At 63.3% G+C, this 56037-nt stretch carries 59 protein-coding genes and 1 tRNA gene (1 of these 60 only partly in view); 34 read left to right on the forward strand and 26 right to left on the reverse strand.

Annotation, left to right across the window (positions count from 1 at the left end):
- Positions 1-113: 113 nt before the first annotated feature.
- The 3 genes from NKH38_RS17090 to NKH38_RS17100 form a co-directional block, all read right to left on the reverse strand.
- Positions 114-190: transfer RNA gene (locus tag NKH38_RS17090), tRNA-Arg, on the reverse strand.
- A 161-nt stretch (positions 191-351) separates the two neighbouring features.
- Positions 352-1260 (reverse strand): DUF1003 domain-containing protein, encoded by a 909-nt coding sequence (locus NKH38_RS17095; protein ID WP_023723419.1) that lies wholly within the window; start codon positions 1258-1260, stop codon positions 352-354.
- Between the two features lie 418 nt (positions 1261-1678).
- Positions 1679-2647 carry a D-alanyl-D-alanine carboxypeptidase family protein gene (locus NKH38_RS17100; protein ID WP_352762014.1) on the reverse strand — a complete coding sequence of 323 codons (969 nt, stop codon included), beginning with the start codon at positions 2645-2647 and terminating at the stop codon, positions 1679-1681.
- Between the two features lie 249 nt (positions 2648-2896).
- Between NKH38_RS17100 and NKH38_RS17105 the strand changes: the two genes are divergently transcribed.
- The 4 genes from NKH38_RS17105 (at position 2897) to NKH38_RS17120 (ending at position 7381) form a co-directional block, all read left to right on the forward strand.
- Positions 2897-4708: a methyl-accepting chemotaxis protein gene (locus tag NKH38_RS17105; protein ID WP_352762015.1), complete on the forward strand. Its 1812-nt coding sequence runs from the start codon at positions 2897-2899 to the stop codon at positions 4706-4708.
- Positions 4709-4943: 235 nt separating this feature from the next.
- The gene (locus NKH38_RS17110) at positions 4944-6035 is read left to right on the forward strand and encodes a hypothetical protein (protein WP_352762016.1); all 1092 of its coding nucleotides are present in this window, start codon (positions 4944-4946) and stop codon (positions 6033-6035) included.
- Positions 6036-6303: 268 nt separating this feature from the next.
- A complete protein-coding gene (locus tag NKH38_RS17115) occupies positions 6304-6924 on the forward strand; it encodes a nucleoside triphosphate hydrolase (RefSeq protein ID WP_023689152.1) in 621 nt (206 codons plus the stop codon).
- A gap of 85 nt (positions 6925-7009) precedes the next feature.
- Complete coding sequence (locus tag NKH38_RS17120) at positions 7010-7381, forward strand: hypothetical protein (protein WP_023711378.1); 372 nt, start codon at positions 7010-7012, stop codon at positions 7379-7381.
- Positions 7382-7406: 25 nt separating this feature from the next.
- Here NKH38_RS17120 and NKH38_RS17125 read toward each other — a convergent pair whose 3' ends face one another.
- From NKH38_RS17125 to NKH38_RS17135, 3 genes are all read right to left on the reverse strand, one after another.
- Positions 7407-8111, reverse strand: coding sequence for a glutathione S-transferase family protein (locus tag NKH38_RS17125; protein ID WP_023711377.1), 705 nt, complete (start codon positions 8109-8111; stop codon positions 7407-7409).
- A 154-nt stretch (positions 8112-8265) separates the two neighbouring features.
- Complete coding sequence (locus NKH38_RS17130) at positions 8266-9474, reverse strand: beta-ketoacyl-[acyl-carrier-protein] synthase family protein (protein WP_352762017.1); 1209 nt, start codon at positions 9472-9474, stop codon at positions 8266-8268.
- A 5-nt stretch (positions 9475-9479) separates the two neighbouring features.
- Positions 9480-9734: an acyl carrier protein gene (locus tag NKH38_RS17135; protein ID WP_023671226.1), complete on the reverse strand. Its 255-nt coding sequence runs from the start codon at positions 9732-9734 to the stop codon at positions 9480-9482.
- Between the two features lie 235 nt (positions 9735-9969).
- Here NKH38_RS17135 and NKH38_RS17140 point away from each other — a divergent pair, with 235 nt between their 5' ends.
- From NKH38_RS17140 to NKH38_RS17160, 5 genes are read left to right on the forward strand one after another with little or no spacing between them, the layout of a single operon-like run.
- Positions 9970-10791 carry an urease accessory protein UreD gene (locus NKH38_RS17140; RefSeq protein ID WP_502896605.1) on the forward strand — a complete coding sequence of 274 codons (822 nt, stop codon included), beginning with the start codon at positions 9970-9972 and terminating at the stop codon, positions 10789-10791.
- A gap of 30 nt (positions 10792-10821) precedes the next feature.
- Complete coding sequence (locus NKH38_RS17145) at positions 10822-11124, forward strand: urease subunit gamma (RefSeq protein ID WP_023693076.1); 303 nt, start codon at positions 10822-10824, stop codon at positions 11122-11124.
- 10 nt (positions 11125-11134) lie between these two features.
- Positions 11135-11389: a DUF1272 domain-containing protein gene (locus tag NKH38_RS17150; protein WP_023671229.1), complete on the forward strand. Its 255-nt coding sequence runs from the start codon at positions 11135-11137 to the stop codon at positions 11387-11389.
- A gap of 29 nt (positions 11390-11418) precedes the next feature.
- Positions 11419-12012, forward strand: coding sequence for a HupE/UreJ family protein (locus NKH38_RS17155; RefSeq protein WP_023693078.1), 594 nt, complete (start codon positions 11419-11421; stop codon positions 12010-12012).
- Between the two features lie 8 nt (positions 12013-12020).
- Positions 12021-12326 carry an urease subunit beta gene (locus NKH38_RS17160; protein WP_023671231.1) on the forward strand — a complete coding sequence of 102 codons (306 nt, stop codon included), beginning with the start codon at positions 12021-12023 and terminating at the stop codon, positions 12324-12326.
- 26 nt (positions 12327-12352) lie between these two features.
- On the opposite strand, the gene NKH38_RS17165 is transcribed toward NKH38_RS17160, so the two are convergent.
- Both NKH38_RS17165 and NKH38_RS17170 read right to left on the reverse strand, forming a co-directional pair.
- Positions 12353-12850 carry a hypothetical protein gene (locus NKH38_RS17165; RefSeq protein WP_352762019.1) on the reverse strand — a complete coding sequence of 166 codons (498 nt, stop codon included), beginning with the start codon at positions 12848-12850 and terminating at the stop codon, positions 12353-12355.
- 123 nt (positions 12851-12973) lie between these two features.
- The gene (locus NKH38_RS17170; protein WP_023671233.1) at positions 12974-13336 is read right to left on the reverse strand and encodes a hypothetical protein; all 363 of its coding nucleotides are present in this window, start codon (positions 13334-13336) and stop codon (positions 12974-12976) included.
- A 180-nt stretch (positions 13337-13516) separates the two neighbouring features.
- Here NKH38_RS17170 and ureC point away from each other — a divergent pair, with 180 nt between their 5' ends.
- From ureC to NKH38_RS17210, 8 genes are all read left to right on the forward strand, one after another.
- Positions 13517-15229 carry an urease subunit alpha gene (gene ureC, locus NKH38_RS17175; RefSeq protein ID WP_502896606.1) on the forward strand — a complete coding sequence of 571 codons (1713 nt, stop codon included), beginning with the start codon at positions 13517-13519 and terminating at the stop codon, positions 15227-15229.
- Between the two features lie 92 nt (positions 15230-15321).
- Positions 15322-15915 carry a hypothetical protein gene (locus NKH38_RS17180; protein ID WP_023683601.1) on the forward strand — a complete coding sequence of 198 codons (594 nt, stop codon included), beginning with the start codon at positions 15322-15324 and terminating at the stop codon, positions 15913-15915.
- A 42-nt stretch (positions 15916-15957) separates the two neighbouring features.
- Positions 15958-16563: a glutathione S-transferase family protein gene (locus tag NKH38_RS17185; protein WP_023683600.1), complete on the forward strand. Its 606-nt coding sequence runs from the start codon at positions 15958-15960 to the stop codon at positions 16561-16563.
- Entirely contained in the window at positions 16560-17162 is a 603-nt protein-coding gene (locus NKH38_RS17190) for an urease accessory protein UreE (RefSeq protein WP_023746509.1), read from the forward strand. The genes NKH38_RS17185 and NKH38_RS17190 overlap by 4 nt, the downstream gene beginning before the upstream one ends.
- Positions 17155-17841, forward strand: coding sequence for an urease accessory protein UreF (locus NKH38_RS17195; RefSeq protein WP_352762076.1), 687 nt, complete (start codon positions 17155-17157; stop codon positions 17839-17841). Before NKH38_RS17190 ends, NKH38_RS17195 begins: the two co-directional genes overlap by 8 nt.
- Entirely contained in the window at positions 17838-18296 is a 459-nt protein-coding gene (locus tag NKH38_RS17200; protein WP_023745871.1) for a DUF3995 domain-containing protein, read from the forward strand. The genes NKH38_RS17195 and NKH38_RS17200 overlap by 4 nt, the downstream gene beginning before the upstream one ends.
- Entirely contained in the window at positions 18293-18925 is a 633-nt protein-coding gene (ureG, locus tag NKH38_RS17205; protein WP_023671240.1) for an urease accessory protein UreG, read from the forward strand. Before NKH38_RS17200 ends, ureG begins: the two co-directional genes overlap by 4 nt.
- A gap of 66 nt (positions 18926-18991) precedes the next feature.
- On the forward strand, positions 18992-19759 hold the full coding sequence (locus NKH38_RS17210; protein WP_023711372.1) for a class II aldolase and adducin N-terminal domain-containing protein: 768 nt from the start codon (positions 18992-18994) through the stop codon (positions 19757-19759).
- Between the two features lie 294 nt (positions 19760-20053).
- Here NKH38_RS17210 and NKH38_RS17215 read toward each other — a convergent pair whose 3' ends face one another.
- A complete protein-coding gene (locus NKH38_RS17215; protein ID WP_352762020.1) occupies positions 20054-20686 on the reverse strand; it encodes an HAD family hydrolase in 633 nt (210 codons plus the stop codon).
- 220 nt (positions 20687-20906) lie between these two features.
- Between NKH38_RS17215 and NKH38_RS17220 the strand changes: the two genes are divergently transcribed.
- Positions 20907-21866 carry a sugar-binding transcriptional regulator gene (locus NKH38_RS17220; RefSeq protein ID WP_023689163.1) on the forward strand — a complete coding sequence of 320 codons (960 nt, stop codon included), beginning with the start codon at positions 20907-20909 and terminating at the stop codon, positions 21864-21866.
- A gap of 22 nt (positions 21867-21888) precedes the next feature.
- Here NKH38_RS17220 and NKH38_RS17225 read toward each other — a convergent pair whose 3' ends face one another.
- Positions 21889-22074 carry a hypothetical protein gene (locus tag NKH38_RS17225; protein ID WP_023732685.1) on the reverse strand — a complete coding sequence of 62 codons (186 nt, stop codon included), beginning with the start codon at positions 22072-22074 and terminating at the stop codon, positions 21889-21891.
- Between the two features lie 110 nt (positions 22075-22184).
- Here NKH38_RS17225 and NKH38_RS17230 point away from each other — a divergent pair, with 110 nt between their 5' ends.
- From NKH38_RS17230 to NKH38_RS17275, 10 genes are all read left to right on the forward strand, one after another.
- Positions 22185-23093, forward strand: a complete 909-nt coding sequence (locus NKH38_RS17230; RefSeq protein WP_023671245.1) for a LysR substrate-binding domain-containing protein — start codon at positions 22185-22187, stop codon at positions 23091-23093.
- 112 nt (positions 23094-23205) lie between these two features.
- The gene (locus NKH38_RS17235; RefSeq protein WP_352762021.1) at positions 23206-23547 is read left to right on the forward strand and encodes a hypothetical protein; all 342 of its coding nucleotides are present in this window, start codon (positions 23206-23208) and stop codon (positions 23545-23547) included.
- Positions 23548-23789: 242 nt separating this feature from the next.
- The gene (locus NKH38_RS17240) at positions 23790-25100 is read left to right on the forward strand and encodes an ABC transporter substrate-binding protein (RefSeq protein ID WP_352762022.1); all 1311 of its coding nucleotides are present in this window, start codon (positions 23790-23792) and stop codon (positions 25098-25100) included.
- Between the two features lie 122 nt (positions 25101-25222).
- Complete coding sequence (locus NKH38_RS17245) at positions 25223-26095, forward strand: carbohydrate ABC transporter permease (RefSeq protein WP_023711367.1); 873 nt, start codon at positions 25223-25225, stop codon at positions 26093-26095.
- Positions 26096-26106: 11 nt separating this feature from the next.
- The gene (locus tag NKH38_RS17250; protein WP_023671250.1) at positions 26107-26931 is read left to right on the forward strand and encodes a carbohydrate ABC transporter permease; all 825 of its coding nucleotides are present in this window, start codon (positions 26107-26109) and stop codon (positions 26929-26931) included.
- A gap of 50 nt (positions 26932-26981) precedes the next feature.
- On the forward strand, positions 26982-27986 hold the full coding sequence (locus NKH38_RS17255) for an ABC transporter ATP-binding protein (protein WP_023689168.1): 1005 nt from the start codon (positions 26982-26984) through the stop codon (positions 27984-27986).
- Positions 27983-28753, forward strand: coding sequence for an L-iditol 2-dehydrogenase (locus tag NKH38_RS17260; RefSeq protein ID WP_352762023.1), 771 nt, complete (start codon positions 27983-27985; stop codon positions 28751-28753). The genes NKH38_RS17255 and NKH38_RS17260 overlap by 4 nt, the downstream gene beginning before the upstream one ends.
- A gap of 46 nt (positions 28754-28799) precedes the next feature.
- A complete protein-coding gene (locus NKH38_RS17265) occupies positions 28800-30278 on the forward strand; it encodes a mannitol dehydrogenase family protein (RefSeq protein ID WP_352443570.1) in 1479 nt (492 codons plus the stop codon).
- An 11-nt stretch (positions 30279-30289) separates the two neighbouring features.
- On the forward strand, positions 30290-30949 hold the full coding sequence (locus NKH38_RS17270) for an HAD family hydrolase (RefSeq protein WP_023683588.1): 660 nt from the start codon (positions 30290-30292) through the stop codon (positions 30947-30949).
- Positions 30950-31083: 134 nt separating this feature from the next.
- Positions 31084-32670 (forward strand): FGGY-family carbohydrate kinase, encoded by a 1587-nt coding sequence (locus NKH38_RS17275; protein ID WP_023689171.1) that lies wholly within the window; start codon positions 31084-31086, stop codon positions 32668-32670.
- 54 nt (positions 32671-32724) lie between these two features.
- On the opposite strand, the gene NKH38_RS17280 is transcribed toward NKH38_RS17275, so the two are convergent.
- From NKH38_RS17280 to NKH38_RS17310, 7 genes are all read right to left on the reverse strand, one after another.
- On the reverse strand, positions 32725-33819 hold the full coding sequence (locus NKH38_RS17280) for an ABC transporter ATP-binding protein (protein WP_023700457.1): 1095 nt from the start codon (positions 33817-33819) through the stop codon (positions 32725-32727).
- A 2-nt stretch (positions 33820-33821) separates the two neighbouring features.
- Positions 33822-34868: an NAD(P)-dependent alcohol dehydrogenase gene (locus NKH38_RS17285; protein ID WP_023750400.1), complete on the reverse strand. Its 1047-nt coding sequence runs from the start codon at positions 34866-34868 to the stop codon at positions 33822-33824.
- Positions 34869-34883: 15 nt separating this feature from the next.
- Positions 34884-35696, reverse strand: coding sequence for a carbohydrate ABC transporter permease (locus NKH38_RS17290; RefSeq protein ID WP_352762024.1), 813 nt, complete (start codon positions 35694-35696; stop codon positions 34884-34886).
- Between the two features lie 26 nt (positions 35697-35722).
- Positions 35723-36589, reverse strand: a complete 867-nt coding sequence (locus NKH38_RS17295; protein ID WP_352762025.1) for a carbohydrate ABC transporter permease — start codon at positions 36587-36589, stop codon at positions 35723-35725.
- Between the two features lie 97 nt (positions 36590-36686).
- Positions 36687-37958, reverse strand: coding sequence for an ABC transporter substrate-binding protein (locus NKH38_RS17300; RefSeq protein WP_023693095.1), 1272 nt, complete (start codon positions 37956-37958; stop codon positions 36687-36689).
- 229 nt (positions 37959-38187) lie between these two features.
- Positions 38188-39105: an AraC family transcriptional regulator gene (locus NKH38_RS17305; RefSeq protein WP_352762026.1), complete on the reverse strand. Its 918-nt coding sequence runs from the start codon at positions 39103-39105 to the stop codon at positions 38188-38190.
- Between the two features lie 95 nt (positions 39106-39200).
- Positions 39201-40010 carry a helix-turn-helix transcriptional regulator gene (locus NKH38_RS17310; protein WP_023732678.1) on the reverse strand — a complete coding sequence of 270 codons (810 nt, stop codon included), beginning with the start codon at positions 40008-40010 and terminating at the stop codon, positions 39201-39203.
- A 113-nt stretch (positions 40011-40123) separates the two neighbouring features.
- Between NKH38_RS17310 and NKH38_RS17315 the strand changes: the two genes are divergently transcribed.
- The 6 genes from NKH38_RS17315 to NKH38_RS17340 all read left to right on the forward strand — a co-directional run bounded on the left by NKH38_RS17315 (position 40124) and on the right by NKH38_RS17340 (position 46580).
- On the forward strand, positions 40124-41260 hold the full coding sequence (locus tag NKH38_RS17315) for an ABC transporter ATP-binding protein (protein WP_023829336.1): 1137 nt from the start codon (positions 40124-40126) through the stop codon (positions 41258-41260).
- Positions 41241-42404, forward strand: a complete 1164-nt coding sequence (locus tag NKH38_RS17320) for an ABC transporter substrate-binding protein (protein ID WP_023683578.1) — start codon at positions 41241-41243, stop codon at positions 42402-42404. The genes NKH38_RS17315 and NKH38_RS17320 overlap by 20 nt, the downstream gene beginning before the upstream one ends.
- Positions 42405-42466: 62 nt before the next feature.
- Complete coding sequence (locus NKH38_RS17325) at positions 42467-43330, forward strand: ABC transporter permease (protein WP_023832549.1); 864 nt, start codon at positions 42467-42469, stop codon at positions 43328-43330.
- Complete coding sequence (locus NKH38_RS17330) at positions 43330-44142, forward strand: ABC transporter permease (protein WP_023725981.1); 813 nt, start codon at positions 43330-43332, stop codon at positions 44140-44142. Before NKH38_RS17325 ends, NKH38_RS17330 begins: the two co-directional genes overlap by 1 nt.
- Before the next feature lie 28 nt (positions 44143-44170).
- On the forward strand, positions 44171-44932 hold the full coding sequence (locus NKH38_RS17335) for an SDR family NAD(P)-dependent oxidoreductase (protein ID WP_023725980.1): 762 nt from the start codon (positions 44171-44173) through the stop codon (positions 44930-44932).
- 244 nt (positions 44933-45176) lie between these two features.
- A complete protein-coding gene (locus NKH38_RS17340; RefSeq protein WP_352762027.1) occupies positions 45177-46580 on the forward strand; it encodes an MATE family efflux transporter in 1404 nt (467 codons plus the stop codon).
- Between the two features lie 179 nt (positions 46581-46759).
- On the opposite strand, the gene NKH38_RS17345 is transcribed toward NKH38_RS17340, so the two are convergent.
- From NKH38_RS17345 to speB, 9 genes are all read right to left on the reverse strand, one after another.
- The gene (locus NKH38_RS17345) at positions 46760-49054 is read right to left on the reverse strand and encodes a hypothetical protein (protein WP_352762028.1); all 2295 of its coding nucleotides are present in this window, start codon (positions 49052-49054) and stop codon (positions 46760-46762) included.
- Between the two features lie 244 nt (positions 49055-49298).
- Entirely contained in the window at positions 49299-50102 is an 804-nt protein-coding gene (locus NKH38_RS17350) for an ABC transporter permease (RefSeq protein ID WP_352762029.1), read from the reverse strand.
- A complete protein-coding gene (locus NKH38_RS17355; protein WP_023732672.1) occupies positions 50099-50953 on the reverse strand; it encodes an ABC transporter permease in 855 nt (284 codons plus the stop codon). Before NKH38_RS17355 ends, NKH38_RS17350 begins: the two co-directional genes overlap by 4 nt.
- Entirely contained in the window at positions 50950-51987 is a 1038-nt protein-coding gene (locus tag NKH38_RS17360; protein ID WP_023671274.1) for an ABC transporter ATP-binding protein, read from the reverse strand. Before NKH38_RS17360 ends, NKH38_RS17355 begins: the two co-directional genes overlap by 4 nt.
- 95 nt (positions 51988-52082) lie before the next feature.
- The gene (locus tag NKH38_RS17365) at positions 52083-53171 is read right to left on the reverse strand and encodes an ABC transporter substrate-binding protein (RefSeq protein ID WP_023671275.1); all 1089 of its coding nucleotides are present in this window, start codon (positions 53169-53171) and stop codon (positions 52083-52085) included.
- A gap of 68 nt (positions 53172-53239) precedes the next feature.
- Positions 53240-53887 (reverse strand): amino acid ABC transporter permease, encoded by a 648-nt coding sequence (locus tag NKH38_RS17370; RefSeq protein ID WP_023739697.1) that lies wholly within the window; start codon positions 53885-53887, stop codon positions 53240-53242.
- Positions 53884-54540 carry an amino acid ABC transporter permease gene (locus tag NKH38_RS17375; RefSeq protein ID WP_352762030.1) on the reverse strand — a complete coding sequence of 219 codons (657 nt, stop codon included), beginning with the start codon at positions 54538-54540 and terminating at the stop codon, positions 53884-53886. Before NKH38_RS17375 ends, NKH38_RS17370 begins: the two co-directional genes overlap by 4 nt.
- A 6-nt stretch (positions 54541-54546) precedes the next feature.
- Positions 54547-55341, reverse strand: a complete 795-nt coding sequence (locus tag NKH38_RS17380) for a transporter substrate-binding domain-containing protein (protein WP_023729762.1) — start codon at positions 55339-55341, stop codon at positions 54547-54549.
- A gap of 83 nt (positions 55342-55424) precedes the next feature.
- A protein-coding gene (gene speB / locus NKH38_RS17385) for an agmatinase (protein ID WP_023695895.1) crosses the window boundary here: on the reverse strand, positions 55425-56037 show its 3' portion. 449 nt of this gene lie beyond the right edge of the window; 613 of the gene's 1062 nt are visible here — the last part of the coding sequence; its start codon lies off the right edge, out of view; its stop codon occupies positions 55425-55427.

Consider the following 56037-nt stretch of genomic DNA (forward strand, 5'->3'; position numbering starts at 1 on the left):
GATGATGAGACATGCAGGCTCGAACCACTCCAAAACCCCTTCGGGCCAAAAGTGTTACCCATGTCTCCGATATAAACCGTAACCTATGTGTCCGGAATGGACCCTCGGTAAGTTGGCGCACCCGACAGGATTCGAACCTGTGACCTCTGCCTTCGGAGGGCAGCGCTCTATCCAGCTGAGCTACGGGTGCCTTCAGGGAACCTGAAAACGAACCAGCCGATAGGCCGGCCAGCCACGGCTTCTTAGCGGAAGCCGGCGCGGGCTTCAACGGGCAATTGGCGTGGCGATATTTTCGAAGCCGCTTGCGCGGCCTGGCAAGTTCGCGTCCGCCCTGCAGCCTCAGCCCGGGACTCACCCCGCCACCTCCACCTTCGCCACCCGCCTGCGCACCCTGCGCGGCGCCCGCTTCGCCTTCTTCGCGCCGGTCAGTTCATGCATCGCGTCCAGCTGCATCTGCTGCATTTCGGCCAGCCGCGTCCATTGGCGCGAGATCAGATAGTCGAGCTTTTCGTGCAAATGGCGCACTTCCAGCTCGGCTTTCAGGTTCACCCGGTAGTCGTTGAACGAGCGCAGGCGGTCCTTGGCCTCCGTCCGTCTCTGGCTCATCATGATGATCGGCGCCTGGATGGCGGCGATACAGGAGAGCAGCAGGTTGAGCAGGATGAAGGGGTAGGGGTCGAAGGCGCTGCTCACGCCCGCGATCAAATTGATGCCGATCCACACCGCAAGCACGCTGCCGAACGAGATCAGGAACCACCAGCTGCCGCCGAAAGCCGCCATGTTGTCGGAGACGCGGTCGGCGAACGAGCGGTGCTCCTCGAACTCCTCTTCCGAGTTTTCCGAAATCGTGTCCTGCCTGGCGATCGATTCGACCACCTGGCGGTCGAGCTCGGAGAATTCGCCATGCTCCTGCTGCAGCAGCTCCTCCATGTAGCGCATGCGGTAGCGGCCGAGCTCCTCGCGGCTGATGCGGGCGCCGCGCGGCAGGTCCGGATGATCGGAGCGGATGCGGTCGGCCAGGCTTGGCCGCAGGTCGTCGATGCGCACCAGGTCGCGCTTGCGGAATTTGCGGCCCGATATCGCCGACGGCTTTCGCTTCGGCTTCAGGCGGCCATGCGGTTCGGAGTCCGGCACATCGGGCGCTTCCAGCGCCTCGTCGGCAACCAGCTCGGCGTCATGATCGCCGATGGGCGGCGCCTCGAAATACTCGCCGCCGCTGTCGTTTTCATTGGCGGCCTGTTCGGATGGTTTTGGGCTCATGATGCCGGCTCCTGCTGTCGCGCCCACGATACGCCAAGCCGGCACGCCATAGCCACTGTGGCGGTGAAGATTGGGGGCTTGTGCAAGCGCTTGTGATGAATGCCTGCTGCAATTGCCTGTGGCGGCGCAGCCCCCCGGGGCCTCGCTCGCCTGCTGCTCGGCAACCAGACCGCCGAAGTGCTGTTGCGCCTGCTGCAGAGTTAAGATGAGGCAGCGATCCTTCACGACCCCCCTCTGTCCTGCCGGACATCTCCCCCTCAAGGGGGGAGATCAGATGTCGCCATGGCTTCGCCAAACACGAAAAAGAGGCGAGACGCCGAAGCTGCTAATCTCCCCACTTGAGGGGGAGATGGCCGGCAGGCCAGAGGGGGATGCTGTCCCGCCGGCGTTTCAGAGTTCCTCCACCCAACGACGGGTTCTATTGCGGCGGTAAACCAGGCAACTGCGACCCCTGCGCCGGCAAACCAGGCGGCGGCAGGCCGGGCGACGCTGCCGGCTGGTCTCCCGCAAACATCAGCCGCGTCTTGGTATCGGCCAGCGTCGGCGACAGACTGCGCTGGATCAGCGCTTCGACATGGTCGTTGCGCTGGCGGGCGCTGGCGGCGCCCATCACCACCACGATCAGATGCCGGCCGTCGGCATTGTAGGACGTGACGATATTGTAGCCGGATGCCCTGATATAGCCGGTCTTGATGCCGTCGACGCCGCGCACCCGGCCGAGCATGTCGTTGTGGCCGCGCACCAGCCGGCCGCGGAACATGAAGTCGCTTTCGGAGAAATAGTGGAACTGCTGCGGGAAGCGGGCGCGCAGCGCCATCCCCAGCGTCGCCATGTCGCGCGCCGATGTGTGCTGGCCATCGTCGGGCAGGCCGGAGGCATTGCGGAAGACGGTGCTGCTCATGCCGATCTGGCGCGCCTTGGACGTCATCATGGCGGCGAACTGGTCCTCCGAGCCGCCGAGATATTCGCCCACCGCCACCGCCACGTCATTGGCCGACTTGACCACGATCGCCCGGATCGCCGAATCGACATCGATGCTCTCGCCGCGCTTGAAGCGCAATTTGGTCGGCGGCTGCCGGGCGGCATTGTCGGAGACCGGGATCTGCGTTTCCTTCGAGACGCGGCCGGACTCCAGCGCCTCGAACAGCAGGTACAGCGTCATCATCTTGGTCAGCGACGCCGGATAGCGTTGCGCCCTCGAACTGACTTCGAACAGCGTCTTGCCACTGCCGGCATCGACGACGATGGCCGCATATTTCTCCTGCGGCGCCGGCACCGCCAGCACGCTGTCGGGCGGTGCGGTGGTGCTGCAGCCGGCCACGAAGACAAGCAGCAGGAGGGCTGCGAGAAATTTCTGGGCGGGGGAGGGGAAATGGAAATTTGGCAAGTCAAGTCCGGCGTTGCTGAGAGGGCCGGAACCTAGCCTAACCCATTGTGTTCGTCCATTTGGTTAACGGCGGAGCTGCCGATGACGCTGCCAATCTCCCCCGCAAGGGGGGAGATCAGATGTCGCTTCGGCTTCGCCAACCATCGGCGCTGAAACGGCAACCTCCCGAAATCGCCTGCTTCCTGTCCTGTTTTGCCTGCGGGGTCGCGGTGCTGCTATAGAGGCGGCAATTGCTTGGGGGATTTGACAATGACCGGTGACATCGGCGCGGCTGCGCCATCTCTTATCAGGGCTTCGCTCAGCCGCACCGGCAAATGGGCCGGCAGCGTCGCTTTCATCGGCGGCGCCGCATCCGACATCCTCAATCCGCTGGCGCCGTTCGCCGCCTATATCGCGCTGGTCGCTTCGGTTGCCGCCACCATCATCGCCATTGCCATCGTTCTGCGGCTGGTTCTGGCCGCCAAGGCGCTGCCGGCGCTGATCTTTGCCACCAGCGCTGCCGCCGTCGCCGGCGGCGTCTATGGCCTGCAGCAGCAGTCCAATTCGCAGAACGGTGTGATCGCCGGCCTGGTGCCGGCCATCGCCCAGTTGCAGCAGCAGATGGGCATCGTCTCGGCCAGGGTGGCCAGGATCGAGCAAACGGTAACCGAGACGAAGCTGGCGGTCGACCAGGTCAAGCAATCGACCGACGCGGTGGCGAAGAAGACCGAGGAAATTGCGTCGACCCAGCAGCAGCAGGCTGAGCAGGGCGCGCAGACGCAAAAGTCGGTAGAGGCGGTCAAGCAGACGACCGAAACGCTCGCTGCCGGCCAGCAGAAACAGGCCGAGCAGGCGGATAAGCTTCAGGCGACCACCGAGCAGATCGCCGCCTCGATCGACACCATCGCCAAGGGCTTTGCCGCATTGGCCGCGCAGGGCGGGACGATCGCCGAGCCGAAGCGGCCGGACGAATTCTATCACAATGCCCGCGTCTACGAGCTTTCCGGCGACATGCTGAATGCGCGGCGCTCCTATCTCGCTTTCGCCGGTTTCGACGTCGACGCCGTCGATCCCTACACACGCTTCGCCACCCTGCTGCGCGTGCAGGACGGCAAGGCCGGCGCCCGCGAAGTGTTCGGCGCCCTGGCCGACAAGGCCAAGGCGCTGTCGATCAAGCTGGTCCATATCCTGCAGTTCGACGATGCCCAGCGTCTCGACAAGCTCAACGCCTTCATCGCCGCCAATCCGGATTTCGCACCGGCCTATTACCTGCTCGCGCAGGAGTTTTCCGAGGATCGCCTCGGCGTCCAGTCGCTGTCCGACAAGCGCAGCGAGGCCGAGGCGCTGACCAGGTTCGTCTCCTATGAAAAGGAAGGCGGGCTGCTCAAATATTTCGTCGACCAGACGCAGCTCGCCGACTGGCTCGACCGCAGCCGTACCCGCCTGACGGCGCTTGGCGACGTGCTCGACCCAGCACGCTTTGCCCCGACGCTGACGCCGATGCGCTCCAATGCCGGCTGGACGATCTCCATCTCGCTGCCCGAGGCCGCGACCGGCATTTCCTGGCGCATGGGTGTGTCAGGTCCGTTCACCGACACCGGGCTGATGGCGATGAACGACCAGCGCACCGGCAAGCCGATGCCCAATCCGAGCTTCGAATTGCCCGACAGCACCACGGCCACCACCATCGGGGTCAAATATCTCGATCTCAGGGGCCGCGAGACCGGGCCGTTCGACATAAGTTTCGATCCGGACGCGGCGCTGCAACAGGGCAACAAACAGATCCTCGACCAGTTCTGGACGTCGTGGATCGTCTTCGACGCCAGCGGCAATCACGGCCTGGTCTATTTCTCCCAGATGCTGTCATTCCGCTGCGGCATCAGGGAGGTGCGCTACAGCTTGAACGCCACGGCGCTCGACAAGGAGATCAAGCTGCCGCCTTGCGACAAGAAGGACCCGTACGCCATTCCTTATGACTACCAGCCTTACTTCAAGGTCGCCGACAACGTGACGTCGATGGCGGTGCAGGTCACCTACACCGACGGCACCAAGTCGCCGGTGCGCGAGTATAAGCGGCAGTAGGCGTCCACCCTTCCCCTTGTGGGGAGGGTCGATCCGCGTAGCGGATCGGGGTAGGGGTCCTTGTAGGGCGCTACCCCCGCCCCGTCGATCGATCTCCGCTTCGCGTCGAGCGCTCGCCGACCCTCCCCACAAGGGGAGGGTAAAAATCGCCCTGATGCAAAATGCCGGTCGCTGTGCTTGCGCATCCGTCGCGGAGCGGGTTTGTTCGCTGCCATCAGAATCAGCAGGTGCGCGGATGGATACGGTCACGATCAAGGCAAAGGGCATTTCGGTCACGCTCGATCTCACTGTCGGCCATATCGCCGACATGACGGTCGACAGCGATGGCCGCCCCCTGAAGCCGCTGCACCGCGCGCCCTGGATCGATGCTGGCGAGACGCTGCCGCCGGACCTGCCTGAAGGCACGGTGCGGCTGTCTGGCGATTTCCTATGCGCACCGTTTTCGGCCAGCGACATCGAGGCCGCACCGCTGCATGGCTGGCCGGCCAACAGCGCCTGGGATGTCACCGCCAGCGAAGCGACATCCGACGGCTGGCGGGCCGTCTTCCGGTTGCGCCGCACGGTGATGGGCGCGACGGTCGACAAGATCTTCACGCTCCGCAACAGTCATCCCTTCCTCTATCAGGAGCATGTCTTTTCCGGCGGTTCCGGCGCTGTCTCCGCCGCCCACCATCCGATGGCGGCGATGCGCGATGGCGGCCGGCTGGCCTTTTCGCCGAAGCGCTTTGCCGGGACACTGGACGCACCGCTGGAGCCCGATCCGGCCCGCGGCCGCTTCAAGCTTTCCTATCCCGCCCGCTCGACCGATCTGACGCGCTTTCCAGCCACTGGCGGCGGCACGCTCGATCTCACCGACTACCGCATGGAGGATGAGCGCGAGGATTTCATCACCCTGGTCGAAGCCGATCATGGCGGTCCGGGCTGGACGGCGCTGGCGCGCCGGGCCGAACAGGATCTGGTGCTGGTGCTGAAGAACCCGGCGGAGCTGCCGGTCACCATGCTGTGGTTCAGCAATGGCGGCCGCGACTACGCGCCGTGGAGCAGCCGCCATCGCGGCGTGCTCGGCATCGAGGACGGCCGCGCCGCCATCGGCCATGCCGCATCGATCGGCGACAATTGGCTGAAGCGCGAAGGGGTCGCGACCGCTTTTACCCTCGGCGGCGAAGTCTCCTTCCGCCATGTCATCGGCACGCTGCCGCTCACGAGCGGCGAGCCGCCGCGCGATATCGGGACAGCCTCAGGTCACATGCGTCTCACCGGAGCCGATGGTTCGACCCGCGATGTCAGGTTCGACAGCGATTTCCTGCGGATCGGCCAGCCCGGCTGATTTTCGAACGCTGGCCCTGCCCCTCACCTGCCTGCTGGCATCCTCGACACACGGCACATGGAGCTTGTCCGCCGCACCGCCGCGCCAACCAATCTGCTTGGCGCTGCGGCGGACGCATAGGGGGAGAAGTGTTACCCATCTATCGGCTGGACACCGGCAGGGCGACGAGGGGCGGCGCTGACGTGCGGATGTCGTGAGATTGCCCAAATCGCGGTTTGAAATTTCCTCAAACTGCCGACAAGATGCAAAGCATAGCTGGAAGCGCCCAATGTCCGAAATCGCCCATCTCGCCGCCACCATCTTCAAGCGCGCCGGCAAGGCGAAACGCTTCATCGTCGCCATTGCCGGCCCGCCCGGCGCCGGCAAGTCGACGCTCTCGGCCGGGCTGCATGATCTGCTGCCGGAGGGCGCGGCTGAAGTCGTGCCGATGGACGGCTTCCACTATGACGACATCGTGCTCGACCAGCGCGGCCTGCGGCCAAGAAAGGGCGCGCCGGAGACTTTCGACTTCGCCGGCTTCGAGACGCTGTTGAAGCGCATCCGTTCGGGCGAGCCAGACATCGCCATTCCGGTGTTCGACCGCAGCATGGAATTGTCGCGCGCCGCCGCCTCCATCGTTGCCGCCGAGACCAAGTTCATCCTGGTCGAAGGCAATTACCTCCTGCTCGACGAGGAGCCGTGGTCGCGGCTGGCGCCGCTGTTCGACTTCACCATCTTTGTCGATGTGCCGCGGGCCGAACTCGAGCGCCGCCTTCTGGTGCGCTGGCACGAGCATGGCCGCTCCGACGAAGACGCCCGCGCCTGGATCGCTTCCAACGACATGCCCAACATCGATCGCGTGCTCGGCCGTCGCAGGTCCGCCGACCTGGTTGTTGGCGATCCCGCATAGTTCGCTGGACTTCGGAACGGGAACCTTAAGACTTTCAGGTCGTTATCTCTCATCGGCAATCGTGCCGCCGTGAGGGAACCGTCAGATGGCAACCAAGGCAAAAACACCCGCCAAGAGCAAGACCGCTCAACCCAAAGCCAGGCAGGCAAAGGCCACGCAGGCCAAGGCAGGCGCCGGCCCGGCGATCGCCGAGCGGTCCAAGGACGCAAAGCCGGCTTTCGGCAAAGCGGCGCCAAAGAAGGTAGAACCGGTCGCGACGGCGAAGGTGGCGGTGAAAACCGCCAAACCCAAGAAGCCGGCAAGCCGCGGCTCGATGGCCGGCGGGGCCATGCGCACGGTCAAGGCGACCGCCAATGTCGCCGCTGGTGCGGTGGCGGCGACAGCCAGGGGCGCCGCGTCGCTCGCTGCGTCCGTCATCGGCAAGGGCGGCTCGAAAAGCAAGGCCAAGGCGAAATAGACCTGGTTGCTTCGGCCGGCCGAGGTTAATTCCTGGCGGGAATGGTCAGGCCGCGCTGCACCGCGGGCCGCGCCAGCCCGCGCTCCAGCCATGCCGCGACGGTGGGGAAGTCGTCGAAGCCGACGAGTTCGCGCGCCTCGTAGAAGCCGATCAGATTACGCACCCAGCCCAGCATCGAAATGTCGGCGATGGTATAGTCGTCGTCCATGATCCAGGTTCGACCCTTCAGCCGCGTCTCCAGCACCCCGATCAGCCGCCGCGATTCATTGCGGTAGCGATCCAGCGGCCGCTTGTCGGCGATCTCGCGTCCGGCGAATTTGTTGAAAAACCCGACCTGTCCGAAAATCGGCCCGATCGCCGCCATCTGGAAGAACACCCATTGGATGGTCTCGTAGCGCCGCGCCGGATCGACCGGGATCAGCTTGCCGGTCTTGTCGGTGAGGTAGAGCAGGATGGCGCCGGATTCGAACAGGCCGAGCGGCTTGCCGCCCGGACCGTCGGGGTCGATGATCGCGGGTATCTTGCCGTTCGGGTTCAGCGACAGGAATTCCTGCGTCCAGCTCTGGTCCTTGCCGATATCCACCAGATGCGCCTCGTAGGGCAGGCCGAGTTCTTCCAGCGCGATCGAGACTTTCACGCCATTCGGCGTCGTCGCGGAATAGAGCTGCAGGCGGTCGGGGTGGCTGGCCGGCCAGCGCTTGGTGATCGGAAAGGCGGACAGGTCGGTCATCGAAAGCTCCGGTCGGGAATTTGGCGCGGTATCGCGCCATCTGGCGTGTTGCGAAGGATTATCCTCGGCGTCTTTGCCGATCAACCGGTCGACGGTGCAGACACCGTCTTCGCAGTCATTCAGGCCCAGTCGCTCAGGGGCCAGTCGCTTGCCGTCAGACCGCCTTGAACGCGACCACGGCATTGGTGCCGCCAAAGGCAAAACCGTTGCTGATCGCCGCGCGCACCTTGCGCTCGCGCGCCACATTCGGCGTGATGTCGAGATCGCAGTCGGGGTCGGCCTGCCGGAAATTGGCCGTCGGCGGCACGATGCCTTCGCGGATCGCCATCACGCAGGCGATCATTTCCAGGCCGCCCGAGGCGCCGAGGCAATGGGCATGCACCGACTTGGTCGACGACACCGACAGCTTATAGGCATGGTCGCCGAAGACGCGCTTGATTGCCGCCGTCTCGATCTGGTCGTTGGCCTTGGTGCCGGTGCCGTGGGCGTTGAGATAGTCGACGTCCTCGGGATTGAGCCCGGCGTCCGCCAGGCAGGCGCGCATCGCCGCCGTCGGTCCCTCGACAGTCGGCGCGACGATATCGGAAGCGTCGGCGGAAAGGCCGGCTCCGGCAAATTCGGCCAGAATGGTAGCGCCGCGCGCCATGGCGTGTTCATACGTTTCCAGCACCGCCATTCCAGCACCTTCGCCGAGCGACAGGCCCTGGCGATCGGCTGAGAACGGCCGGCAGGTATCGGGCGCCAGCACCCGCAGGGCTTCCCAGCCTTTCAGGATGCCCCAGAGCAGCGGCGCGTCGGTGCCGCCGGCGACCATGACATCGGCGCGGCCGAGCCGGATCTGGTCGACCGCCGAGGCAAAGGCGTGATTGGACGAGGAGCAGGCCGAAGTGACGCCGAACACCGGCCCGCGCAGGCCGAGATTCATGCTGACATGGCCGGATGCCGCACTCGGCATCACTTTCGGCACGGTGAAGATGCCGGCCCGGTTCTTGCCGTCGACCAGGATGGCGCGATAGTTCTCCTCGATCGCCTCCCAGCCGCAGACGCCGACGCCGACAACCGCGCCCATCCGGTAGGTGGTTGCTTCATTCGATGTCAGGCCGGCATGCTGCATGGCTTCGCGCGCGGCAATCGTCGCCAAAAGGCTGAAGCGGTCCATCGACACGGTCTGCTTGTGGCTGATGCCATGGTCGGGCAGCGTCTTGATTTCGCAGCCGACCTTGACCTTCAAATCATGCAAACCGGGATTGCTGATTTGACCGATGGCCGATCGGCCGGCCCGCATTTCGTTCCAGATTGCAGGCGCATTGGCGCCGAGCCCGCATATGCCGCCGATGCCGGTAATGACGACGCGCTTTTGCATTCAGCTCAGGCTTTTTTCGCAATCAGCGCGCGAACAGCCTCAACCATATCGCCGACATTCTTGAGATTGCTCCAGGCATCGACCGTGTTCATCTCGATCTCGATGCCGTACTGCTCCTCGAGATCGAAGATGATCTCGGTCAGTTCCAGGGAATGGATGCCAAGCGCGGTCAATTCCGTATTGGTGGTGATCTCTTCGCCACCGGGCTCCGCATGTGCCCTGATCTTGGCGATGATTTCCGTTGCCAGCTCGTCAGCCATTCGATTCCTTCCCCAATTTTATAACGTCGCGGTGCCGATTGGTTGGCGCCCCTGCTGCCTGGACTGAAATCGCCGTCGCCTTCAAAAACCCGCCAGGCGCAGCATGACCGTTCCAAAGAGGCTCCCTCTATAGAAACGGAAACGCTGTCAAGCAACAAGCTATATCAACAAGCACCATATCGACAAAGCGCCGGGAGTGCTTAACGTTAGCGCCGTGGATACGTTGCAGCATGTCTTGATCTCAGCTCTTCCGGCCCAGCGCGCGGCCGGGGCGGCCCGGCTTGCGTGCGGCGTCAGGGATGGACGCACCCGGCTTTTGCGCCTCTATCAGGACGGCTCGGCCAAAATCCGCATGCCGGCCGTTGCGGCCGATCCGCTCGAAGCCGTGCTCATCAACACGGCCGGCGGCCTGACCGGCGGCGATCGGCTCGGCTGGGAAATCGATGTCGGTCCAGGTGCCTCCGCCTCGATAACCACCCAGGCCTGCGAAAAGATCTATCGTGCTGCAAGCGACCGCGCTGAAGTTCGGGTCAAGCTCAGCGTCGGCGCGGGCGGGCATATCGCCTGGCTGCCCCAGGAAACCATCGTCTTCGACCGCTCGGCCTTTGCCCGCACGCTCGAGGTCGAGCTTGCCGCTGATGCCGAGGCGTTGCTGCTTGAGGCCACCGTATTCGGCCGCCTCGCCATGGGCGAAGAGGCCGCGCACGGCCATTTCCACGACCGTTGGCGTGTCCGCCAGGATGGTGCGCTCGTTCATGCCGAGGATTCCCGCATCGGGCCGGCTATCGCGGCGGCACTTGGCCGCCCGGCGGTCGCCGGCGGCGCCATTGCCGCTGCGACGCTGCTGATGGTTTCGCCGCAGGCCGAAGGCTTGCTCGATGCGGCCCGCGACATCATCGGCGCCGACGGCGATGCCAGCGCCTGGAGCGTCAAAAAATCTGGCAAGCTTCTTGCGAGGCTGTTTGCCGAGGACGGCTACCAGCTGCGCAAGCGGCTGGTTCCGCTCGTCGAACTGCTCAACGGGCGGGCGGGTCTGCCCAAATTATGGTCACTCTGAGCCAAATCCAGGCCAAATCCAGGAAAGCGCATGAACCTGACGCCGCGTGAAAAGGACAAGCTGCTCATCGCCATGGCGGCGATCGTGGCGCGCAAGCGGCTGGAACGCGGCGTCAAGCTCAATCACCCCGAAGCGATCGCGCTGATCACCGATTTCGTCGTCGAGGGCGCCCGCGACGGCCGCCCGGTCGCCGAACTTATGGAGGCCGGCGCCCATGTGGTTACCCGCGCGCAGGTGATGGAAGGCATCGCCGAGATGATCCACGACGTGCAGGTCGAGGCGACCTTTCCCGATGGCACCAAGCTGGTGACCGTGCACGAACCGATCAGGTGAGGAGAAAACGATGCTGGAACTGCGACCGAATTGCGAATGCTGCGACAAGGACCTGCCGCCGGAAGCGGCGGACGCGCTGATCTGCACCTTTGAATGCACCTTCTGCGCTGACTGCGCTGAACATGTGCTGGGCGGCGTCTGCCCGAACTGCGGCGGCAATTTTTCCGCACGCCCGATCCGCCCAGTGGAGAAACTGGTGAAATATCCGGCCTCGACCCAACGCGTGCTCAAGGCCGAGGGCTGCGGCCCGCGCAAGGCTGCGTGATTGTTTTCGTGACTTCGAAGGGAAGACCGATGATCTCTGCTTCAACCAAACGCACCACGCTTGCAGCGATCCTGCTGCTGGCGGCGGCGATGCCCGCTTATGCCCATGTCGGCATCGGCACCACCTCGTCCTTCGCGGCGGGCTTCGCGCATCCGCTGTCCGGCCTCGACCATATGACCGTCATGGTCGCCGTCGGCCTTTGGGCGGCGCTCAAGGGCGGCAAGGCGATATGGGCCTGGCCGCTGGCCTTTGTCGGCGTAATGCTGGTCGGCGGCGCGCTCGGCATGCTCCACGTGCCGGTGCCTTTCGTCGAACCGGGCATCCTTGCCTCCGTCGTCGCGCTTGGCTTTCTGGTGGCGTTGGCGGTCGATCTGCCGGTCTCGGCCGGAGTCGCCATCATCGGCCTGTTCGCGCTGTTCCATGGCCATGCCCACGGCACCGAAGTGCCGGAAAATGCAGGTGGGCTTGACTATATGGCCGGCTTTGCCGTTGCCACCGCACTTCTCCATGCCATGGGCATCGCTGCCGGCCTTGGCCTCGGCATGCGCTTTCGCGGGCTTGCCCGCGCCGCTGGCGCCGCTTGTGCTGCAGTCGGCGGCGGCCTGGTCTTCGGCGTTTTGTGAGGCTAACGATGATTCCCGGCGAAATCATCACCGCAAGCGGCGACATCGAGCTCAACAAGGGGCTGCCGACGGTGACGCTGAAGGTGGCCAACAGCGGCGACCGGCCCATCCAGGTCGGCAGCCACTACCATTTCTTCGAGACCAATGAGGGGTTGAAATTCGATCGCGACAAAGCGCGCGGCATGCGTCTGGACATTGCCGCCGGCACCGCGATGCGCTTCGAACCGGGACAAGAGCGGGACGTCACGCTGGTGCCGTTCGGAGGAAAACGCGAGGTCTACGGTTTTCAGCAGAAGATCATGGGCAGGCTGTGAGATCGACGGGGTCGGGCGCCCTGAGGTCAGTTCGACGGCCTGGCCGCCGCGTAGATGACGATTCTTGCCGAGCCGTCGAATTCCACCGCAAGGACGTCTTCCGTAAGCACGCGCCGCGAATCGATGGCGTTGAACAGCAAGGCGTTGGCGTCGATCTCCTTGTGCAGTTCCGCAATGTCGTCCTGATGCTGTTCGACCTTGCTCTCGACCGCCGGCGGCGGGCCGCCTTCGCTGCGCGCCGCGTCGGTGAGGAAGACGATATCCACAGTATCGAGCTTGGACGTCTTGCGCACGGCGCCGATGTTCTCACGCGTCCGCTCGATCGCGGTGATGATCTTGTTGGTCTGTGGTTCCGTCCGCGCCTCCTCCTGCCGGATATCGGAGCCGACGATCCTGTTGACGGTGTCGGCCCGGTTGACGGCGTCAGCGCTTTCAAGACCTTGCGCGGCTTGCGGGCCGAAAGCTGCGAGAAATGTGCAGGCAGCAAGGCTCTGGAGCCATCTGGTGTCGGCAAAGACAGGCATTGCTCACTCCTGGTGGACTTTTCTGTGCAACGCCGTTCGGCGCCAAAGGAACGAAACGCCTCCTGTCGGGCGAAGGTTCCCTGTGGGCTGGCGGGCCGGGTGCCGGCCCGCCAAGCGCTTCTTTCAGCTTGCCTTCTTGGTGACAAGGGTCAGCGCGCCATCGGTGGTCATGCTGGCGGCGACCACCTGTGCCGAGGTGAGCCCCTTGGCTTCGAGCGCCGACTTGATCTGCGGCGTCGCGTCGATCGAAGAGCGCAGTTTCTGCAGCCCGGCATCGCCACGCTGGGCGATCACCTGATTGACCTGCGTCTGGGTGGCCTTGGGCAATTCGCTGATATCGACGATGTTGACCTTCTGGATCGCCGGCGCCGCCGGCTGAGCGCTGGGCGCCGCCGGCTTCGGTTGCGGCGTGGGCTGTTGCTGGGCGCCGGCTACGGTTGCGGAGGCCAGCGTGGCGGCGGCTGCAAGAACGATGATTTTGCGCATGTATTTTCCTTTCATCGATTTGGCCAAGGGTTTGGCAAACGGGCGGTTTGGGGTGGCACGTCCACCTCAACGGCCAAATGGGATCAGAAGGTGTCGCCAAGCGGGTCATTGCATGACCATTGGATGGCGACGATGTGGAGTTCGGCTGCGGCCGGACTCTCGTTTGGGGAGCATTGACTGATGGCTAGAATTACCCGCGCCGCCTACGCGCAGATGTATGGCCCGACGGTCGGCGACAGAGTGCGCCTGGCCGATACCGAGCTGTTTATCGAGGTCGAAAAGGACCTCACCGTCCATGGCGAGGAGGTGAAATTCGGCGGCGGCAAGGTCATCCGCGACGGCATGGGCCAGAGCCAGGTGTCGCGCGCCGGCGGCGCGGTCGACACGGTCATCACCAACGCGCTGGTGGTCGATGCCACTGCCGGCATCTTCAAGGCCGATATAGGTCTCAGGGACGGCCGCATCGCGGCGATCGGCAAGGCCGGCAATCCCGACACGCAGGACGGTGTCACCATCATCATCGGCCCCGGTACCGAGATCATCGCCGGCGAGGGCAAGATCCTGACCGCCGGCGGCTTCGACGCGCACATCCACTTCATCTGCCCGCAGCAGATCGACGAAGCGCTGATGTCGGGCATCACCACCATGCTCGGCGGCGGCACCGGCCCGGCGCATGGCACGCTGGCCACCACCTGCACGCCGGGACCCTGGCACATGGCGCGCATGATCCAGTCCTTCGACGCTTTCCCGATGAACATCGGCCTGTCCGGCAAGGGCAATGCCTCGCTGCCGGCGGCGCTCGAGGAAATGGTGCTGGGCGGCGCCTGCTCGCTGAAGCTGCACGAGGACTGGGGCACGACGCCGGCGGCCATCGACTGCTGCCTGTCGGTTGCCGACGATTACGACGTGCAGGTGATGATCCACACCGACACGCTGAACGAATCCGGCTTCGTCGAGAACACCGTCGCCGCCATCAAGGGCCGCACCATCCACGCCTTCCACACCGAGGGTGCCGGCGGCGGCCATGCGCCTGACATCATCAAGGTTTGCGGCCTGCCCAACGTCATCCCGTCCTCGACCAACCCGACCCGGCCCTACACCGTCAACACGCTGGCCGAGCATCTCGACATGCTGATGGTCTGCCATCATCTGTCGCCGTCGATCCCCGAAGACATCGCCTTTGCCGAAAGCCGCATCCGCAAGGAGACCATCGCGGCGGAAGACATTCTGCATGACATCGGCGCCTTCTCGATCATCTCGTCGGACTCGCAGGCAATGGGCCGCGTCGGCGAGGTGGCGATCCGCACCTGGCAGACCGCCGACAAGATGAAGCGCCAGCGCGGGTCATTGCCGCAGGAGACCGGCAACAACGACAATTTCCGCGTCCGCCGCTACATCGCCAAATACACCATCAACCCGGCAATCGCGCATGGCCTGTCCAGGGACATCGGTTCGATCGCGGTCGGCAAGCGCGCCGATCTGGTGCTGTGGAACCCAGCCTTCTTCGGCGCCAAACCGGACATGGTGCTGATCGGCGGCATGATAGCCGCAGCCCCGATGGGCGACCCAAACGCCTCTATCCCGACACCGCAGCCGATGCACTACCGCCCGATGTTCGGCGCCTATGGCAAGGCCAGGACCAACTCGTCGGTGACCTTCGTTTCGAAGGCGGCGCTGGAGTCCGGCCTGCATGGCAGGCTCGGCGTCGACAAGCAGTTCGTGGCGGTGGAAAATACCCGCGGCGGCATCGGCAAGCACTCGATGATCCTCAACGACGCCACGCCGCATATCGAGGTCGATCCCGAAACCTATGAGGTTCGCGCCGATGGCGAACTCTTGACTTGCGAGCCGGCAACCGTGCTGCCGATGGCGCAGCGGTATTTCCTGTTTTGAGGCGAGGGGCGATTTGATCGACCCGGCAAATTCCATTGCGAGCCGGTCGGTCCCACCGCAATATGCGGCTCAAAGAAACCGCGTAGCAGGTCATGGTCACCGAAATAGCCTCCGCCCACGACATCTTCCCGCATATCCGCATCGTCATGGGCATGGTGATCGGACTTGGCGTCGCTCGCCTGCTGTCGGGGGTGGCGCGAATCGTCCAGCATCCCGGCCAGTACAGGCTCTATCCCGTGCACCTCGGCTGGGTCGCCTCCATGCTGTTGCTGCTGGTGCATTTCTGGTGGTGGGAGTTCGGCCTCTACACCATAGAGGTCTGGACTTTCGGCAAGTACCTGTTCCTGATCTTCTACGCCATCACGCTGTTCCTGCTGTGCGCGCTGCTGTTTCCGGATTCGATGCTCGACTACACCAGCTACGAGGATTTCTTCTATTCACGCCGTGGCTGGTTCTTCGGCCTGCTGGCGACGACCTATCTGCTCGACGTCGTCGACACGCTGCTGAAGGGTCCCGAGCATTTCGCCCGCTACGGCAATGAATATCTGTTCCGAACGCCGGTTTTCGTGGTGTTGTGCATCGCCGCCATACTGGTGCGTGACCGCCGCTTCCACATCGCATTCGTCGCCGGCACGCTGATCTATCAGATATCGTTCATCCTGCGGCTCTTCGACACCATCGTCTGAACAGTGGCTATGGTTTAGGGTCGCAGGAAAGAGGGTTCAACCATGTACAAGGCCATCGGATCGCGTGGATCCCGCGTCAGCCGCGTTCTGTGGATGCTCGAGGAACTCGGGCAGCCCTATGAATTCGTCGAGGTCAAATTGCGTTCGCCCGAAGCCTATGCGCTCAACCCGTCGGGCAAGGTGCCGATCCTGATCGATGGCGAACTGACGGTGACTGATTCGGCGGCAATCTGCGTCTATCTCGCCGACAAGCACGCCGACAAAGGCATGGGCGCCAATCCAGGTGTGGCCGGACGCGCCGAAATGGATTCCTGGATGCATTTTGCCCAGTCCGAGTTCGAAGCGCCGCTGTGGAACAAGCTGCGCCACCGCTTCCTGTTGCCGAAGGACGTGCGGGTCGATGTCGGCCCCGCCGCCGCCTACGATTTCGCCTCGGAGGCCAAGGCGCTCGACGGCCGGCTTGGGGATCGGGAGTTTGCGCTGGGCGACCGGTTTTCCGCCGTCGACGTGCTGTTGGGCGACATGGGCGGCTGGGCCCGCGCCGGAAAATTTCCGATCGAATCCGAGCGCGTCAACGCGTATTTCGACCGCGTCCTGGCGCGGCCTGCCCGTGCGAGAGCCCAGGCTAACGGTGGAGCCATGCGATGAAACTCAACCTGAACACCGACTTCACCAAGTTCCCGCGCGCCGTCTCGGTGGTGGCTGCCGGCACTGCCGGAACCACGGCCCCATCCGGCCGTGCCGTCCTGCCCCATGACGAGCGTCATTTGCGCCGCCGCGCCATCGAGCTTGCCGACGGCAGCAAGGTGCTGGTCGACCTGCCCGAGCCCGTGACCTTGAACGATGGCGACCGGCTGGTGCTGGAGGATGGCGGCCAGGTCGAGATCACCGCGGCACCCGAAGAGGTCTACGACATCCGCGCCCGCCACGCCGTGCATCTGACCGAACTCGCCTGGCATATCGGCAACCGGCATCTGGCGGCTGCGATTGAGCCCAGCCGCATCCTGATTTTGCGCGACCATGTCATCAAGGCTATGCTGGAAGGGCTGGGCGCCACGGTGCGCGAAGTCTCCGAACCGTTCAAGCCGGTGCGCGGCGCCTATTCCGCCCAAGGTGCGCATGGTCATGATCATGGCCATGCGCATGCGCACGCCGAAGCGCATTCCCATGATGGACGTTCCCACGCACACAGCGAGTCGCATTCGCACAGCCATTCCCATGACGGGCATCATCACGATCATGACTGACCAGCCGTCCGGCATCGCTTTGCTGCGGCTCATGGCGTGGCTGTCGCCGGCCTTTCCGGTCGGCGGCTTTGCCTACAGCCATGGTCTCGAACGCGCCGGGCAAGACGGGCTGGTTGCCGATGCCGCCAGCCTCGCCTTCTGGCTGGAGACGCTGGTCGAGATGGGCTCGGGCTGGAACGACGCCGTGCTCTTCGCGGAAAGCTGGCGCCGCGCCCGCGACGGCGGCGACCTCCATGAAGGCGACCTCCATGAAATTGCCGATCTCGCCGAAGCGCTGGCCGGCTCGCGTGAGCGCCACACCGAAACCATGCTGCAAGGCGCCGCCTTCCTGAAAGCGGCAGCGGCGTGGGCGAATCCGGTATTGGGCCGCCTGCCGGCCGAATGCGCCTACTGTGTCGCCGTCGGCGCCGTTGCCGGCGGCAACGGCATCGCGATTCAGGACGCGATGTCGGCCTTCCTGCAGGCCTTCTTCTCCAACCTCGTCCAGGCGGCGATCCGACTCGGAATCGTCGGCCAGACGGACGCTATGGCCTTGCTCGCCGGCTTCGAGCCGTTGGCGCTGTCGACGGCCGCGCGCGCCGCCGGCTCGACATTGGACGATCTCGGCGGCTGCGCCTTCATCTCCGACATCATGGCGATGAAGCACGAGACGCAGTATTCCAGGCTGTTCCGCTCATGATCGTCCTCGCCTTCGCCCTCTCGGCCGTCCTGCTGCTGATCACCGCGCTGCATGTCTATTGGGGCCTTGGCGGCATCTGGCCGGGCAGGGACGGCGTCTCCTGCGCCCACGCCGTCGTCGGCTTTCGCGGCGTCGACGAGATGCCGACGCCGTTTGCCTGTTTCGCCGTTGCCGCGTGCCTGTGCCTCGCAACCCTGTGGCCGCTGGCGCTGACCGGGGTCTTCGCCACCCCCTTTCCAAGGGAAGGCCTTGCCGCCACAGCGCTGCTCATAGGGCTGGTCTTCCTCGGCCGCGGCATTGCCGGCTTCACGCCGTGGTGGCGCCGTCTGGCGCCGGAACAGCCTTTTGCGCGGCTCGATGTCAGCTTCTATTCGCCGCTCTGCCTGTTGATCGGGCTCAGCTTCGCCATCCTCGCCATCACGGAGTTTTTCGGCATGACGGATTTTTCGCTATGACTCAGGCCAACGGTCCCCTGCGCATCGGCATCGGCGGTCCCGTCGGCTCCGGCAAGACGACGCTAACCGAAAAGCTCTGCAAGGCGCTGCGCGACGATTTCTCCATCGCCGTCGTCACCAACGACATCTACACCAAGGAAGACGCCATGATGCTGGCTCGCCTGCAGGCGCTGCCTGAGGACCGCATCGTCGGCGTGGAGACCGGCGGCTGCCCGCACACCGCCATCCGTGAGGACGCCTCGATCAATTTGCAGGCGATCGCCGGGCTGAACAGGAAATTCCCCGATCTCGACATCGTCTTCATCGAATCCGGCGGCGACAACCTCGCCGCCACCTTCTCGCCCGACCTCGCCGACCTGACCCTCTATGTCATCTCGGTTTGCCAAGGCGAGGAAATCCCCAGGAAGGGCGGGCCGGCGATCACCCGTTCCGATTTCCTGGTCATCAACAAGAGCGATCTGGCGCCCTATGTGAACGTCAACCTCGATGTCATGGAGAGCGACGCCGCCCGAATGCGGGGCAAGCGCCCGTTCGGCTTCACCGACCTGTCGCGCGGCAAGGGCCTGCAGGAAGTCATCGACTTCATCGTCGAACATGGCGGGCTGCAGTCGGCCCGCTCGGCGGCCTGACCCAGTACTTACCGGTTGCTGGTCGGCATTGGGCGCGGCATTCTCGGGGAAATGGAGGATTTTTTGATGAGCATCGCCCGTTTGCAGAAAGAGCCGCTGACCAACCTGCCCTATTATGAGGAGCGCGTCGACCTTGCCGCCGCCTTCCGCTGGACGGCGCGGCTCAACATGCATGAAGCCGTGGCCAACCACTTCTCGCTGTCGGTCAACGAGGCCGGCAGCAAATTCCTGATGAACCCCAACCAGGTGCATTTCTCGCGCATCAAGGCGAGCGACCTTTTGCTGATCGACGCCAACGATCCCGAGACATTGTCCGGCCCGAATGCGCCCGACCCGACCGCCTGGGGTCTGCACGGCGCCATTCACCGCAACGTGCCGCATGCGCGCTGCGCCATGCATGTGCATTCCATTCATGCCACTGTGCTTGCATCGCTGGCCGACTCGACTCTGCCGCCGATCGACCAGAACTCGGCCATGTTCTTCAACCGCCACGTCGTCGATGCCCACTATGGCGGGCTGGCCTTCGAGGAGGAAGGCGAGCGCTGCTCGCAACTGCTCACCGACCCTAAGGTCAAGGTGATGGTGATGGGCAATCACGGCGTCATGGTCATCGGCGACACCGTTGCCGACGCCTTCAACCGCATGTTCTATTTCGAGCGTGCCGCCGAGACCTACATCAAGGCGCTGTGGACCGGCCGTCCGCTGCGCACGCTCTCCGACGCCATTGCCGAAAAGACCGCCAGCGAAATGGACGACTATCCCGGCCAGGCGGAGCGTCACCTTGCCGAGCTGAAGGCGATCCTCGACGAGGAGGAGCCGGTGTACCGCAGCTAAGCGACCATCCGTGCTTCTCCCGTTTACGCTACGCACTCACCTTCTGTGATTTGTTATGACTGATCGGCGTAAGGCTTGGTTGCCAGGTGGTTCCCCCAATCCGTCGCTGCTTCGCAGCGCCACCTTTCCCTCCTCCGGAGGGAAAGGAAGGGAGCTTTCTGGACGAGCGTTTGACGGCAAAAAGCTTGGCTCGGCGAAGCCGAGACGGAGTGGGGGTCGACCAGCGCAACATTAGACAATGCATGGCCAAGCTGAAGGGAGGATGAAGGGCAGCGCCGACGTTCATAGGCTCACTCAGAGTCCCAACTGAGCCCGCAACTCTTCCGCACTGTTGATCACGACAGCGCCCTTCGGTCCTGCCATCGGCGCTTCCGGCCAGAAGATCGTCCGCATCCCCGCGGCCAGGCCTGATGTGGCGCCGGTAATGCTGTCGTCGACGGCCACCGCGTCTGAAGGATCGACGCCGGCCAGCCACGCGGCGCGCAGGAACGGTTCGGGATGCGGCTTGCCTTCGCGCACGTCGTTTCGGCTGATCGTGCGCATGCCGGGATAGATCAGGCCGACGGCGCTCAGATTTGCATCGACGATCACCCGGTCGGAATTGGACACCACCGCCTGCTGCACGCCGAGCGCGCGCAACTCGTTGAACACTTCGATCGCGCCGGGGCGCGGCTTCAGCGTCTCGGCCATCGGCATGTAGTGATCGTATTTGCGCACGATCCAGTCGTCGAAGGGCAGGTCGAGGCCGAACTCGCTGCGCAGCATCTCGTAGACCGGTGCGGCGGCGACGCCCAGCACCCGCTCATGCAGGTCGGCCGGCGGCGTGATACCGACGCTGCGCAGCGCCGCCACCAAGGCCGCCTCGTGCAGCGGCTCGCTGTCGACCAGCGTGCCGTCCATATCCCAGAAAACCGCTTTCGGCGTCATGCGAGGCTCCTTTGCCGATCCCCTTAAAGCGTTTGTATCAGGAGATAAACCGCCGAGCCCGTCCGCTGGCGATTTTCGCTGGGTTGGTTGCCGCGCGGCGGCCGGATCGAAGCAGCAAGCAATTGTCTTCCCGATTGAACAATTGCGCGCCGACACATTCCCTGCAAGACTACGACGCTTCGCCCAAGGGCGCGCAAAGGGGCAGGGCTGGAGGCACATTTTGAATTCGCGGCAAGATGGCGGCAGCAGCAGGCTGGACGAGGCAGCGCGCGCCGGCTGGCTTTATTATGTTGCCGGCAACACCCAGGACCAGATCGCCGCCACGCTCGGCATTTCCCGGCAGACGGCGCAGCGGCTGGTGTCGCTGGCGGTGTCGGAGGGGCTGATCAAGGTTCGCGTCGATCACCCGATCGCCAATTGCCTTGATCTCGCAGCTAGACTGAAGTCACGCTTCGCGCTCGACCTCGTCGAAGTGGTGCCGAGCGATCCAACCTCATCCTCGACCACGATCGGCATTGCCGAGGCGGCCGCGGCCGAGATCGAGCGGCGGCTGCGGTCACCGACGCCCATCGTCTTGGCCATCGGCACCGGCCGCACGCTGAAGGCGGCGATCGAGCAATTGCCGCCGATGGAATGCTCGCAGCACAAGGTTGTGTCCTTGACCGGCAACATCTCGCCCGACGGTTCGGCCGCCTTCTACAACGTCATCTTCACCATGGCCGACCGGGTCAAGGCGCGCTCGTTCCCGATGCCGCTGCCGGTCATCGCCTCGTCGCCGGAAGAGCGCGAGATGCTGCTTGCCCAGCCGATGATCCAACCGACGCTGGCGCTGGCCGCGGAAGCCGACGTGACCTTTGTCGGCATCGGCGATCTCGGCCCGAAGGCGCCGCTCTACGAGGACGGTTTTATCTCGGAAAGCGAGCTGAAGGCGTTGCAAAAGGCTGGCGGCGTCGCCGAGATCGTCGGCTGGGTGTTCGACCGGGAAGGCCGCATGATCGAGGGCATCACCAACGACCGGGTATCGTCGGCAGCCTTGCCGTCACGCGAAAAGTCGCTGGTCATTGCGCTCGCCATGGGCGAGCGCAAATTGCCGGGCATCCTGGCCGCTGTGAACCGCCGGCTGGTCAATGGCCTCATCACCGACGAGCGGACCGCCACGGCCCTACTCGACGGCGCCTGATCTGGTGATAAAATCGGCACTGCTATTTGTGCCGTCCGCAAACATCATTTCCATCGAGGAAACCCATGTCGCGCTGCAGATGCGGCGACAATTCCCTGACGTCGACATAGCTGCGGCGGCGGCGTACCAGCAGGGAAAATTCGTGCGCCAGCACGGAAAACCAGCTCCGCGCCGGGGCCGAATGCAGCTTTTCCTGTACCGTGGTCATGATCTTTAGCCTCCGCTATGCTTGAACTGGATTGTTCCTCGACACCAAATATCAGTCTGATCGGCTCCGGCTTCCAATCAAACGTCGATCAAGACCCATAAGGAGGGCTTATGCCCGATCTCAAGGCACCGCAGCTCGCCCAGCTGCCGCCGCTGCAGGCCATCAGAGTGTTCGAAGCCGTCGCGCGGCATCTCTCCTTCACCAAGGCCGCGCAGGAACTCGGCATGACGCAGGCCGCCGCCAGCTATCAGATCAAGCTTCTGGAAGAGCGCATCGGTTCGCCGCTGTTCCTGCGCCAGCCGCGACAGATTGTGCTGACGGAACCCGGCCAGCGCCTGGCGCCCGCCGTCAGCGAGGCGTTCAGCCTGCTCTCAAGCGCCTATTCCGCCGCGCGTGGGGGCGCCGATGGTGTGCTGTGCGTCTCGACGCTGCTGACCTTTGCCTCGAACTGGCTGGCGCAGCACCTCGGCTCCTTCCAGGTCGCGCATCCGTCGCTGGCGGTGCGCGTCGATACCTCGAACAGGGTGATCGATTTTGCCCGCGAGGACATGGACATCGCTATCCGCTCCGGCAGCGGCAAGTGGCCTGGAGTGGAGACCCATCTTTTGTTCAAGGCCGATTTCACCCCGGTGCTGAGCCCGGCACTCGCTGCCACCATAGGTGGCGTCCACGAACCCGCCGACCTGTTCAAGCTGCCCATTCTCGATCCCGGCGACATCTGGTGGCGGGAATGGTTCGCCCTTGCCGGCGTCCCGGCGGACGAACTTGCCAGGCGCACCGGCACCAGCATGGGCGCGCAGGCCTATGAGGCGAACGCGGCCATCGCCGGCCATGGTGTGGCGATCCTGACCACCGCATTGTTCAAGACCGAGCTCGCCGCCGGCCGCCTGATCCAGCCCTTCGACCTGGTCGGCGACGACGGCCACGCCTATTGGCTGGTCTACCCGACGGCGCGTCGCAACGTGCCGAAGATAAAAGCCTTCCGGGACTGGATCCTGGCCGAGATCGCCTGCGCCTGAGGGCGAGCGATTCGCGGATTGATTTCCGAGATGCAAAGCGAGCCATGGATCCGCGACGAATGCTCGCTTTCGCGGACAAACAGCTGCGATCGGGCCACCCGGTTAACCAAGCTTGACAAAAACGCTGTCGATATCACTCGCCCGGCATAGGCTTGTGCTTGTGACGACCCAATTGAGCAGGATCAATCGTCTGCAGATTGAAACAGGGTCGATCAGCTGGCTGATGAAAGTCTATCGCGTCGAAGAAATCGAAAACAACACCGTGCGCACGACGCACGTGATCGAAGCATTTACGCCGTTTCAAGCTGCCGTGAAGGTAATCGGCCGGGAAGTTAGGCTGCGCAAGGACGAGCCCAGCTGGATCCAGGTGACGGAAGTGCTGACCAGAGCCAAGCAAACACGCGACGGCAGGGTTTTCGAATATTCCGTGGGAAGCTACCCGTCCCACGGCTGACGGGCTGGGCCTATCGCTCCCTTGGCGCCATGATTGGGTTGCGATGGGTCGGCATCAACCCGCTCTCACATCCCGTGCAAACAGCTTCCCAAATCCATTCAATATCCTCTACGCGCGCAATGTCGCGCACCTGCCCCGTGTGCTGCGCTGCAGCATCGAATCCGGCTTGACATAATTAACGCCAAGTGAGTAATTGCCCATTACCAAGGCAAATGCTCATCTTGGTTCATGGGAGGAATTTGATGAAACTGCGCACGCTCACCCTGGGCTTGTTGTCGGCCAGCGCTTTCGCTTTTGCCGCACACGCCGAATCCATCACCATCGCCACGGTCAACAATGGCGACATGGTCCGCATGCAAAAGCTGACGGACGACTTCACCAAGGCGAACCCCGACATCCAGCTGAACTGGGTCACGCTCGAAGAGAACGTGCTGCGCGAGCGCGTCACCACCGACATCGCCACCAAAGGCGGCCAGTATGACGTTATGACCATCGGCACCTACGAGGTTCCGATCTGGGCCAAGCAGAACTGGCTGTTGCCGCTCGACAAGCTCGGCGACGACTATGACGCCAAGGACATCATCCCGGCCATCGCCGGCGGCCTCTCGGTCGACGGCAAGCTCTATGCCGCGCCCTTCTACGGCGAAAGCTCCTTCGTCATGTACCGCAAGGACCTGATCGAGAAGGCCGGGCTGACCATGCCCGATGCCCCGACCTGGGACTTCATTAAGCAGGCCGCCGACAAGATGACCGACCGCGCCAATGGCGTGAACGGCGTATGCCTGCGCGGCAAGGCCGGCTGGGGCGAGAACACGGCGTTCCTGACGGCCATGTCCAACTCGTTTGGCGCCCGCTGGTTCGACGAGAACTGGAAGCCGCAGTTCGACCAGCCGGAATGGAAGAACACACTGCAGTTCTATGTCGACCTGATGAAGGCCGACGGTCCGGAAGGCGCTTCGTCCAACGGCTTCAACGAGAATCTGGCTCTGTTCCAGCAAGGCAAGTGCGGCATGTGGATCGACGCCACCGTGGCGGCGTCCTTCGTCTCGGATCCGAAGGCCTCGAAGGTGGCCGACAAGGTCGGTTATGCTTTGGCGCCGGACAATGGCCTCGGCAAGCGCGCCAACTGGCTCTGGGCATGGTCGCTGGCGATCCCCGCAGGCACGCAGAAGGCGGAATCCGCCCAGAAGTTCGTCTCATGGGCGACGAGCAAGCACTATGCCGAACTGGTCGCTTCCAAGGAAGGCTGGGCCAACGTTCCTCCGGGAACGCGTTCCTCGCTCTACGCCAATCCCGAGTACCAGAAGGCGGCCCCGTTCGCCAAGATGACGCTGGACTCGATCAATGCCGCCGATCCGGCGCATCCGACGGTCAAGCCGGTGCCCTATGTCGGTGTGCAGTTCGTCGCCATTCCTGAGTTCCAGGGCCTCGGCACAACCGTTGGCCAGCTGTTCTCGGCGGCGCTCGCCGGCCAGACCAGCGTAGACGACGCGCTCAAGCAGGCGCAGGACGCCGCCACGGCGACCATGACCGAAGGCGGTTATATCAAGTAAGGCTCCTCCCGGTGCCGAACGCCGGTCGCCTCCTGACCGGCGATGGCCGCCCGAGTCCCAGTTCGGGCGGCCGCTTTTTCCCCGCTGTGAAAATTCAGTCCGACTAGTGAAGGGTGACCGTCATGGCTACTCAGCAGACCCGTTCGCTTGCCCGCTTCATGATGGCGCCGTCCGTCGTGTTGCTGTTCGTCTGGATGATCGTGCCGCTGGTCATCACCTTCTGGTTCTCCTTCCAGCAATACAATCCGCTGAACCCGATCCGCGACGGCTTCGTCTGGTTCTCGAACTACTCGCTGTTCTATTCCAACCCGGCATTCCTGCAATCGATCCTGAACACGCTCGTCCTGGTCGGCAGCGTGCTGCTGATCACCGTGATCGGCGGCATCATGCTGGCGCTGTTGATCGATCAGCCGATGTGGGGACAGGGGATCGTGCGCATCCTCGTCATCTCTCCGTTCTTCGTCATGCCGCCGGTGGCTGCACTTGTCTGGAAGAACATGATCATGCACCCGCAATACGGCGTCTTTGCCGACATTGCGCGCTTCTTCGGCGCCCAGCCAATCGACTGGTTCGGGCAGCATCCGATGCTGGCCATCATCATCATCGTCGCCTGGCAATGGCTGCCCTTCGCAACGCTGATCCTTTTGACCGCCCTGCAGTCGCTCGACGGCGAGCAGAAGGAAGCCGCCGAGATGGACGGCGCCGGCTTCGTCAGCCGCTTCATCTATCTGACGCTGCCGCACATGTCGCGCGCCATCACCGTCGTCATCCTGATCCAGACCATCTTCCTGCTGTCGGTCTATGCCGAAATCCTGGTCACCACCAATGGCGGACCCGGCTATGCCTCCACCAACCTGCCCTTCCTCGTCTACCAGAAGGCATTGCTGGAGTTCAAAATCGGCCAGGCATCGGCCGGCGGTGTCATCGCCGTCATTCTCGCCAACATCGTCGCCTTCTTCGCCATGCGCGCGGTCGGCAAGAACCTGGACAAGTAAGGGAGGATACGATGGCACGTGCAGTCACCACCCAACACAAGGTCATTGCGACAGGCGCCGCCTGGATCGTCGCGCTGCTGATCTTCTTCCCGATCCTCTACACGATCATCACCTCGTTCAAGTCGGAGCAGGAGGCCATCCAGGGCTTCGCGCTGATCCCGTCGGGGACGTTCGAGAGCTATACCGAGGTCCAGGCGCAGAGCGGCTACTTCAAGTTCTTCTTCAACTCGGTGCTGCTCTCGGTCGGCTCCACCATCCTGGCCCTGATCGTCGCGGTTCCGGCCGCCTGGTCGATGGCCTTCTCGCCGGGCAAGTGGACCAAGGACATCCTGATGTGGATGCTCTCGACCAAGATGATGCCGGCGGTTGCCGTGCTGTTCCCGATCTACCTCATCTTCCGCGATGCCGGACTGCTCGACAGCCGCATCGGCCTGATGATCATGCTGATGCTGATCAACCTGCCGATCGTGATCTGGATGCTCTACACCTACTTCCGCGAAATCCCCGGCGAAATCCTGGAGGCGGCACGCATGGACGGCGCCACCTTGTGGGGCGAGATCGTCTATGTGCTGACCCCCATGGCCGTGCCGGGCATCGCATCGACCATGCTGCTCAACATCATCCTGGCGTGGAACGAAGCGTTCTGGACCATCCGCCTGACCACCACCGAGGCAGCGCCGCTGACGGCCTTCATCAGTTCGTTCTCGAGCCCGCAAGGCCTGTTCTGGGCCAAGCTTTCGGCGGCCTCGACGCTGGCCATCGCCCCCATCCTGATCATGGGCTGGTTCAGCCAGAAGCAGCTGGTGCGCGGCCTGACATTCGGCGCGGTAAAATAACGGACGTTGCCTGAAGCAATCCGGCCAAATAACCCCTCGGGGAGGAAACCATGGGAAACATCACGCTCAAGAACGTCTCCAAGCATTTCGGATCGACGGTCATCATTCCAGGCCTCGACCTGGTCATCGAGAATGGCGAGTTCGTCGTCTTCGTCGGGCCGTCGGGTTGCGGCAAGTCCACGTTGCTGCGCCTCATCGCCGGGCTCGAGGACACCAGCGGGGGCACCATCAACATCGATGGCCGTGACGTCACCGGCGAGGCGCCGGCCAAGCGCAAGCTGGCCATGGTATTCCAGTCCTATGCGCTCTATCCGCATATGACGGTGGCCAAGAACATCGGCTTCCCGCTGAAGATGGCGGGCGAAGATGTGGCGACGATCGACAAGAAGGTGAAGGACGCAGCCCGGGTCCTCAATCTCACCAACTATCTCGAACGCCGGCCCGGCCAGCTCTCCGGCGGCCAGCGGCAACGCGTCGCCATCGGCCGCGCCATCGTGCGCCAGCCCTCGGCCTTCCTGTTCGACGAGCCGCTGTCCAACCTCGATGCCGCACTGCGCGGCACCATGCGGCTCGAAATCAGCGAGCTCCACCATCAGCTCAAGACGACGATGGTCTACGTCACCCACGACCAGATCGAAGCCATGACCATGGCCGACAAGATCGTCGTGCTCAACGCCGGCAACATCGAACAGGTCGGCTCGCCGATGGAACTCTACAAGTCGCCGAAGAACCTATTCGTGGCGGGCTTCATCGGTTCGCCGAAAATGAACCTGATCGAAGGTGCGCCGGCGGCCAAATACAACGCCAAGACCATCGGCATTCGTCCTGAGCATATGGGGATATCGACCACAGCGGGTGACTGGAAAGCCCTCGTCGGCGTCGCCGAGCATCTGGGCTCCGACACCTTCCTGCATGTCCAGGCCGACGGCGTCGGTCCGCTGACGGTACGCGCCGATGGCGAACTGGCCGTACGCCACGGCGACACCATCTATTTGACGCCGGACAAGGTCCGCATGCATCGCTTCGGCCCCGATGGAAAGGCGCTGACGCAGTGAGACTGAAAGGCAAATCGGCGCTGATCACCGGATCCGCGCGCGGCATCGGCAGGGCTTTTGCCGAAGCCTACACCCGCGAGGGCGCCACGGTGGCCATTGCCGATATCAATCTGGCGGCTGCCGAAAAGACGGCCGCCGAGATTGGCGCCAACGCCTATCCGGTCAGGCTCGACGTCAGCGACCTCGCTTCGATCCAGGCGGCGGTCAATGCGGTCGAAACAAAGACCGGCGGCCTCGACATACTGATCAACAACGCTGCTTTGTTCGACCTGGCGCCGATCGTCGAGATCACCAAAGCAAGCTACGACAAATTGTTCTCCGTCAACGTCGCCGGCACCTTGTTCATGCTGCAGGCAGCGGCGCGTTCGATGATCGCAAGGGGCAAGGGCGGCAAGATCATCAACATCGCCAGCCAGGCAGGACGCCGCGGCGAGCCGCTGGTCGCCGTCTATTGCGCCACCAAGGCCGCGGTGATTTCGCTGACCCAGTCCGCCGGGCTCGATCTGATCAAGCACCGCATCAACGTCAATGGCATCGCGCCCGGCGTCGTCGACAGCGATATGTGGGATGAGGTCGATGCGCTGTTCGCCAAACATGAGAACCGGCCGAAAGGCGAGAAGAGGCGGCTGGTCGGTGAGGGCGTGCCCTATGGCCGCATGGGCAAGCCGGAGGACCTGACCGGCATGGCGGTATTCCTGGCCAGCGACGACGCCGAATACATCGTCGCCCAGACCTACAATGTCGATGGCGGCCAATGGATGAGTTGATGGGCCGGGATCACGAAGGCCGCAGCCCGGCCAAAAGGGTAAAAAAATGACCGTGAAACTCTCCTCCTCGATCCTCTCGGAACTCCCCGCCAAGGTCGCCGGTCCCAGATATGATCGCTCCAGGCTCAAACCCGGTATCGTCCATTTCGGCGTCGGCAATTTCCATCGCTCGCATCAGGCGGTCTACCTCGACGATCTCTTCAATTCAGGCATCGGCCATGACTGGGCGCTGGTCGGCGCCGGGGTCTTCGAGGGCGAAAAAATCGGCCGTTCCAAGCTGCAGGAGCAGGACTGGCTGACCACCGTGGTCGAGCAGGATTCCGACCATATGAGCGCCCGCGTCACCGGCGTCATGATCGACTTCCTGACGCCCGGCGATGCCGATGCCATCATCGACCAGCTCGCCGATCCGGCGATCAAGATCGTCTCGCTGACCATCACGGAAGGCGGTTATTTCATCGATCCGGCCTCCGGCAAGTTCAACCCGACCCACCCCGACATCGTCGCCGACGCACAGGCAGGCACGACGCCGAAGACGGTGTTCGGCCTCATCCTGGCCGGGCTGAAGCGCCGCCGTGCCGACGGCATCGTGCCGTTCACCGTCATGTCTTGCGACAACATCCCTCACAACGGCCATGTCACCTCGGATGGCGTCATCGGCCTCGCCCGCCTGATCGATGAGGATCTGGCGAACTGGGTCAGCGACAATGTCGCCTTTCCCAACGGCATGGTCGACCGCATCACCCCCGCCACCTCCGACCGCGAGCGCGGTATTCTCGCCTCGGAGTTCGGCCTCGAGGACAACTGGCCGGTGTTCTGCGAGCCGTTCAAGCAATGGGTGCTGGAAGACCGTTTCACCGACGGCCGCCCGCCGCTGGAAAAGGTCGGTGTGCAATTCGTGAGGGATGTCGCGCCCTATGAGCTGATGAAGATCCGCATCCTCAATGGCGGTCATGCCACGATCGCTTATCCCGCAGGGTTGATGGACATCCATTTCGTCCATGAGGCGATGCAGGAGCCGCTGGTGCGCGGCTTCCTCGCCAAGCTCGAGCATGACGAGATCATCCCGACGGTGCCGCCGGTGCCGGACACCGTGCTGGAGGACTATTACCAGCTCATCGAGCACCGCTTTTCCAACCCGAAGATCGGCGACACCATCCGTCGGCTTTGCCTCGACGGTTCCAACCGGCAGCCGAAATTCATCATCCCGACCATTGCCGACCGGCTGAAGGCCGGCAAAGGCGTCGCGGGTCTGGCGCTCGAGTCCGCGCTGTGGTGCCGCTACTGTTTCGGCACCACAGACAGCGGCGCGGTCATCGAGGCCAACGACCCGAGTTGGGACCGGCTGCAGGCAAGCGCGAAGGCGGCGAAGGATAAGCCCGGTGCCTGGCTTGCGATGGAGGATATCTATGGCGGTGTCGGCCGCTCGGCGCCGTTCGCCGAGGCCTTTGCCCATGCGCTCAAGGTCTTGTGGGCGAATGGCACGCGCGCGACGCTGACGCGCTATATCTCCGGCAAGCTCTGACGCCAGCCGCAATGACGCCCGAACTGGTCATCTTCGACTGTGACGGCGTGCTGGTCGACAGCGAGGCGCTGTCGGTTTCGGCTCTGCTCGGCATGATCTCTGCCGCCGGGGGCTCGGTCAGCGAGGATGCCGCCTACGAGCATTTCCTCGGCAAGAGCATGAAGAGCGTGCGCGAGATACTTCTTCGCGATTTCACCATCGACATCACCGACGTGCATCTGACCGATATGCGCGTCGAGCTGATGCGCAAATTCCGCGAGGAGCTGAAGCCGATTCCCGGCATCAGCGACATCCTGCCGAGGCTGGGCGTGCCCTGCTGCGTCGCTTCCTCCGGCACGCTCGACCGCATTCGCTATGCGCTCGACGTTACCGGCCTGCTCGGCCTGCTCGAGCCCCATCTGTTCAGCGCTGCCATGGTCGCGCGCGGCAAGCCGGCGCCGGATCTTTTTCTCCATGCCGCCGCTGCTATGCGCGCGCATCCCGGTAATTGCATCGTAATCGAGGACAGCCCTGCCGGCATCGCGGCGGCGCGTGCGGCCGGTATGCGCGTCTTTGCTTTCACCGGCGGTTCGCACGCCGGCAACCCGGCCTTGAAAGCGCGGCTTGCGTCGAGTGAACCGGACTTTATATTCGCGGACATGCTGCAATTGCCCGATCTGATTGCAGGCTAGAGCATGATGCCGAAAAGTGTGAAGCGGTTTTCGGACGACATCATGCTCTACTTCTTTGATTTAGAGACGGATTCAGATTTCGGGTCGAACAGACCTGAAATCATCCGGCTCTAGGGAGCGAGAGTAAAAGCATCTTGACGAAAAGCTTCGTTTGCGCGGTCGATGTCGGCACCGGGAGCGCCCGCGCGGGCATTCTCGACACGTCAGGCACCTTGCTGGGCCGCGCCGAGCATCCGATCGTCATGAACCAGCCGCAGGCCGATCACGCCGAGCACAATTCGCAGGATATCTGGTCGGCTGTGTGCATCGCGGTGCGTGCCGCGCGCGAAAAGGCCGGTGTGTCAGCCGACGATATTGTCGGCATGTCGTTCGACGCCACCTGCTCGCTGGTGGTGCTGGACAGGAATGCCGGCCAGCTCAGCGTCTCGGTGACGGGCGAACGGCGCTGGGACACCATCGTCTGGCTCGACCATCGCGCCATCGCCGAGGCAGATGAATGCACCGATAGCGGCCACGCCGTACTTGACTATATCGGCGGCGTCATGTCGCCGGAAATGGCGACGCCGAAGCTGATGTGGCTGAAGCGCAATCTGCCGGGAACATGGCATGAGGCCGGCTACCTATTCGACCTTACGGATTTCCTGACCTGGAAGGCGACCGGTTCGCTGTCGCGCTCGCAATGCACGCTGACCGCCAAATGGACCTATCTGGCGCATGAGGAAACCGGCTGGCGCCGTGACTTCTTCGACAGGGTCGGGCTTGGCGATCTGTTCGAACACGGCAGCCTGCCGGAGAAGGCAAGTGCTGTCGGCGCAGACATCGGCACGCTCACGCCTGAAGCGGCGGCGGAGTTGGGCTTGAGCGAAAACTGTCGGGTCGGCGCCGGCGTCATCGATGCTTATGCCGGCGCGCTTGGCGTGCTCGGCGGCTTTGCTGGCGACGAGCAGAATATCGGCCGCCATCTGGCATTGATCGCCGGCACATCGTCCTGTGTCATGGCGATGTCGCCCGATCCGCAGCCTTTCGCCGGCGTCTGGGGTCCATACTATGGCGCCGCACTGCCAAAGCTCTGGCTGTCGGAAGGCGGCCAGTCGGCTACCGGGGCTTTGCTCGACCACATCATCCGCTGGCATGGCGCCGGCGGCGAGCCGGATGCGGCCATGCATGCCAAGATCGCCAGGCGCGTCGCTGAACTGCGCAGCACCGAAGGCGACAAGCTGGCGGCGAGGCTGCATGTGCTGCCGGATTTCCACGGCAACCGCTCGCCGCTTGCCGACCCGCATGCCGTCGGCGTGGTCAGCGGGCTGACGCTGGATTCCTCTTTCGACAGCCTGTGCAAGCTCTATTGGCGCACGGCCGTCGGCATCGCGCTCGGCGTGCGCCATGTGCTGGAGGCGCTGAACGAGAACGGCTATCTCATAGACACGCTGCATGTCACCGGCGGCCACACCAAGAACCCGTTGCTGATGGAGCTTTATGCCGACGCCACCGGCTGCGCGGTGATCGAGCCGCTGGCCGACGAAGCCGTTCTGCTCGGCACCGGCATGGTCGCCGCCACTGCCGCTGGCCTGTTCCCGGACCTGAATGCCGCCTGCGTCGCCATGCAGCAAGGCGGCAGGGCGCGCACCTCGAACCCGACCGCGTCAGGCCGCTTCGACCGCGACTACAGGATCTTCCTCGAAATGCACCGCCAGCGGCAGGCGCTCGACGCCATCAGCTAGAGCAATTCCAGGAAAAGCGTGAAACGGTTTTCCGTCCGGAATTGCGTACCAAATCTAGGCCTCCTCTCGCCGGCGCAAGGATGCGCCGGTCGCCGCGTCGAACAGATGCACGCTCTCCTCCTCGAATGTGTAGCGCACAGGCGCGCGCAACGCCGGGCATTCGCGGGCCGATACCAACGCGCCGACCTCCTTGCCGCCGCAGGCGAACGTCACCAGCGCGTCATTGCCGTGGAACTCGATGAGGTCGGCGGTGCCTTGCAGAAGATTGATGCTCTGAGCACCGGCGGTCTTCAGGTCCGGCGGTCGGATTCCAAGCACGGCGCGATGGACGCCGCGCAGATCGAAGCCCAGGCCTTCTATGAAGAAGGTCGAGCCGCCGCCTGTCAGCGTCCAGCGTTCGTCCTTCCGCCCGACGGCCACGTCGATGAAATTCATGTTCGGCGTACCGATGAAGCCGGCGACGAACAGATTGCCCGGCTGGCGATAGATCTCGGCCGGCGAGCCGATCTGTTCGATGACGCCATCCCTGAGCAGCACTATCCGGTCGGCCAGCGTCATCGCTTCGAGCTGGTCGTGGGTGACATAGACGGTAGTGGTCTTCAGCGACTGGTGCAGGCGGGCGATTTCGACCCGCATATGGTTGCGAAGTTTGGCGTCGAGATTCGACAGCGGCTCGTCGAACAGGAACACTTTCGGCGTCTTGATCATGGCGCGCGCAATCGCCACGCGCTGCTGCTGGCCGCCGGAAAGTTCGGTCGGCTTGCGGGCGAGGTAAGGTTCGAGGCCGAGCGTCGTTGCCACCGCCTCGACCCGCTTCCGGATCTCGGCCGGGGGCACTTTCTGTCGCTTGAGCCCAAAGGCGATATTGTCGAAGATCGTCATATGCGGGTAGAGCGCATAGTTCTGGAAAACCATGGCAATGCCGCGCTCGCCGGGCTCGAGATCGTTGACCACTTTGCCGCCGATCGACACTTCCCCGCCGCTGATATCCTCCAGTCCGGCCAGCATCCTGAGCAAGGTCGACTTGCCGCAGCCGGACGGGCCGAGGAATACGACGAATTCGTGCTCCTCGATCGAGAGATTGAGGTCGCGGATGACGGTGGTGGCGCCGTAAGCCTTGTCGACATGGGAGCAAACGATCGCGGACATGGTCAGCCCTTCTCGCCGGTAAGAAGGATTTGCAGCTTGACGTCTTGCGGCTTGCCTTGCGCCGCCCGCTCGAAGGCCTCGATGCTGTCCGAGAAATCATAAGTGCCGGTGATCAGCGGCTTAAGGTCGACCTTCCCCGAGGCGATCAGCTGCAGCGCGCGGTCGAAGATGTTGGCGTAACGGAACACCGTCTCGATGCGCACTTCCTTGGAGATCGCCGCCGGAACGTTGAGGCTGACCGGTTCGACCGGCAGTCCGACCAGCACCACCGCGCCGCCCGGCCGCACGACATCGAACAGGTCGGCGAATGCCTTCGGGCTGCCGCTCGCCTCGAACACGATATCCGCGCCCCAATTGTCGGTCGCGGCGGAGACTGCGTCGACCAGCGATTGCTCACCTATATTGACCGGCACGATGCCGGGATATTGCGCGGCAATCTCGAGCTTGGGTGCGGAAAAATCGGAGATCAGCACCTTCGAGCAGCCGCCGGCCAGCGCCGCCAGCGCGATCATGATGCCGATCGGGCCGCAGCCGACGACGACGGCGACGTCGCCAGGCACGATGCGGGCGCGGCTCGCCGCCTGCATGCCGATAGCAAAGGGTTCGACCATCGCGCCTTCGGCGAAGGTGACATTGTCCGGCAGTCTGTAGGTGAAGGCGGCCGGGTGCACCGCATAGGGCGCCAGCACGCCATGCACCGGCGGTGTCGCCCAGAAGCTGACATCGGGATCGACATTATAGATGCCGAGCCTCGTCGCGCGCGACGACAGGTTCGGCACGCCCGGCTCCATGCAGACGCGGTCGCCGACCCTCAACGTCTCGACATTGGCGCCCACCTCGACAACGGTTCCGGCGGCTTCGTGGCCGAGCACCATCGGCGCCCGCACGACATAGCTGCCGATCGCGCCATGTGTGTAATAGTGCACGTCGCTGCCGCAGACGCCGACCGTGTGGATGGCTATCTTGACATCGCCCGGTCCGACGCCGAGCGGCAGCGCGATCTCGCGCAACGACAGTTCGCCTTTTTTCTCAAGCACCAGTGCCCGCATCGGTAAGTCCTCGCATCAATTCTTTTTTTGCCGGAAAACGGAATTCAGGAAGCCGCTGAGCACGCCGAGGAACAGCAGCGGCGGTAGCGACAACAGCACGACCGAGGCGTTGAGGATTCCCCACGGCACGTTCATGCCTTGCTGTGAAAGTTCGGAAGCGACGATCGGCAATGTCTTGGCGTTGGAACTGGACAGCATCAGCGCGATCAGGAATTCGTTCCACACCAGCACGAAGCTGAAGGCGACGGCGCCGATCAGCGAGCGCGCCGCTACCGGCAGCGCAATGCGCCAGAACACCGAGTAAGCGCCGTAGCCGTCGAGGAAAGCGGCTTCCTCGATTTCCTTAGGCACGGCCTGGAAGGCGGGAATGGCGAGCCACATGATCACCGAGATGGTGAGCAGCGAATAGGTGACGATCAGCGCCGGCAAGGTGTCGTAGAGCCCGATCTGCAGCCAGATCACCATCAGCGGAATGGCGACTGCCACCGGGGGCAGGAAGCGCAGCGACAACACGAAGAACTGGATGTCGCCAGCGAAGCGATTGGGATAGCGCGCCACCGCATAGGCTGCCGGAAGGCCGAGCATGACGCCGATCAGCACGGCGACGCCGCAGGAAATGACCGAGTTATAGAGACCGGTCATTACGCTGTCGCGGCCGATGATGTAGCTGATATTGTCGAAGGTCGGGGTAAACACCAGGCGCGGCACGCGGGTGATGATGTCGACATTGTTCTTCAGCGAATTGACCGCCGTCCAGGCGAGCGGAAACACCGCCATGAAGCCGGCGAAGGCCAGGATGATCTTGCCGATGAGGCGGCCCGGTCTCATGCGATACGGCCTCATGCGATTCGACTTCATGCCTGCACCCGCTTCCACAGCATGGTGAAGGTGATGACAGTCGCGATCATCATCAGCACCGCCATGGCCGAGGCATAGGACACCTTGCCGGATTCGATGAAGCCTTGCGAGAAGGCGTACATGTCGAGCGTCTCGGTCGCCACGCCCGGCCCGCCGCGCGTCATCACATAGATCAGGTCGAAGGAGCGCAGCGATTCGATCATCTTGACGAACATCAGGCTGATCAGCGGCGCCTTCAGCATCGGCAAGGTCACATAGGCGTGGATCTGCCAGCGCTTGGCATGGTCGAGCCGCGCTGCCTCGATCGGCTGCGGCGGCAGCGTTTCCAGCAGCTTCAGCACGATGACGGCAAAGAACAGTCCCCACTGCCACACATCGACCGAGGCGACGGCAAACAGGGCCGTCGCTGGCTTCGAAAGCGGGTCGAAGATCAGCCCGCCGGTGATCAGCCGGTAGGGGTAGGTGGCGATGCCGTAGAGCGGATGATAGGCGAACTTCCACACGAAAGCCGCCGACACGCGCGGCAACAGCACCGGGATGATGAACAGCAGGCAGTAGATGTTGCGCAGCCGCGTCGACGCCACTTCGAACATCAGCACGCCGAGCCCGATGGCCACCATCATCGTCGCCACCACGGTGACGATTTCCCACTTCACCGAAACCCAGACCGCGTTGAGGAAACGCCGGTCGGCGAACAGGTCGATGAAGTTCGACAACCAGACCCAGGAATAGTCCGAGGAGCTCAGCTCGCGGTTCTGCAGCGCAATGACGATGGCGTACAGCGTCGGCACCATCGACAGCACCAGAAGAATGGCGAGCGTCGGAACCAGAAACGTCACGGGCAGGGAAGAGCGTCGGCGCATTGCCTATCCTCGGGCTGTGCCTTTTTGGAGAGACCCGCGGCGCACAGGTCCCGGCATCCGGTCGAATGCCCTGGACCGCGCGCCGCGGGCGGGAGGATTACTTCTTTTTCACCAGCTCGTTGGCGTAGGCCTCGAGTTCGTCGAGGCCGCCCTTGACGTCGGTGCGCGTGCCGGTGACCAGCTCTTCCAGGATGATGCCCCAGCGGTCGCCGAGATCCGGCCAGCGCGGATCCTGCCAGAAGTTCACCGCCGTCACCTTGCCGGTATCGGCAAGCGCCTGGCCGAGATCGGCGCCGTAAATGTCGGCGAACTCCTTGCTGGACAGCACGCTGGTGCGGTTGAGCTCGCCGAATTGGTGCGCGTCGAGCCGGCGCTTCTCGTTCTCCTTCGACGTCGCCCAGGCGATGAACAGGCCGGCGCATTGCTTCGCGGCGTCATCGGCATTGGCCTTGGCGGCGATGGCGAGGCCGTGGCCGTAGCCGCCGCCGGTCAGTGGTGAGGGCGGCGGCAGGAAGCCGATCTTGCCGACCACTTGCGAGGTCTTCGGGTCGACCGCCATGCCCGACAGCGGCGTCGATTCGACCAAGATGGCAACCTGGCCCGACAGGAAGGCGCCGGTCGATTCATCCCAGCTGCCGGTCTGCGTGCCGGGCGCTGAATCCTTGAACAGTTTAAGATAGGTCTCGGTCGCTTTGACCGCGGCCTCGGAGTTGAAAGCCGGCTTGTCACCGTCGAACCATTTTCCGCCATAGGCCTTGAAGAACGGCATCCAGCGCCAGACATTGGCGCCCGAGCCACGCGCGCCGCGCAGCGCGATGCCGTACATGCCCTTGTCGGGATCGGTCAGCTTCGGCACGTCGGCGATCAACTCGTCCAGCGTCTTCGGCGGCTGGATGCCGGCGGCTTCCAGAATGTCCTTGCGGTAGACCATCAGGTCGCCGCCGCCGGTCAGCGGCGCGAACCACACCTTGCCGTCATAGGTGGCGACCTTCTGCCGGCCCGGGTCGAAATCGGCGTAGTCGTAGTCAGCCGGGTAATAGTCGGTGAGCGGCACGATCCATTTCGACGAGGCGAACAGCGCGACATTGGCTTCGTCGACATAGTAGACGTTGTAGTTGCCGACCGTGGACGCATCGGCGCGCGACTTTGCCCGGCGGTCGTTCTCGTTGAGATAGTCGATCTGGAAGCTGGCGCCGGCCAGTTTCTGGAACTCGTCCTTGGACGCCTCCAGCAGCGTCAGCCCGTCACGCGGTTGCGCCAGCACCTTGACCGGCGCCGAGCAGACCGGCGCCGCCAGCGCCATGGTCGAGAGGGTCGTGGTAAGCATGAAAGCTGCGCTTATGCTCGCAGCGAGCCGAATTGGTTTCATTGATTTTCTCCTCCAGGAACAGTCGCAGGAAGCGGAAGTCTTCGGTTGCGCGATCCTCGCCATCGCCCGAGCGACAAGCCACCCATCGCCAAAATGAGGAGTTGCTAAAGGCCGCGCTAGAAGCCCCGTTGCAGCAGACCTGTACTTTTATGCATTGTGCGCTGCAAAATCCGGCCCGCCTGCACAGCCTCTGTCACATGAGTACCGATGGAGTGAGGAAGGCCGGTTTTCAGGCGCGCATCGTCATCCGCTGCTTCGACAGCTTGCGGTAGGATGACGGCGTCATCCGGTGCTTGCGCAGGAAGGCGCGGTTGAAGTTGGAGATGTTCATGTAGCCGACCTGGAAGCAGATGTCGGTGATCGGAATATCGGTGTCCGCCAGCAGCTTGCAGGCTTGCCAGAGCCGGAGCTTGGCGATGTGGTCGCTGAAACTGTTGCCGGTGTTTTTCTGGAAGAAGCGCGAAAACGTGCTTTCGCTCATCCCCGCCAGCTCCGCCGCCTCCGGCAGCTTCAGGTCCTCGGCGAAGTGCTGGAAGAGATAGGTCAGCGTGCGCTGGATGATGTCCAGCGAGGTTGCGTCGAGCGCGGGTGAGAAATCCGGCGAGGACAAAAGCTCGTATTCGTCTGTCCTGGCCAGCAGATCGACCAGTTCGAGGAAGAGGCAAAACCGGGCGAGCCCGTGCACCATGCCCATCCGTTCCATCAGCGCGGCGCCGTCGAGCGCGGCGCGGCCATGGAAGACGATGCCACGCAGCGATCGCTCCAGGAACGGTTCCAGTTCGCGCAGCTCCGGCAGCAGTCCCGCCGAGCCGCGCAGCCGCTGCGGATCGAATTGCAGCACGATGTCGCGTCCTTCGATCAGCTCGCCGGGTTGCACCGATGTCACCCAGTCATGCGGCAGCCCGCCGCCGACGATGGTCAGGTAGCCCGGCCCGAATTCGCCGATGTGATCGCCGACCAGCGCGACCCCGGAAGACTTCCTCAGGAGATGGATCTCGTATTCCGGATGAAAATTCCAGACATTGCGCTCCCAGGGATAGTCGTCGAGCCGCCACAGGAAACTGTCGCTCGCCTCGGTGACGATGTGCTCGAAAGCGGGCACCGTGCGCGGGATCGCGGCCGTGTTCTTTCTGCGCCTGAATGCCATCGTCTGTTCTCCGGGGCGAATGAGGAAGCGGACCGGTTTCGGGTAATCCGTAGCAGTCTGTCGCCGGCAAGTGAACGATGTCTGCCTCAGCGAGTTCAACGCCGGCTCTCGATGATCTCGATGAAGCGGGCGAACAGCCCGGCCTGGGATTTGATGCCGAGTTTGCGATGGATGTTGCGGCGATGGACCTTCACCGTTCCCGGCACGATGCGCATGGCTCTTGCGATCGACTCGGTGGAATGCCCCTGCAGCACCAGATCGACGACATGCTTTTCGCGCGGGGTCAGCGACAGGCTTTCCCAAATGTGGGCGCGGTCGAACTCGTTGACGGCGGCGATCGTCTCGCCCTGCTCCGCTTCGTCCTGCTCCTCGGCCGAAAGTGCGGGCCAGCGCAACCGGGCGAAGTTGATGACCGCCGGCGCCATGTCGCGCAGCAGCCTGGCATCGGCGGTGCCGAAGGGACCCGAGGCGTGCAATCGCATCAGCGACAGCACCAGCGCATCCTTGCCGGGCAGCGGCACGAAGAAGCCGACCTCCTCGGCCAGCCTTGTCTGGCTATAGTAGGTGCGAAAATACTCGCTGGCATAGAAGCGGTCGGGCGCCAGCTCGCGCATGCGCCAGAACCCCTCCTTGCGCTCCACCGCCGCGTGATGAAATGGGTCGAGCAGATAAGGTCCTTCCTGATAGAGCGTGACGAAGACATGGCTCTCGGCCGGCGAGAAGGTTTCGAACAGCAGCGGCGGTCGCGATGCGCCGCGATAGCCGAAGATAACGCAGTGGTCGAAGCTGACATGCTGGCTCAGCCAATCGACCATTGCCTGGCCGAACATTTCGCCGCTGGTCTCTCGCGTTGCCGCGACAAGGGCTGCGAGCCGGCTGTATTCGTCGCTGCGGGACGCACTCAACCTATACCCCCTCAAACGAGAAAATAGATCAGATATACCACCTGCGAGGTATATACTAGCCGCCATTGGCTCTGGTAGCGTCCTGAAATAGCCCTGTTGCTGGAGCCAGCACTTTGACCGCAGTGCCCGACATCGAGTTTCGCGGCGTCACCAAGCGCTATGGCGCCGTGACCGCTGTCAGCGGCATCGATCTGGCTGTGCCGCCCTCCGCCTTTGTCGCCCTCCTCGGACCGTCCGGCTGCGGCAAGACCACATGCCTGCGCATGATCGGCGGCTTCGAGCAGCCGAGCGAGGGCCAGGTGTTCATCCGCGGCCAAGACATGGCCGGCACGCCGCCCTATCGCCGCCCGGTCAACATGGTGTTCCAGCAATACGCGCTGTTTCCGCATCTCGATGTGGAAGCCAATGTATCCTACGGGTTGCGCCAGGCACGGCCACGCCTATCGTCGCAGGAAATCGGCCGGCGCGCCGGCGAGGCGCTCGAAATGGTGCGGCTCGCCGGCTATGGCCGCCGCAAGATCCACGAACTCTCCGGCGGCCAGCAGCAGCGCGTCGCGCTGGCGCGCGCACTGGTCAACAAGCCGGCTGTGCTTTTGCTCGACGAGCCGCTGGCAGCGCTCGACAAAAAGCTGCGCACCGACATGCAGATCGAGCTGCAGAACCTGCAGCGCGAGATCGGCATCACCTTCGTGCTGGTCACCCACGACCAGGAGGAAGCGCTGTCGATGAGCGACTTCGTCTGCGTCATGAACGGCGGCCGCATCGTACAGCTCGGGCAACCAAGCGAGATCTATGACGAGCCGGCCGACCTGTTCGTCGCCGACTTCGTCGGCAAGACCAATCTGTTGAGCGGCAAGGTTGCCGGGCATACAGGCGATCTTGTCAATGTGGCGCTGGCGGACGGAACCGTCATTGCCGCGCGCAAACGAACCGCCTTGCAGCAGGGCGAGACCGTTTCTGTTAGCCTGCGTCCTGAATCGCTAAGCCTCGGCGCCACCAAAGGCAGCCCTTTCAAGGGCATCGTACGCAACCGGATCTTCTTGGGCTCGACGGCGGAATACGCCATCGAGGTGCAGGGCATCGGAACGCTGCTGGCCAAGGCCGACCATGTGATCGGCCATGGCAACCTCTTCAAGCCGGGTGAACCCGTCGCCATCGGCTTTGCCTCCGGGACGCCGCTGGCGTTTCCGGAGACCAAGAACAACGGGACCAACCAGAGGGTAGCAAAAAATGTCGAAATCATATCGTGACGGACTGCCGATTAGCCCTGAGAACTTCGTCGACCAGCTGATGCGCCTGAAGCGCGGCTCGATCGGCCGCCGCGACTTCCTCGGCCTCACCGGCCTTGGCATCGCAACCGCGGTGATGGCGCGCGAGCTCGGCATCATGCCGACGCCGGCCTTCGCCGCCGAAAACCTCGGCGACCGCATGTCGATCGCCACCTGGCCGAACTATCACGACCCGCAGACCTTCGAGAATTTCAAGAAGGACACCGGCGTCGCCGTCGAGGTCAACGTCTTCGGCTCCAATGAGGAGATGCTTGCCAAGCTGCAGGCCGGCGCCTCGGGCTGGAGCCTGTTCGTGCCGACCAACTACACGATCTCGACCTACAAGAAACTCGGCATCATCGATCCGCTCGACATGGCCAAGCTGCCGAATTTCGACGGCTCCCAGGAGGACCCGCGCTTCACCTCGGAAGGCACGATCGACGGCACGACCTACGCGGTGCCGAAGAACTGGGGCACCACGGGCTTTGCCGTCAACACCAAGAAGCTGGCCAAGCCGATGACCAGCTGGAAGGAATTCTGGGACGTCGCCATGGCTGAGGGTGATGGCCGCACCATGGTGCATGACTACCAGCTGACCACCATCGGCAACGCGCTGAAATATTACGGCTATTCCTTCAACTCGCTGAAACAGGACGAGCTCGCCAAGGCCGAGGAGCTGCTGCTCAAGGTCAAGCCGCATCTGTTCGCGGTCTCGTCCGACTACCAGCCGGGCATGCGGGCGGGCGACGCCTGGATGACCATGTGCTGGACGAATGATGGCGCACAGCTGCATCGCGATATTCCAGAGATCGCCTATGTCTTGGGCAAGGAGGGCGGCGAAATCTGGACCGATTTCTACGCCATCCCGAAGGACGCGCCGAACAAGCCGGCCGGCTATGCCTTGCTCAATTATCTGATGACCCCGGAGGTTGCTGTGAAGGAGCATCTCGCCAATGGCGCGCCCTCGACCGACGCGCGGGTCAACAAACTGCTGCCCAAGGAAGTGCTCGACAATCCGATCCTTTACCCGGCGGCCGACCTGTTGACACCGCTGGAGTTTGGTGCGGCGGCGACGCTGACCGACCCCGGCCGCGCCGAACTGATGGCGCGCTTCAAGTCGGCTTGAGGCTGGCCTGACGCAAACGGAAAACTGGCGGGCCTATGTCCGCCGGCATCGGGGCGGTTTCCATGCACGGCAACAGATTTCGGTATAACATCCTGACAGCGCTGCTGCTCGCTCCGGCTACAGCGTGGCTGGTGGTGTTTTTGGTGTTGCCGTTCATCGCCATTGCCGTGTTTAGCGTCGGCGAGCGGGCGCCGGAGGGCGGCTATCAGGCCGCCTTCACGCTGGCGCAATACGCCAATCTCCCGGCAAGGGCGACCGCGTTCTGGAACACGATGATGCTGGCGCCGGTGGGCGCGCTTGCCTGCCTGCTCGTCGCCTACCCGGTTGCCTACTATCTCGCCCTGAAGGCGCCGCAACGCTGGCGGCTGATCCTGCTGGCGCTCGTCGTCATTCCCTTTTGGACCAGCCTTTTGATGCGCACCTACGCCTGGATGTACATTCTGGGCGGACGCGGCATTCCCGCACTGCTGGCCTTTGTCGGCATCGAGGATGTCAGGCTGATCAACACGCCGGGCGCCGTTCTGCTCGGCATCGTCTACGGCTATTTGCCGCTGATGATCCTGCCGATCTACGTCAGTCTCGAGCGGCTCGACCGAAGGCTGCTGGAAGCCTCCGCCGATCTCGGCGCGACCCCGCTCTCAACCTTTCTGGGGGTGACGCTGAAGCTGTCGCTGCCGGGCGTCATGACCGGCTTCTCGCTGGTCATGATCCTGCTGCTTGGCGAATACCTCATCCCGACGCTGCTTGGCGGCGGCAAGGTGTTCTTCATCGGCAACGCGTTGGTCGACCTGTTCCTGCAGTCGCGCAACTGGCCGTTCGGATCGGCCATCGCCATCACGCTGGTGGCGGTTTCGGTGGTGGTGCTGATCGCGGCAAACCGCATTTCGACACGGGTGTCGGGCGCCCGCAGGGTGGATCTGATCTGATGCGCGCCTTCGTCACAGCCGTCTTCGCCTTCCTCTATCTGCCGATCGCGTTGGTCGTGCTGTTTTCCTTCAACGCCGGCCGCCATGCCAGCGAGTTCACCGGCTTTTCGGTGCAGTGGTACGGCACGGCGCTGTCGAACCCGTTCCTGGTCGAGGCGTTGAAGAACAGCCTGTTCATCGCCACCACCAGCGCCCTTCTGGCGGCGGTGTGCGGCACGGCGGCGGCACTCGGCCTGGCGCGGGTGGGGCTCAGAACCCGCGCCGTCTTCGACGCGCTGATGGGTGCCGCGATCGTCGTTCCCGGCGTCGTCATCGGCATCTCGACGCTTGTCGCGCTGGTCCAGCTGTTTGGCGTGCTCAACCCGTTCCTCGCCTCGATCTGGCCAAACGACCAGCCGCCGCGCCTGTCGCTCGGCTATGGATCGATCATCGCCGCCCACGGCCTGTTTTCGATGGCGTTGGTGACGATAATCGTCGGCACGCGTCTCGCCAGCCTCGACCGCAACCTGGTTGAGGCCTCGAGCGATCTCTACGCCACGCCGCTGACGACGTTCCGCTCGATCGTGCTGCCGCAGATCATGCCGGCTGTGGTCGCCGGTTTCCTGCTCGCCTTCACCTTCTCCTTCGACGATTTCATCGTCGCCTTCTTCGTCGCCGGCGCGCAGACGACGCTGCCGATCTATGTCTTCGCCTCGATCCGGCGCGGCGTGACGCCGGAAATCAACGCCATCGCCACCATCGTGCTCGTCGCCTCGGTTCTTCTGGTGGTGCTTGCCCAATGGCAGCTGCGCCAGCGCCAGCCGTCAAACTGAACAAGCCATCCAGCTGAAAGACAAATTCATGATCCTTAGAGACCGCATCGCCGTGGTGACGGGCGCCGGTTCCGGCATCGGCCGCGCCGGCGCCATGATCATGGCCAGGGAAGGCGCTGTGGTGGTCATCGCCGACCGGGATCTGGCCAGCGGCGAGACCACGGCGGCGGACATCCGGGCAGTGGGCGGGCAGGCCGAGGCGATTGTCACCGACGTCTCTGACGACGCGGCGGTCGGGCAGCTCATCACCGGCACGCTCGGCAAGTATGGCCGCATCGACATTCTGCACAATCACGCCGGCATCCAGGTCGGCGGGACGCTGACCGAGGTCGAGGTCGATGGCATGGATGCGTCCTGGCGCATCAATGTACGGGCGCAGTTCCTGGCCGCGCGGCTGGCCATGCCGGCGATGGTCGCGCAAGGCGGCGGCGTCATCCTCAACACGGCTTCGAATTCGGGCGTCTTCTACGACCGCGAGATGATCGCCTATGCCACGTCCAAACATGCCGTGGTGGCGATGACCAGGCAGATGTCGCTCGACTATGCCCGCCACAATGTGCGCGTCAACGCGCTCTGCCCGGGCTGGGTCGACACGCCTTTCAACGAGCCGTTCATCGCCCAGATGGGCGGACGCGAGGCGATCGAAACCTATGTCCGCACCAGGATTCCGATGGGCCGCTGGGCGAGCGCCGAAGAGATCGCCGAAGCGATCCTGTTCCTCGTCTCCGACCGCTCATCCTTCATGACCGGCCAGGCACTGGTGATCGACGGCGGCGAAAGCATCGGCTGATCTAGAGCAATTCCAGGAAAAGTGTGTAAGGTTTTCCGTCCGGAATTGCGTAAAACAAATAAGGGCAGCCGGATAGGAGGGTTCCCGCTTCTGGCTCAATCGCCGGCTGCCCGTCCTCCCTTGCCTTCATGCCGCATTTCGTCCAATAGAACGACGCAAACGCTGCGAAACCGAAGGTTTTGCCGTTTGGAAGTGCGGCTTCCGGCCTCGTTGCCGACGCGCCGCAATCGGAAAGAGCAGGACAATGTCTGCGATCGAAGCCGGCGCTCGTGCGCCGGAAAATCTTTGGCGTCAGGAAATCAGGGCGACGCTGGCGCTGGCCTGGCCGATGGTGCTCACCAATCTCGGCCAGACCGCGATGACCGCCACCGACGTCATGATGATGGGGCGTCTGGGCGCGGACACGCTGGCCAGCGGCGCGCTCGGCGCCAACCTCTATTTCATGCCGCTGATCTTCGGCCTCGGCCTGATGCTGGCGACCTCGCCGATGATCGCCACCGAGCTTGGCCGCCGCCGATATTCGGTGCGCGATTTGCGCCGCACCGTGCGGCAAGGGCTGTGGCTGGCGATCCTGATCTCGATCCCGATCTGGATGGTGCTGTGGCATGGCGAGGCCATTCTGCTGGCCATGGGCCAGGAGCCGGCATTGGCACATCAGGCCGGCATCTATCTGCGCTGGCTGGAATGGGCGATGCTGCCGTTCTACGGCTATATCGTGCTGCGCTCGTTCATCTCGGCGCTGGAGCGGCCAGGCTGGGCGTTGGTCATCGTTTTCGTCGCCGTCGCCTGCAACGCCTTTTTCAACTGGGTGTTCATGTTCGGCAATCTCGGCGTCACCTCGATGGGCATTGCCGGTTCGGGGCTGGCGACCACGCTGTCGAGCACGCTGATGTTCTGCGGCCTGGCAGCCGTGGTGATGCTGGAGAAGAAGTTCCGCCGCTACCACCTGTTCGGCCGCTTCTGGCGCTCCGACTGGCCGCGTTTCAAGGGTCTGCTGCGGCTCGGCATGCCGATCGCCGGCATCCTCGCCTTCGAGGTGACGATCTTCAACGCGGCAGCCCTGCTGATGGGCCTGATCGATGCGGATTCGCTGGCCGCGCACGCTATCGCAATCCAGATCGCCTCGATCTCCTTCATGGTGCCGCTCGGTCTCAACCAGGCCGTCACCGTGCGCGTCGGGCTGGCCCACGGCGCCGGCAATCCGGCAGGCGTTTCGCGCGCCGGCTGGACCGCCTTCGTCATCGGCGTCTCGTCCATGGCGCTGATGGCGCTGGTGATGGTGCTGTGGCCGCATCTGTTGATCAGCGCCTTCATCGATATGACCGATCCGGCGAACGCCAGGGTGATCGCGCTGGCCGTGTCGTTCCTGGCCTTTGCCGCGCTGTTCCAGATCTTCGACGGCGCGCAGGCCGTTGCCGCCGGCATGCTGCGCGGCCTGCACGACACCAAGGTGCCGATGATCTATGCCGCGATCGGCTATTGGGGCATCGGCCTGCCGCTCGGCGTGCTGCTCGCCTTCCATTTCGGCCTGCACGGCGTCGGCATTTGGATCGGCCTGGCGTCAGGACTGGCGGTGGTGGCGGTGCTGCTCCTGGCCCGCTGGCTGCGCCGCGACCGCATCGCGCCGCCGCTCGTGTTTGGGCATTGATGGCGCACCAGGCGGTCCGCCAGTTGCCCGAAGCAGTCAATGTAGAGCAGATGTCTGGGGTCGCCTTTTGGGCAGACAGCGGTCTGGCGGCTTATGGGGAGCGAGGCAAGCAGAGCAGACCTCAGGCAATCCGTTTGTCGGCTGTCGGCGCAGAGGTGCGTCAGGATTGGCCTGTTAGGCTAAGCGCTCGCGCTATCGGCCGCGTCTGCTGGGGAACGACGAACCAGAAGCACTGCTTCGTAGGGGATGTCCCAGCGGTCCGTACAACGGGCAAGGACTACTATATGGTCTACCCGTTCGTCCTCCATCGCCTCTGCGACCAATCCTTCCATGGTCTTGCGCGATTCCCCACGCAGTGTCTCGGGAAATGCATAGAAAATGATGCGCGCCTTGCGCCGCAGCGGGGGCTGAACCTGAAGCGAACTGATGTGGCCGGGTTCGCGGAAATTCTTGCGCACCATGGCACGCAGCTTGATCAGGTTCCTTTCGATGGTCTTCTGCTCGCTGGGATCAGCCGATGACAAAAGGTGCAGACCGACGGTCGTCCAGCCCGGTGATTTACGCTGTTCGAGCTGCTTGATGATAGAACCGAACAGAGGTCCCAACTGAGGTTTCGGTTTTGGTAGGGCGATGCCCGCATCGCGGCTTGTATAGTACCGGTCGAGCGGTTCGGACATTCCGCTAGGCGAGAAGATGGAATTTTCCTCCCGCAGGCCCGCGATGTTGAAACCCGTGACGAGATAGAGGCCGAGGAAGTCGAGTTCATCCCCGAGCAGGCTGAATGACTTTTGAAGGTAGATGCGCTCACCGAGGTAGTGAAGGTAGGTGAGCGGGTGATCGAGAATGTCGGCGATGCAGATGAGATCAGCGATCGTAATCGTCGGCGCAAGCTGGTGGTCGGCAGGCACCCAGCCAATTTCCTTGAAGTCCGCCTCAGCGGAACTGAGAACCGAAAAATCATCAAGGGTCACCGATATCCTGATGATCTGATCGACCGATACCGGATCAATACCGATCTGGCGGACAATCGCTTCGGCTGCGGCATCGCCCTCCTTTGCAGAAGTGATGAGTGTGGCGAGGCGCGCAGACTGCTGGGATGGATATAGGACCATGTCCGAGACGTGCCGTTTCACGCGACCCGGCGCACCGCGTAGCCCCTGTGGAGTAAGGTGATTGGACTTCGCCTCAGCGATAATCACGGTGCGATCGAGCGTGACGAGTAGGTCTGTTTCGAACTGCTCGGCGCCAACCAGCCACTTTGCTGCCGGAACGATCATCGCTCCCGGCAGGGCTTTTCGCATCGTGTCTTCGAGTTGGCTTTCGAGATAGTCCGCCCTGCGGCTTTCAAGCTGGGTCTTGATGCCAGCTTCCTGCGCCAGCCGCGCCATCACGCGATGGATATGGCTAAAGACCATTTGCGGGATCGGGAACACGAATAGATCACCAAGATAGATGCCCGGAGCATCCCAGATCGGATTGGCAAGGAAGAGGTGGTCAGGGTTGGTTCCAGCCAGACTGCCCGGTGCGCGGGATAGGGACTCAAGGATCGCCTCGACGACATCTTTTGGTTTGCCCGAAAGCTTTGCGACTTCCGCGGCAGTGAAGCTGGCACGTTCGGAATGTCGCAGATCGCAATGCCCCATTATCATGCCCATCATGCCATCGCGTGAAACGCCCGGCGGCATGGCGGCTAGGAGGTCTTCTGGCCCACCTTTGAGTTCAGGAAAGTACTTGTAATAGTTTCGAACCATCTGCCGGACATTGGGCGAGCGAATGACCTTCGCCAGTCGCATGAAGTGTTCGGAATGCCGACGCTCAAACTCTCTGACGACGGCCGCCATAACCTCAATCAGGTCGGTGGCCCCGAAACCGAAATGCGGCTTCAGGCGATCGTCTAGGGATCCGTACAGATCGGTGCTGATACGGATGACATCGGAGTAGTAGCCCCAATTCCTGACCGCCTGCGTGTGAAGTCGAATGCGCTCCTGCAACGACAGGATCGTAAATTCCTGCTTATCCGCGACGTCCTCAGCGGCCAGGATGCGCTGATGCAGGAACGTCTCAGCGACCTTGGGAACAGTCTCGAACACCGTTCCCATGATAGCTGGTGTGAATGGGTCTTTTCCCCACTCGTCCAGCGGAATGGTCATCACCAGCGCCAGCAGCAACTCGGCGTGGTGCTGCTGAATGTCTTTGAGAACGGATTTGGTGTTCACGCCCTCACGTCCCGCCAGGGTCTGAAGCCCATAAACAGCGAAGGTTGAAACGATCCCGATGGCGTCCGACTTTCGAAGCTCATCCGTGACAATCTGGAGGGTCGCGGGGAACTCATCAACGCTGTGTCGTGCAGCAGCCAAGACGGCCTTCTTAAATTCGTGGTGGTGCTCTTCCTTGATGGCAAACGTTGAGAGTTCGAGCTTCAGCTCTTTTCTCTGTGGCGGCTTCTTGCGGCGGTTGTTCTTTCTTCGTGGCATGCAGCGATGGTATCGCGAAGTAGCGCCTGCTGTATGCAGGCGACTTATCGATTCCGTGGCCATTCCTCTGTGAAGGTCGACCCTACCACCCAATCAGCCGTCTGCTTGCGGGAGTTGGCAGAAGCTCGACGATTGACCGACATGAGGCACAAAGCTGCCGCATCCGGGGATGCATAGGCACTCAGACACCTTGATGGCATTGGAGGTTCTGAGCAATCATCGAGGGATTTTGTTACAAATTCAATCAGTTCACGTCCGACGACATCGCGCCGAGCAGCCTGCGTATATCGCCGAACCTGGCGATCGAGCCGAACACCAGTGCCGCCACCGCGACGAAGAACACCGACACCGAAGCCATGGTCGGCGTGTAGCCATAGCGCAGCGCGTTGAAGATCTTGATCGGCAGCGTCTCGGTGGTGAAGCCGATCGTCATGTAGGCGACGATGTATTCGTTGAGCGACAAGACGAAGGCGAAGGCGTAGCCCGAGACGAGGTAGGGCAGGATCAGCGGCAGCACCACGGTCTTCAGCACCGTGCGGTCGTCGGCGCCCATGGTGGCGGCGGCCTCTACCAGCGAGCGGTCGATCGAGGCAAAGCCCAGCGACAGCGTCACCAGCGGCAGCGTCACGAAGAAGATGGCGTGGCTGATGATGGCGGTGAAGAACTGGCCGAACAGCCCGACCGTCGCCCAGAAGCTGAGAAAGCCGAGCGCGGTGATGACCGGCGGCAGGATGAAGGGGGCAAGCCCCAGCACCTGGAAAATGTTTGCCCAGGGCGCGATGCGCCGCCACAGGAACCAGGCCAGCGGCAGCGCAACAGCAACCGCAATTGCCGCCGAGCAAACGGCCAGCGTCACCGAATGGATCAGCGCCAGCCGCCATTCCGGGTCGGTGAAGATCTGGGCGTACCAGGCGAGCGAGAAGCCGACCGGCGGGAAGCTGAGTTCCTGCCGCGAGTTGACCGAAACCCCGGCCACCACGATCAGCGGCGCCGCCAGGAACAAAGCGACGATGGTGAAATAGACACGGCGCAGCAAGGTCGCGGTCATAGTGCATTCTCGCGGCGTCCGACGAGCAGCGTCAGTCCGACCAGCGCCAGCGAGATCAGCACCAGGAACACCGCCATTGCGGCTGCGAACGGCATGTTGGACTGGTAGATCGCCTGGTCGGTGATCAGCACGGACAGCGTCCAGTGTTGCGGCCGTCCGAGAATCTGCGGCAGCAGGTAGGAGCCGAGCGCAAACACGAAGACCATGATCAGCGTCGCCACGATGGTGTTGCGCAGCGCCGGCGCGACGACGTTGAAGAAGGCGCGGATAGGCGAGGCGCCGAGCGTGCGCGCGGCCTCTAACAGAGTCGGATCGAGGCGGACCAAAGCGGGGTAAAGCACCAGGATCGTATAGGGCAGCGCCTGGTAAACCATGCCGGTCAGCACCGCGCCGAAGGTCGGCAGCAGCGCCACCGGCTTGTCCATCAGCCCGATCGCCACGAACAGATTGGTGATGCCCGCCGTGCGCGAAAACAGCGTCGACCAGGCAAAGCCGATAATGACTTCCGACAGCGACAGCACCGACAACAGGCCGACCAGCCATAGCGTCTGCACGCGGCGCGGCCGGCGGGTCAGGAGGTAGGTGAAGGGGAAGGCGATGGCCACGCAGCAGACGGCGACCAGCACCGCCAGCATCAGTGAAAAGCCGAGCACGCCGCCGAAGAATACCGACAGGAAGCGGGCGTAATTGTCGAACACGAAATCCGGCGTGTAGAAACCGGACGGGTTGCGCTTGAAGAAGCTCACCGCGATCATCGTCGAGAACGGCACGACGAAGAAGACGATCAGCATCAGCGCCGGAAAGAACAGCGGCGTGTAGTCGGCTATCGACTTCGGCGCTTCGCGTCTCATGCGCCGAGCACCACGCAGCTTGCCGGCGGCAGTGTGACGCCGACCTTGGCGCCGACCGGCACGTCATGCCGCTCGCGCGGCGTCGTCACCGCAATGATGCTGGTGCCGCCGACGTCGACGAAGGTCTCGATGGTGCCGCCGAGATCGCGCACGAAACTCACCTCGCCGGTGATGGCCGAGCCGCCGGGGCTGCCGAGATGCACATCCTCGGGGCGGACCGATACAGACGCTTTAGTCTGACCCGCCGGCATGGCAAGACCTGGAATGGCTGTGCCCAGAATGGTGGTGCGCCCGGTGCTGTCGATCTCGGCCGGCAGCAGATTGGTGATGCCGATGAAGTCGGCGACGAAGGCGTCGGCCGGCTTGCGGTAGATCTCGATCGGCGGCGCCGCCTGCAGGATCCTGCCGTGGCCCATGACGACGACGAGGTCGGCCATGGTCATGGCTTCGCGCTGGTCGTGGGTGACGACGATGGTGGTGATGCCCAACCGCTGCTGCAACTGGCGCAGTTCCACCTGCATGGCCTCGCGCAGTTTGGCGTCGAGCGCCGACAGCGGCTCGTCGAGCAGGAACAGTTTCGGCGACAGCGCCAAGGCCCGTGCAATTGCCACGCGCTGGCGCTGACCGCCCGACAGTTTGGCCACCGGACGGTCGGCAAAGCCGGTCAGATGGATGAGGCCCAGCAACTCGTCGACGCGCTTCTTCTGCTCCTCCTTCGAGGCGCCGCGAATGCGCAGCGCATAGGCGATGTTGTCGCCGACAGAGAGATGCGGAAACAGGGCCAGCGACTGGAACACCATGCCGAGATTGCGCTTGTGCGTCGGCAAAGGCGTGATGTCCTCGCCGTCGAGCACGATGGCGCCGCTGGTCGGCTCCTCCAGTCCGGCAATCATGCGCAGCAGCGTGGTCTTGCCGCAGCCCGATGGGCCGAGCAGACACACGAACGTGCCATGCGGCACGTTGAGCTGGACATTGTCGACAGCGGCGAAGTTGCCGAATTTTTTGGTGACGGCGTTGATATCTAGTCCGGACATGCTCATCCCTCTCAAGCTGTGCGCTGGAGCAATTCCAGGAAATGGCCGCCGGAGGAAATCCGGCGGCCGATCAGTTTTCAAGCGGAACGGGCGGCTCAGCCGACGATCAGCTCGGTCCACTTCTGGTTGATCCAGTCGGCCTTCGACGTATAGAGGTCATAGCGCGGGATGATCGGATCGATATCCGACGACACGGCTGCGAACTCTTCCGGCTTGAGGTCGAGCACCTCTTTCTTCAGCGTAGGCGTGGTGCCGACCTTGCGCGACATCAGACCCTGCATCGACGGCTGGCTCATATAGTCGATGAATGCATGCGCCTCGTCGACCTTGGTCGAGGCGCGCGACAGCACCCAATTGCCGGAGTCCTGGATGCCACCTTCCTTCGGGAAGGTCGAGCGGACATGGAAGCCGTCGGCGACCGCGAGGCCGGTGACGTCGTGATAATACTGGCCCATCGGGATCTCGCCCGACTTCAGCGCCTGCTCGAACTGCGCCTCGTCGCGATACCACAGCCGGACATTCGGCTTGAGCTCGGCGAGCTTTTCGAACGCCTTGTTCAGTCCGTCCTCGGTGTCGAGCGCATTGGTGCCGCCCATGAAGGTCTTGGCTGTCACTTCGAGCAGGAACGAGTTCGAGGCAAGTGCCAGAAGGCCAAGCTTGTCCTCATTGGCCTTGTCCCACAGCGTCTCCCATGAGGTCGGCGCATCCTTGTAGACGTCGGTGTTGGAGACCAGCGTGATCCACCAGGCGACGGCGCCGATGCCGGCAACGCGACCATCCGGATATTTGTTGACGAAGCGCGGCAACAAATCGTTGTAGTGCTTGAACTTCGACGTATCGAGCGGCGTCCACAATTCGGTCGACTGGCCCTTCAGCGTCGAGGTCTGCGACATCATCGAAAGGTCCGCCGGGGCTTGGCCGGCCTTGGACGCCTGTTCGAGCTGCACCAGCCAGGCTTCGCCGGTCGGCTCGGCGACCGACTCGACCGCAATGCCGGTCGCCTTGGTAAAGTCGGGGAAGACGTGCTCGTCGAAGGATTTCTTGAAGTAGCCGCCATAGACGCCGACCTTCAGCGACTTGTCCTGCGCGCGCAGGATCGACGGCATGGCGAGCACGCCGGCTGTAGCGAGGCCCGCACCAAGCACGCCGCGCCGTGTCAGGGATTTTCCGATCAGTCTGTTCATCTGGTTTCTCCTCAGTTGATGCCGTTCTATTCCGGCAGGTTCCCTTCACGCACTGTCGCCGCCTGGCGTCAGTGGGCCGCCGCTCGTTGTTCGAGCGTACGGGCGTATTGCGTCAGTGGAAAGCACATGACGAAGAAGATCAGCGCCACCAGCCCGTAGACCTTGAACGGTTCGAAGGTGGCGTTGTTGATGGCATTGGAGGTTCTGACCAGCTCCTCGAAGCCGATGATCGAGGTCAGCGCCGTCGATTTGATCAACTGCACCAGGAAGCCGACGATCGGCGCCCTTGTGATCGAGAACGCCTGCGGCAGGATGATCAGCCTGAGCTCCTGCAGGCGGTGCAGGCCGAGGCTGGCGCCGGCATCCCACTGTCCCAGCGGCAGCGCATCGACGCCGCTGCGCCAGATCTCGGCCAGATAGGCGCTGGCGAAGAAGGTCAGGCCGAGCACGGCGGCAGTCCATGGCTCGATGCGCAGGCCGAGCATCGGCAGGCCGAAGAACATCAGGAACAGCTGCATCAACAGCGGCGTTCCCTGGAACAGGGCGATGTAGCCGGAAGCGACCCGCTGGCTCCATTTATTCTCTGCGATCCTGAAGAACAGCACGATCAGCCCGACCAGCGCGCCGCCGACAAAGGCCGCCAGCGACAACAGCACCGTCCAGCGGGCGGCGAGCAGCAGATTGCGAACGATGTCCCAGAAGGTGAATTCGATCATGTGACACCTGCCCCCAATACGCGGCGCCCGCCTGTGACCAGCAGCCGGCGCAAGGCCATGGACAGGACGAGGTAGACCAGGGTCACGACGAAATAGGTTTCGAAGGACCGGAAGGTGAGGGCTTGCAGCATGTCGGCCTCATAGGTCAGCTCGCGCACGGCGATCTGCGACACCACGGCCGATTCCAGCATCATGATGACGATCTGGCTGGTCAGCGCCGGGTAGATCACCTTGAGCGCCTGCGGCAGCACGATCTTGACAAACACCTGGCGTGGCCGAAGCCCGAGTGCCAAGGCGGCTTCCGTCTGTCCGCCGGGCACGGCATCGAGGCCGGCGCCGACGATTTCAATCGTGTAGGCCGCCATGTTGAGCGTCATTGCCAGCATGGCGGCCAGGATCGGATCGAGCCTTATGCCGAGGCTGGGCAGGCCGAAGAAGATGAAGAACAGCTGCACCAGGAACGGCGTGTTGCGCATCACCTCGACATAGACCGCGATGGCGCGCTTCACGAATACCGGGCCGTTGCGCCGGCCGGCAGCGCCCAGGATGCTGAGCAGCGTGCCCACGAGCGTGGTCACGACGATCAACAGAATCGTCGTGGCCGCGCCGCGCGCGATGTCGCCCACAGCACCTGGGAGCCAGGCAAAGGCCACGAGAACTCAATCCTTGAGGTTGTCGGGATTGAGCGGCGTCTTCAGCCAGGCCTTCGAGCTCTCATCGAGCTTGCCGTCGGCCAGCATCTTGGCAACCGCATCATTGACCGCCGTCTTCAGCCGGTCCTCTTTCTTGTTGAGGCCGATATGCGAAGGCGAGGTCAAAAGCTGGAACTTCTGCTCCGGCTTCAGCGCGTCCTGCTTGGCCAGCACCTGCGCGCCGACATCATTGCCGACCACCATCAGCTGCGTCTGGCCGGAGATGAAGGCTTGGATGACGGAGTTGTAGTTGTCGAAGCGCTTGATGTCGGCCGATGCCGGCGCCGCCTCGGTCAGCGACGTATCCTCCAGCGTGCCGCGATTTACGGCGATCGACTTGTCGGCAAGGTCTTCCTTGCCTTTGACGGAGAGCGCCGCCGGACCGATGACGGCGATGTAATAGGGCGCGTAGGCGGCGGCGAAATCGATCACCTCCTCGCGCTCCTTGGAATAGCCGACGCTCATCAGGATATCGACGCGCTTGTCGGTGAGATACGGGATGCGGTTCTGGCCGGTGACGCTGACCAGATTGAGCTTCACCTTAAGTGAATCGGCGATCGCCTGCGCGACGTCGACGTCATAGCCCTTGATGCTCATATCGGCGCTGGCCGAGGAGAAGGGCGGAAAGTCGGAGAAGATGCCGACATTGATGGCGCCGGCCTTGGTGATGTCGTCGACGGCGTCGGCATTGGCCGGGGAGGCGAAGCCGAGGCCGGCGAGCATCAGCGCGGCGGCGATGGTTGATTTCATTTGGATTGTCATTGGTATTCCCCTTCTGGAAGCTTGTTTGTTTTGGAAACGGCCGCCGGCTCCAGCGCGGCGGCCGCCTTTGCATGTGAAATCCGTCAGGCCCCCTTGCCGGTGATCGCCGGGCTGAACACCATCAGGCTCAGGATCTCGAACAGGACCTGGGCGCCGACATGGGCGGTGTTGGTGGTCGCGTCATATTGCGGCGCCACCTCGACGACATCGCCGCCGACAATGTTGAGACCTTTCAAGCCGCGCAGCAGTTCGAGCACCTCGCGCGTCGTCAGGCCGCCTATTTCCGGCGTGCCGGTACCCGGCGCGAAGGCCGGATCGACACTGTCGACGTCGAAGGAAATGTAGGTCGGGCCGTCGCCGACTATTCTGCGCGCCTTCTCGATGATGGCCGGGATGCCGAGACCCGTCACCTCTTCGGCATGCACGACCGTCATGCCGGATTCATAGGTGAACTCCCACAGATACTCCGCCGAGCCGCGGATGCCGATCTGGATAGTGCGGGTCGGGTCCAGCACGCCGTCCAGCACCGCGTTGCGGAACGGTCCGCCATGATGGAACTTGGTCATGTCGAACAGCCCGCTTGTGTCGCAATGGGCGTCGATATGGATCATGCCGACCGGCGCCTTCTTGCCGACCGCCTTCAGGATCGGATGGCTGATCGAGTGGTCGCCGCCGACCGAAAGCGGCAGCACGCCG

Source organism: Mesorhizobium sp. M1078 (assembly GCF_040318615.1).
Taxonomy (GTDB): Bacteria; Pseudomonadota; Alphaproteobacteria; order Rhizobiales; family Rhizobiaceae; genus Mesorhizobium.

Coding starts and splice junctions, on each gene's coding strand:
- NKH38_RS17095 (WP_023723419.1), bottom strand. CDS start 1,260: ATGAGCCCAAAACCATCCGAACAGGCCGCCAATGAAAACGACAGCGGC.
- NKH38_RS17105 (WP_352762015.1), top strand. CDS start 2,897: ATGACCGGTGACATCGGCGCGGCTGCGCCATCTCTTATCAGGGCTTCG.
- NKH38_RS17110 (WP_352762016.1), top strand. CDS start 4,944: ATGGATACGGTCACGATCAAGGCAAAGGGCATTTCGGTCACGCTCGAT.
- NKH38_RS17115 (WP_023689152.1), top strand. CDS start 6,304: ATGTCCGAAATCGCCCATCTCGCCGCCACCATCTTCAAGCGCGCCGGC.
- NKH38_RS17120 (WP_023711378.1), top strand. CDS start 7,010: ATGGCAACCAAGGCAAAAACACCCGCCAAGAGCAAGACCGCTCAACCC.
- NKH38_RS17125 (WP_023711377.1), bottom strand. CDS start 8,111: ATGACCGACCTGTCCGCCTTTCCGATCACCAAGCGCTGGCCGGCCAGC.
- NKH38_RS17130 (WP_352762017.1), bottom strand. CDS start 9,474: ATGCAAAAGCGCGTCGTCATTACCGGCATCGGCGGCATATGCGGGCTC.
- NKH38_RS17135 (WP_023671226.1), bottom strand. CDS start 9,734: ATGGCTGACGAGCTGGCAACGGAAATCATCGCCAAGATCAGGGCACAT.
- NKH38_RS17145 (WP_023693076.1), top strand. CDS start 10,822: ATGAACCTGACGCCGCGTGAAAAGGACAAGCTGCTCATCGCCATGGCG.
- NKH38_RS17150 (WP_023671229.1), top strand. CDS start 11,135: ATGCTGGAACTGCGACCGAATTGCGAATGCTGCGACAAGGACCTGCCG.
- NKH38_RS17155 (WP_023693078.1), top strand. CDS start 11,419: ATGATCTCTGCTTCAACCAAACGCACCACGCTTGCAGCGATCCTGCTG.
- NKH38_RS17160 (WP_023671231.1), top strand. CDS start 12,021: ATGATTCCCGGCGAAATCATCACCGCAAGCGGCGACATCGAGCTCAAC.
- NKH38_RS17165 (WP_352762019.1), bottom strand. CDS start 12,850: ATGCCTGTCTTTGCCGACACCAGATGGCTCCAGAGCCTTGCTGCCTGC.
- NKH38_RS17170 (WP_023671233.1), bottom strand. CDS start 13,336: ATGCGCAAAATCATCGTTCTTGCAGCCGCCGCCACGCTGGCCTCCGCA.
- ureC (WP_502896606.1), top strand. CDS start 13,517: ATGGCTAGAATTACCCGCGCCGCCTACGCGCAGATGTATGGCCCGACG.
- NKH38_RS17180 (WP_023683601.1), top strand. CDS start 15,322: ATGGTCACCGAAATAGCCTCCGCCCACGACATCTTCCCGCATATCCGC.
- NKH38_RS17185 (WP_023683600.1), top strand. CDS start 15,958: ATGTACAAGGCCATCGGATCGCGTGGATCCCGCGTCAGCCGCGTTCTG.
- NKH38_RS17190 (WP_023746509.1), top strand. CDS start 16,560: ATGAAACTCAACCTGAACACCGACTTCACCAAGTTCCCGCGCGCCGTC.
- NKH38_RS17195 (WP_352762076.1), top strand. CDS start 17,155: ATGACTGACCAGCCGTCCGGCATCGCTTTGCTGCGGCTCATGGCGTGG.
- NKH38_RS17200 (WP_023745871.1), top strand. CDS start 17,838: ATGATCGTCCTCGCCTTCGCCCTCTCGGCCGTCCTGCTGCTGATCACC.
- ureG (WP_023671240.1), top strand. CDS start 18,293: ATGACTCAGGCCAACGGTCCCCTGCGCATCGGCATCGGCGGTCCCGTC.
- NKH38_RS17210 (WP_023711372.1), top strand. CDS start 18,992: ATGAGCATCGCCCGTTTGCAGAAAGAGCCGCTGACCAACCTGCCCTAT.
- NKH38_RS17215 (WP_352762020.1), bottom strand. CDS start 20,686: ATGACGCCGAAAGCGGTTTTCTGGGATATGGACGGCACGCTGGTCGAC.
- NKH38_RS17225 (WP_023732685.1), bottom strand. CDS start 22,074: ATGACCACGGTACAGGAAAAGCTGCATTCGGCCCCGGCGCGGAGCTGG.
- NKH38_RS17230 (WP_023671245.1), top strand. CDS start 22,185: ATGCCCGATCTCAAGGCACCGCAGCTCGCCCAGCTGCCGCCGCTGCAG.
- NKH38_RS17240 (WP_352762022.1), top strand. CDS start 23,790: ATGAAACTGCGCACGCTCACCCTGGGCTTGTTGTCGGCCAGCGCTTTC.
- NKH38_RS17245 (WP_023711367.1), top strand. CDS start 25,223: ATGGCTACTCAGCAGACCCGTTCGCTTGCCCGCTTCATGATGGCGCCG.
- NKH38_RS17250 (WP_023671250.1), top strand. CDS start 26,107: ATGGCACGTGCAGTCACCACCCAACACAAGGTCATTGCGACAGGCGCC.
- NKH38_RS17255 (WP_023689168.1), top strand. CDS start 26,982: ATGGGAAACATCACGCTCAAGAACGTCTCCAAGCATTTCGGATCGACG.
- NKH38_RS17265 (WP_352443570.1), top strand. CDS start 28,800: ATGACCGTGAAACTCTCCTCCTCGATCCTCTCGGAACTCCCCGCCAAG.
- NKH38_RS17270 (WP_023683588.1), top strand. CDS start 30,290: ATGACGCCCGAACTGGTCATCTTCGACTGTGACGGCGTGCTGGTCGAC.
- NKH38_RS17280 (WP_023700457.1), bottom strand. CDS start 33,819: ATGTCCGCGATCGTTTGCTCCCATGTCGACAAGGCTTACGGCGCCACC.
- NKH38_RS17285 (WP_023750400.1), bottom strand. CDS start 34,868: ATGCGGGCACTGGTGCTTGAGAAAAAAGGCGAACTGTCGTTGCGCGAG.
- NKH38_RS17290 (WP_352762024.1), bottom strand. CDS start 35,696: ATGAGACCGGGCCGCCTCATCGGCAAGATCATCCTGGCCTTCGCCGGC.
- NKH38_RS17295 (WP_352762025.1), bottom strand. CDS start 36,589: ATGCGCCGACGCTCTTCCCTGCCCGTGACGTTTCTGGTTCCGACGCTC.
- NKH38_RS17300 (WP_023693095.1), bottom strand. CDS start 37,958: ATGAAACCAATTCGGCTCGCTGCGAGCATAAGCGCAGCTTTCATGCTT.
- NKH38_RS17305 (WP_352762026.1), bottom strand. CDS start 39,105: ATGGCATTCAGGCGCAGAAAGAACACGGCCGCGATCCCGCGCACGGTG.
- NKH38_RS17320 (WP_023683578.1), top strand. CDS start 41,241: ATGTCGAAATCATATCGTGACGGACTGCCGATTAGCCCTGAGAACTTC.
- NKH38_RS17325 (WP_023832549.1), top strand. CDS start 42,467: ATGCACGGCAACAGATTTCGGTATAACATCCTGACAGCGCTGCTGCTC.
- NKH38_RS17330 (WP_023725981.1), top strand. CDS start 43,330: ATGCGCGCCTTCGTCACAGCCGTCTTCGCCTTCCTCTATCTGCCGATC.
- NKH38_RS17335 (WP_023725980.1), top strand. CDS start 44,171: ATGATCCTTAGAGACCGCATCGCCGTGGTGACGGGCGCCGGTTCCGGC.
- NKH38_RS17340 (WP_352762027.1), top strand. CDS start 45,177: ATGTCTGCGATCGAAGCCGGCGCTCGTGCGCCGGAAAATCTTTGGCGT.
- NKH38_RS17345 (WP_352762028.1), bottom strand. CDS start 49,054: ATGCCACGAAGAAAGAACAACCGCCGCAAGAAGCCGCCACAGAGAAAA.
- NKH38_RS17350 (WP_352762029.1), bottom strand. CDS start 50,102: ATGACCGCGACCTTGCTGCGCCGTGTCTATTTCACCATCGTCGCTTTG.
- NKH38_RS17355 (WP_023732672.1), bottom strand. CDS start 50,953: ATGAGACGCGAAGCGCCGAAGTCGATAGCCGACTACACGCCGCTGTTC.
- NKH38_RS17360 (WP_023671274.1), bottom strand. CDS start 51,987: ATGTCCGGACTAGATATCAACGCCGTCACCAAAAAATTCGGCAACTTC.
- NKH38_RS17365 (WP_023671275.1), bottom strand. CDS start 53,171: ATGAACAGACTGATCGGAAAATCCCTGACACGGCGCGGCGTGCTTGGT.
- NKH38_RS17370 (WP_023739697.1), bottom strand. CDS start 53,887: ATGATCGAATTCACCTTCTGGGACATCGTTCGCAATCTGCTGCTCGCC.
- NKH38_RS17380 (WP_023729762.1), bottom strand. CDS start 55,341: ATGACAATCCAAATGAAATCAACCATCGCCGCCGCGCTGATGCTCGCC.